The following is a 57,671-nucleotide window of genomic DNA, read 5'->3' on the forward strand; positions in this document are numbered from 1 at the left end:
CCGTCGGCCACCATCCGCTTGGCTTCATTCAGTCGCTCGCGGGCTTCAGCCAAACTGATACCACCGACACCGTAGCGGCCAAAGGTGATCGTCTCTTGCCTGCCATTGATCGAGTAGTTGTAACGGAACGAGACCGAACCGGCGGGGGTAACAGCTACATAAAGGCCATCCCGGTCATTCACCTTGTAAAGTTTGTCCCTCGGCTTGAGGTTGCGCAGCTTGGTATCAGTCAGCAAAAGTCTTATCCTTACTCGAATCTGATACCATGCTGAAATACCACCCAAAAATAAGGTAATAAAATCAATAAAAACAGTTAGTTAAGCAAATTAAATACCATGAAAATACAGAATCAAGCAGCATGGTATCGGCTATCATTCATGGCATCATGCCTCGATAATACCACCTTGGATACCATACTCAAGTGGTGCTTCCCACTGCCATCCGTTGCCAGGTCATACCAAATACAAAAACAAAAAAGCCAATATAAACATGGGCTTAAGTGTATTCTTGTGCCAGTTAGTACCAGCTAATGCCTAACGAGTGATCATTCCCATTCAATTGTCGCTGGTGGTTTACCACTGATATCGTAAACCACACGGGAAATGCCATTGACTTCGTTAATGATACGGTTGGAGACCCGGCCGAGGAATTCGTACGGCAGGTGTGCCCAATGCGCAGTCATAAAGTCGATGGTTTCTACTGCCCGCAGGGAAACTACCCAATCATATTTACGACCATCCCCCATGACCCCTACCGAACGTACTGGCAGGAACACGGTGAATGCCTGGCTGACCTTGTTATAGAGATCCGCTTTGTGCAGTTCTTCGATAAAAATTGCATCGGCACGACGCAGCAGGTCGCAGTATTCTTTTTTCACTTCACCCAACACGCGCACCCCTAAACCTGGGCCAGGGAATGGGTGGCGATAAAGCATGTTGTATGGCAGACCCAGCTCCAGGCCAATCTTGCGCACTTCGTCTTTGAACAGTTCTTTCAACGGTTCAACCAGACCCAGTTTCATCTCTTTCGGCAGGCCACCCACGTTGTGGTGCGATTTGATCACATGAGCCTTGCCAGTCAGAGAAGCGGCAGATTCAATCACATCCGGGTAGATGGTGCCCTGTGCCAACCATTTCACCTGGCTTTGTTTGCAGGCTTCTTCATCGAACAGTTCAACAAACACCCGGCCAATAATCTTACGTTTGGCTTCTGGCTCATCAACGCCAGCCAACGCGCTCAGGAAGCGTTGTTCTGCCTGAACATGAACAATATTCAGGCCAAAATGGTCGCCGAACATTTCCAACACCTGCTCCGCTTCGTTCAAACGCAGTAGGCCGTTATCCACAAACACACAAGTCAGGCGTTTACCGATAGCACGGTGTAGCAGCATGGCGGTAACCGAAGAATCCACACCACCGGACAAGCCGAGGATCACATGCTGGTCCCCTACCTGCTGGCGAATACGCTCAATGGCATCGTCAATAATGCTGGCAGGTGTCCATAACGCTTCACAACCACAAATGTCCAATACAAAACGTTCCAGCAGGCGCTGGCCCTGGCGGGTATGGGTCACTTCCGGGTGGAATTGCACGCCATAAAAACGTTTTTCTTCATTGGCCATAATGGCAAATGGGCAGGTATCGGTGCTGGCAACAGTGACAAAATCAGACGGGATAGCCGTCACTTTGTCGCCATGGCTCATCCATACATCCAGCAATGGGTTGCCTGCCGGGCTGATGGCATCTTCAATACCGCGAGTCAAGGCGCTGGCGCTGGTGATTTCCACCTGTGCATAGCCAAACTCACGCTCGTTTGAACCCTGTACATGGCCACCTAACTGTATCGCCATGGTCTGCATACCATAGCAAACCCCCAGTACCGGGACTCCAGCAGTAAAGACATATTCTGGTGCGCGCGGGCTATTAAATTCAGTGGTACTTTCCGGGCCGCCAGAGAGAATAATGCCGCTCGGGTTGAATGAACGGATCTGTTCTTCGCTCACATCCCAGGCCCACAATTCACAGTAAACGCCAATTTCACGCACACGGCGTGCTATCAACTGGGTATATTGCGAACCGAAGTCCAGGATGAGAATGCGATGCTTATGAATGTTTTTTGTCATGTGAGGCAAATTCCAGCAACAGAAAAAAGGGCAAAGAGCACATTGAGGATGAGGAAGGAACTCCCTCCCCCCTAGGCGCTTCTTGCACGAATGGGCGAAATATTAGCCCATGCGGTAATTAGGAGCTTCCTTGGTAATGGTCACATCATGCACATGGCTTTCCTGAATACCTGCACCGCTGATGCGCACAAATTCAGCTTTGATACGCAGTTCATCAATGGTGGCGCAACCGGTCAATCCCATACAGGAACGCAAGCCTCCCATCTGTTGGTGCACGATAGCCTTCAACATACCTTTGTAAGCCACACGGCCTTCAATACCTTCCGGTACCAGTTTATCAGCAGCGTTATCAGTCTGGAAGTAACGGTCGGAAGAACCTTTCGACATCGCCCCCAAAGAGCCCATGCCACGGTAAGATTTGAATGAGCGCCCCTGATAGAGTTCGATTTCCCCAGGCGACTCTTCTGTCCCCGCCAACATGGAACCGACCATCACGCAAGATGCGCCGGCAGCAATCGCCTTGGCAATATCACCCGAGAAACGGATCCCGCCATCAGCAATCACCGGGATACCACTGCCTTGCAACGCCTCTACCGCATCAGCAATCGCGGTGATCTGCGGAACCCCTACGCCAGTCACAATACGTGTGGTACAGATAGAACCTGGGCCAATCCCCACTTTTACCGCGCTAACACCGGCATCCATCAATGCTTTGGCCCCTGCGGATGTCGCCACGTTGCCGCCAACAATTTGTAGCTCTGGGTATTTGGCGCGAGTTTCGCGAATGCGCTGCAACACCCCCTCGGAGTGACCATGGGAAGAGTCAATCAGCAGTACATCCACCCCGGCAGCAACCAGCGCATCAATACGTTCCTCATTACCTGCACCGGCACCCACCGCAGCACCGACACGTAAACGCCCATGCTCGTCTTTACAGGCATTCGGTTTACGCTCTGCTTTCTGGAAGTCTTTTACCGTGATCATACCCAGCAGACGGAAGTTATCATCCACCACGAGGGCTTTCTCAACACGCTTTTCATGCATTTTCTGCAGAACGACGTCTCGTGCTTCCCCCTCTTTGACGGTCACCAAACGTTCCTTCGGTGTCATCACCGCCGTCACCGGTTGGGTCAAATCGGTAACAAAGCGGACATCCCGGCCAGTAATAATACCAACCAGTTGATTACCGTCCGTCACCACCGGATAACCGGCAAAACCGTTACGTGCGGTCAGGGCTTTCACTTCCTCCAGCGTGGTATTCGGTGTAACGGTTTGTGGGTCAGTCACCACACCGCTTTCATGCTTTTTCACACGGCGAACTTCTTCCGCCTGACGCTCGATAGACATATTTTTGTGAATAAAACCCAGGCCACCTTCCTGTGCCAATGCAATGGCCAGGCTGGATTCGGTAACCGTATCCATTGCTGCTGACAGCATAGGGATATTTAGGCGGATAGATTGAGTCAGTTGAGTGCCAAGATCGGCAGTATTAGGCAGAACAGTGGAATGGGCTGGAACCAGGAGAACGTCGTCAAACGTCAGAGCTTCTTTAGCGATACGTAGCATGGGCAATATCTCACCAAGGTGGTTGGGGAAAAGATAAAATATTGCCGCTGCATTATACAGAACGTAACCGATTGCCTCCAGCATTTTCTGATAAAAACTCTTGATTACCCTGCAATGCAAGGTAGTATCAACCGATTAAGTCTCTGTTTTGAAATTTGATCTGGCTCACATGTCGCTACCTACTGCACCCTCAATTTTTACCGTAAGCCGCCTTAATCAGACGGTTCGGCAACTATTGGAAATGGAAATGGGCCAGATTTGGCTCTCCGCCGAGATCTCCAACTTCTCTCAGCCCGCCTCTGGTCACTGGTATTTCACGTTGAAAGATGAGCGTGCCCAGGTGCGTTGTGCCATGTTCCGCAACAGCAACCGCCGTACTACCTTCCGCCCGCAAAATGGCCAACAGGTTCTGGTGCGTGCCAGCATTACGTTGTATGAACCCCGTGGGGATTATCAACTGATTGCCGAAAGTATGCAGCCCGCAGGGGATGGCTTGTTACAGCAGCAATTCGAGCAGTTGAAACAGCGCCTGTCTGAAGAGGGGCTGTTTGAGCAGCAGTTCAAGCAAGCATTACCCAGCCCGGCCAAATGTGTTGGGGTGATCACGTCAGCCAGTGGCGCTGCGCTCCATGATATCCTGCAAGTATTGCAACGCCGCGATCCGTCTTTACCGGTTATCATTTACCCCACCTCGGTACAGGGCGCGGAAGCCCCATTGCAGATTGTGAGTGCCATTGAAACCGCTAACCGCCGCAACGAATGTGATGTGTTGATCGTCGGCCGTGGGGGCGGGTCACTAGAGGACTTGTGGAGCTTTAACGACGAACGTGTCGCACGGGCGATCTTTGCCAGCCATATTCCCATTGTCAGTGCGGTTGGGCACGAAACCGACATCACTATCGCCGATTTTGTCGCTGATTTACGCGCCCCCACCCCTTCCGCCGCCGCCGAGTTGATCAGCCGCAATCAGTTGGAGCTATTACGCCAATGGCAATCACAACAGCAACGGCTGGAAATGGCTCTGGACTACTATCTGGCACAGCGACAACAGCAGTTCACCCGCCTTCATCATCGGTTGCAGCAGCAACACCCGCATTTGCGTCTGGCACGGCAACAAACGCGGCTCTTTAAATTACAACAGCGCTTGCAAGAAGCCATGCAGTGGCAGTTGCGCGGCTGTTCACGCCGCAGTGAACAATTGCAACAGCGTCTGCGGCAACAACAGCCAACGGGTAGCATACACCGGTTACAGCAACGTATTCAGCAGCAGGCCTATCAGTTACGGCAAGGCATGGCGCAGCAGCTTAATACTTATCGTCAACGGTTTGGTATTGCTTGCAGCCAGTTGGAAGCCGTCAGCCCACTGGCCACTTTGTCTCGTGGTTATAGCGTAACGCAAACACCGGGTGGCGATTTACTGAAAACCACCAAGCAGGCGCAAGTGGGTGAGTTAGTGAAAACACAGTTGCAGGATGGTTGGCTGGAAAGCGAGATAAAAACCATCAACGTCACCAAGAAGCGACGTGGTAAAGGCAGCGAGCGGCGTGAATAGCAGTAACCCCTGCCGTTTTTAAATAACGGCAGGGTCTAACATCAATTACAACGTATAGCTGTTACAGCGAGCGCCATTAACCCACAGCTCACGGGTTTCACCCGCAGGTAAAACAATATTCAGCGTTTGCCATGTCGGCTTGAACTGGCCTTCAGTGGTAAAGGTCAACTCAATACGTTGGTTATCAGTCACTGCCTGCCAACGCAGCCACAACGCATTGCCTTGCTGCCAACCATGGCTCTCGCCATCATCTTCAAATAGCAGCCCCGCAGAACGCCCAGTGCCCTTGGTTGGGAACAGCCGCAGTTCACGGTAATTATCGGCAGCAGTATCCACATGGCCCAAGTAGTGAGAAATCGGCAATCCGGCCCCAGCACGTACCAGCAACGGTAAGCGTTCTAAAGGCGCATCCACCACAATAGTCTGACCACCGCTATACCACTGACCGCTGTAGAAGCAGTACCAGCCATCGGTGTTATCCGGTAGATACACCTCACGCTGACGTTGCCCGGGTTCAACCACACTGGCTACCAGCAGGTCACGGCCCATTAAGAAGTCATCCGTCTCACGCAGTGTATTCTGGTCATGTTCATGGTCGAGGAAGGTCGGACGTAACATCGGTTCATCATCTGCGCTAGCCTGCCACAACAGGGTGTAGAAGTACGGCATCAGTTGATAACGCAGATTAATCGCATCACGAATCATCGGCGTTGAAGTGGGATACATCCATGGCTCGTTAACCGTCGCATCATCATTCCATGAATGGATGGTGAAACGGGGATGCATCACACCATTTTGTACCCAGCGTACAAACAGTTCCGCATCAGGTTTATCACCAGAGAACCCACCAACATCGTGCCCAACGTTATATAACCCGGATAAACTCATGCCCACCCCCATACGGATGTTGTAACGCAGAGTTTGCCAATTGGTACGGTTATCACCACTCCAGGTCTGCACGTAGCGTTGCATCCCCGCACAACCAGAACGGGAAATCAGGTAAGGACGCAAGTTTGGTGCGAACTGTTGCTGTGCTTCCATTGACGCGCGCATCATCAGTAACGGCATCACCGGGCGAATATGTTTGATGGCAATCGGTTTGCCAAAACCGTAGCAGCGTGCCTCACCATCCCACACTTCATATTCGTTGTTATCGTTCCAGGTGGAGTCGATGCCCATTTCCAGCAACTGTTCGGTAACCCCTTTCTGCCACCAGCGCACCGTTTCAGGATTGGTGAAGTCCAGGTGCGAACCTTCATCATCCCAGAACACTGAACGTTCAGGCGTGTCGCTTTGCGAGTCACGGATAAACAAGCCCTGATCAGCCACCTGCTGATATTGCGGGTGATCCTGTAGCAAGCAAGGTTTGATATTGGCCGCCAGTTTTAACCCAGCATCGTGGAATGCTTTGCTAAGCATTTTCGGCTGCGGCACTTTGTCGTAGTTCCAGTTAAAGACATAACGCTTGTTATTAATCGAGGTATAACCGGAAGAGAGCTGGAACGAATCACAAGGGATCGCATGTTCACGGCATAACTTAATAAACTGCTGCAGCTGATGTTGAGCATCTGGGGCATCGGTGTAATGCATGGTGGAACCGCTGTAACCCAAACTCCACTTCGGCCCAAACAGGGTTTTACCGGTCAAGCGGACAAAGGCTTTGGTGACATCCAATACTTTAGGCCCGAGGAACATATAATAATCCAGGTCCCCAGCTTCAGCCTGATAACGGCGATAAGCCAAGTGATAGTTGTCGAGCTCATTACCTAAATCCAACCAGCAACTGCTCAGGTTGTCATAGAACAAACCAAAGCTGACATCATCACGGCGAGTAATGGTGAAGGGAATATGTTTGTACAGTGGATCGGTACTGGCTGCGTTATAACCCATCGCATCCAGATTGCGCATCTCAAAACGGCGCCCTGTCCGCTCCAAGTCCCCAGCTTTTTCCCCAAGCCCGTAGTAACGCTCATTTTTGTAACGGCGCTGATAATGCGCGACACCGTCACCATGAGCGTTGAGCAGATATGCGCTGGTTGGGCGGTCAGCCACCAACGGTTGCCACTCACCGGCATCATTGCAATATTCCCACTCCAGCCACAGCGGCTGATGTACCGTAACACGCAGTTTCGCGGTGGCGACGCTCAGGCTTTCCTTATGCTGTTGCAACTGATAACCCGGTAAGGTAAAGCCGTCCACACTCTGGCGATCACGCCCTTGCCAAGGGACATCTTGTTGCGGTGCAATGCTCCAGGTACGATCCAGCGCCAGCTCACCGTGGCACTTAATCAGTACGCGAAATAGATTGTTTTCCAGTACATACAGACACAATAGATGCTGTTTATCGACCAGCAGTTCAATACGGTCGGCATATTGCCCGGCTAGCGTCCAAGTTTTTAACGTTTTCATATCAATCCAACTTAGAGAGTAGGTGAAGGTTTTTTGCCACGTTCCGCGATCAAACCAACCAGGTCAAAAAGCCCATGGCAACAATGCGTTTTTCCGCTGCTGTCACGGTTAATTTCACCGCTACTGGCAGCATTTTTGTGGCGAATCGCAAAGAGATAGCACCATTTTTTCTACCAGGCTTTGATTTAATCGCATTTAAATTGCCATTCAGTTTCAAAACCTGGGCTGATAAATTTAGCCTGCCAAATAGACTAACCAGTGAGGTCTATGAGTGAAATAGTAATTTTTGCAAAAATTCTCACAAATCAAGTAAAGTATTGCCATCGTGCTTATAAGTCGCTTCTTTATAATAAATTTTTTTCGTGAAAATATTTTCATCAACTAATTTGAGCGGAATCACAAAATGAATGGAAAATTAAAAATACAAGAAATCGCCCGGCAAACTGGGCTTTCCATCAGTACCGTGTCACGTGTATTGGCAGGGAAATCCAATACCAGCCCTAAAGCTCGGCAACAGGTGCTGGCCTGTGCCCAACAAAATGGTATTTTGCAGGGGATCTCCAACGGCAGGTTGATGTTGAATAACCTGGCGGTGTTTGCCCCACAACGTGCTTTTGATGTGCGTAGCGACATTTTCTACTACAAAGTGATCCAGGGAATAGCCAGCGCGCTGGCTGAACATGATGTCAGGATCCGCTATTACGGGTTGGAGGAGGAACAAAGCAACAGTGCTCTATTTCTAGAGAAAATGAACGATCCGCAAACGGAAGCGGTGTTACTGATCGGTATTGATGATGAACATATCCATACGCTGGCGGCCGATCTGAATAAACCCTGTATTCTGATCAATTGCAGTGACCACCAGATGCGCCTGGATAGTGTTTCCCCAGATCATCAATTAATTGGCGAGTACTCTGCCAACTATCTGTTCCAGCAAGGGCATAGCCGCATTCTCAATCTGCAATGCTTGCGGCGTAATACCATGGAGCTCCGTCTGGTGGGGATCAAACAGGCTTACGCGCGGCATAATGTTCCCTTTATTGATAGTCAGCATCTGGTCACCACCTCTGGCTTTGGTAGTGAAGAAGCGGAACAGGCAGTAACCACATTTATTAATGGGATTAGCGACCCGGCACAATTGCCCACAGCCATTCTGGTGGGTGGTGACTATATGGCGGTGGGCGTGGTAAATGCACTCGAAAAGATGAATATCAATGTGCCAAGAAAAATTTCCGTTATGAGTACCGACGGCTTCAACCTGGCTGAGGTCCATAATATCGCGCTGACCTCGGTCCATGTTCCTCGCGATGAACTGGGTGCTGAAGCGATTGCACTATTACAGCGGCGGATGTTGCGCCCAAATGCTCCCCCCTGCAATTTGTTACTGCACGGGCGTTTGGTGGTGCGGGATTCGGTAAAACGCCTGAGCCCGAATAAAGTGTCACCTGCTGTGAGTACCCACCATAATCGACTCTACGATGACTAATACTCTCAGAGGGGTTGGTAGCTGAACTTCACGCGCTTTTTTGAAATCAAGCCATGGCCCTGTTGGCATAAGTAGTCCACCGCCCCACACGCCTTCAATTGCTGCAACGGTTGCCCGCAGTCGGGGCATTCAGCAATCTGCCGATAGTAACGTTGGCAAATTTGACAATGATAATCGCCGTCGACCCAATTCATCGGCTGGCCACAAGCGGGGCATAAAACGTCCATTTTTCCTCCTGGTTTACCAATACATCACCACGCCAGCAATCACCGCAAGACTCATGGTGTCGTTCAACGCAACGCTATCAGGGTAAAAGTTAAATCAGCCCCCAAGAGCGTAAAAAATAGATCCCCAAGGCGGTAGTAAAGAATGAACCCACTGTGGTGATGGCAATAATATTTGCTGCCAAGGTGGCATTGCCCCCCATCGCTCGGGTCATTACATAGCTGGCAGCGGCGGTGGGAGAAGCCGAAAACATAAAGATAATGCCCAATGTTGCCCCACGGAAACCACACAGCCACCCACCGACGGTCATCAGTAATGGTATCAAAAACAGTTTCGCTGATGATGAAAGCACTGCGACATTGGAAGTGCGGAACATGGCTCGTAGATCAAGGCTGGCACCGGTGCATAACAGCGCCAGTGGCAATGAAAGACCAGAAATATAGCTGCCGGTTTGTTGAATAAATTGCGGCATACCCAGCCCAGTCTGTGCATAGGCCACCCCACTGAGCAGGCCTAAGATCAGCGGATTTTTCACAATGCTGCGCAACAGTGCGAGGGTGTTGATCTTCTGCCCTGGCCCCCCCTGCAAACTGCGCGTCAGGGTAATAACCGACAGGACGTTATACAAAACAACAGTGACCGTAAGATACATCGGGGCAATGGCCTTCCCCTGCTCTCCATAGGCGGTTATGGCATAAGCCAGGCCAATAATCGCGTTATTGGCACGGAACCCGCCCTGTACAAACACACCACGTTCACAAGGGTTTTTCACCAGCCACTTGGCAGAAAATTCCAGTAACAGGAAGGTCCCGATGGTTCCCACTGCACCAAAAATCACCAGGGTCAAATTATCACGTAGCTGAGGATGGTTATTGGCGATACTAAAAAACAGCAGGCAGGGTAACGCCAAGTTGAATACCAGCTTGGTTGCCCCATCGATAAAAAAATCATCCATTATTCGCCGATGACGCAGCCAGATACCTAGCAATAACATCAACAGATTCGGTACGGTAACACCAAATGCAAAACTCCATATTTCCCAAGACATGGCGTTCCTTAGCTAAGTCAGCAAGAAAAACTCATTGGCAAATGATATACCTGTCACTCTGCAAGCGGCAGCAATCTCAGGTGTTGATGCCTTAAGATTGCTGCTCTACTGTCTTATTTTGATTTTTTCAAGTGACTCATCAAGCGTTTACGTTTGCGCATCTGATTAGGGGTCAAGGTATTACGCTTACCAGCAAATGGGTTATCCCCCTCTTTGAACTGGATGCGAATTGGTGTGCCCATCACTTTCAATGAACGGCGGAAGTAATTCATCAGATAGCGTTTGTAGGAGTCTGCCAATTCGCTGACCTGATTACCATGGATCACCACAATCGGTGGGTTATATCCACCCGCATGGGCATATTTCAGTTTCACCCTGCGGCCACGTACCAACGGTGGCTGGTGGTCATCAACCGCCATCTGCATAATCTTGGTCAGCATTGAGGTATTAACCCGATGGGTAGCACACTCGTAAGCCTCCTGTACCGATTCGAACAGGTTGCCTACACCGCTACCATGCAGGGCAGAGATAAAGTGCACCCGGGCAAAGTCGACAAAGCCCAGACGCAAATCAAGCATCTCTTTAACATGTTCCCGGTCTTCCTCACTCATGCCGTCCCATTTATTGACAGCAATCACCAGCGAACGCCCGCTATTGAGGATAAAACCAAGTAGTGATAAATCCTGATCGGAAATACCTTCGCGGGCATCAATGACCAACAGCACTACGTTGGCATCTTCGATCGCTTGCAGTGTCTTGATTACCGAAAATTTCTCGACGGTTTCAGTCACCTTGCCACGCTTTCGCACCCCGGCAGTATCAATCAACACATATTCACGCTCATCACGTACCATCGGGATATAGATGCTGTCACGGGTGGTACCGGGCATGTCATATACCACCACACGCTCCTCACCCAGGATGCGGTTGGTCAGCGTAGACTTACCGACGTTAGGGCGGCCAACAATCGCCAGCTTGATCGGCAGGTCTTGCGGGTTGAAATCATCTTCCGGCTCTTCACCTTCGTCATCGGTCAGCTCGCCATTTTGCTCTGCCCAATAAGCCGCATTGGCCTCTTCTTCACTCAGCTCAACGAGTTCCGGTTTTGGCGGAACAAAGGGCACCATGACGTGTTCAATCAGTTGTGTCACCCCACGGCCATGAGAGGCTGCAATCGCATAAACCTCCCCCAACCCCAACGAATAGAAATCTGCCGTGGCACTATCGGGATCCAAACCATCGGTTTTGTTGGCAACCAGGAAGGTGGCTTTCTGGCGACTACGCAAATGCTGAGCAATCCCCTGGTCTGCTGGCATCAACCCGGCACGGGCATCCACCATGAACAGCACGATGTCTGCCTCTTCGATAGCCAGCAACGACTGACTAGCCATATGGGTTTCTACACCATCTTCGGTTCCGTCAATACCCCCGGTATCAACAACAATAAATTCATTACCCTCTACTTCAGCACGACCATACTTACGGTCTCGCGTTAGCCCAGGGAAATCCGCCACCAACGCATCGCGAGTATGCGTTAAACGGTTAAACAAGGTGGATTTACCCACATTCGGGCGCCCGACCAGCGCGATGACAGGTATCATGGTTGAAGCCTCATTACTTAATAATCAATGTGTTACTGTAAAACCGAATAGATATTGGCAGCACAGTTTAAAAATACGAAACGGCCCCTGACATCAGGAGCCGTTATTCACGTCATCTTTCAGACTGCCGCGTGATTAAACTTGGCGATAGACGGCTTAACGCGTAAAAGCGTAAACCTTGCCACCACGCGCCTGGATCAACAACCGGCCATCAGCGTTGATTGGCGCTGACAAGAAGCCTGAACTATCCACTTCAAGTTGCGATACAAAACGGCCGTCAGTGGTATTAATCCAATGCAGGTAACCTTCTGCATCACCCACCACCAGATAACCATTAATCAGTGCCGGCGATGTGAGATTGCGGTGCAACAAGTCACTCTGACGCCACAGGTTGGTACCGCCTTGAGTACTCAGTGCAACCACGGCATCATTCTGATCGACGACATAGATACGGCCTGCATCAACGATAAAATCATTCACCGAGCCCATATCACGTTTCCACAGGATCTGACCTGAACGCAGATCCAGCGCTGACAGGCTACCATTGTAACCCAATGCGTACACCACGTTTTCAATAATCACCGGGGTGGTATCCACATCGTTCAAGCGGTCGATCTCAGTCGCCCCCATGGGCTGGGATATACGCTGTTGCCAAATCAGTTGCCCTTGTTGCATCAACACGGCGCTCACTCGGCCACTGTCACCACCCACAATGGCGGCACCAAATGCGGTTGCTGGCGCTGACTCCCCCCGCAGTGATAATGAAGGAACATCCAGGTTAACCGTCCACTTGATGGTGCCATCCGCTTCGTTCAATGCTTGCAGTTGGCCATTGCTGGTATGGATCAGCACCAAACCATCGGCAACCACCGGGCGGGAAAGTGCCTCACCGGCCACCTTCGCTTGCCATGCAACTTGACCATCACTGGTATTCAGCGCATAAACCACGGCTTTCTCACTGCCGACATAAATCTTGGAACCAGAAACCGTCAGGCCCCCGGACAACAGCGCAGGCTGATTGCGGGTGTAGAACTTGGTTTTCTCGGAAAGATCAACCTTCCACTTTTCTTTACCATCAGCCAGATCCAGCGCTTTGACCGTACCACGACGATCAGCCGCATAAACGGTACTGTCCTGATAAGCAGGACGCAGATGGGAGTAATAATCACCGATGCCACTACCTACAGAAGTGCTCCAGGTCTTGGTTGGTGTGAATTGATTTTCAACCTTTGGCAATGGTGACATGACAACAACATCTTCTTCACCACCAAACAGTGAACAGCCACTCAGCAAGGCGACGGAAACCAGCCCGACCAAGAGTGTTTTACGCAATTGCATGGGAATTCCCCTTAGCTGGACAAATTATTCAACTTCATGCGCATTATTGGCACAAGCGCCTGAGAATCATTTGATTCAATACCTTTACTATAAGCTTCCTGTGCACCCTTGCTATCACCTTTTGCCAACAGCACATCACCGCGCACATCTTGCATCATAGTCACCCAACCCGCACCTTTTACACTTTCCAGTGTTTTCAGTGCTTCATCCAGCTTTTTTTGCTGCAACTGCACGCGAGCCAGGCGCAAGTTAACTAATGCCTGCAGGTTTTCATCTTTCGCCTGCCCTTGTGCCAGAACCAATTGTTGTTCTGCTTTAGCAAAATCACCTTGCTCGGCAAAATTCCTTGCCAGTTGCAGTGCCGCAAAGACACCATAATTATTGCTGTTAGCCTGGATAAACTTTTCTGCTCCCGCCACTTCTTCCGCTTTACCGGAAGCCAGTGCCGTCATAGCCTGCTCATAAGACTCAGAAGCCGCCATCATGTTGGTGTTTTGGTGATTCTGCCAGTAGCGCCAACCAACCAGGGCACCAATACCGAGCACAACCCCCACAGCCAACGCTTTGCCGTTTTCAACAAAAAAACGTCGTAAAGCATCAACCTGTTCGTTTTCATTGGAATAGACTTCCACGGCGACCCTCTCTTTAACTTAACATCGAAGCCAGGCGCATCGCGACTTCGCTTTGCCCCAGCGTTTCTTGTTCACCACTTTGCAGGTCTTTTACCACCACCTGCTGTGCCGCCACTTCATTCTCCCCCAGGATCAGGGCAATGCGCGCACCCCATTTATCAGCACGGGTGATCTGCTTTTTGAAGTTGCCACCGCCGTAGTTGGTCATCAGTTTAATCTGCGGTATGGCATCACGTACTTGCTCTGCCAACAACATCGCTGCACTCTGTGTGCCGACACCACTTGAGATGACATAGACATCAATGATGGCAGGCGCCTTGAAATCCGGGTTCACCGCTTGAACCAGCAACACCAGACGTTCCATTCCCATGGCAAAACCAACAGCCGGGGTGGCCCGTCCGCCCAGTTGTTCCACCAGTCCATCATAGCGACCACCTGCACAAACCGTACCTTGGGCACCCAAACTATTGGTGACCCACTCAAACACCGTACGATTATAATAATCTAAACCCCGTACCAGACGTTGGTTTACTGTATAGGGAATACCCGCCTGCTGTAGATGCTCACACAATCCAGCAAAATGAATTCTCGACTCTTCATCCAGATACTCACCCAAAGATGGCGCATCATTAAGCAGGGCTTGCACCTGCGGATTTTTTGAGTCCAACACACGCAGTGGATTGCTATACATGCGACGTTTGCAGTCTTCGTCCAATTGATCCTGATGTTGCTCAAGAAAAGCCACCAGCGCATCACGGTAATTGGCCCGCGCTTCCAGCGAACCAATCGAGTTCAGTTCCAGTTTGACGTGTTCAGCAATCCCCAACGCCTTCCACCAACGGGCGGTCAGCAAAATCAGCTCGGCATCAATATCCGGCCCAGGTAAACCAAAAACCTCAACCCCTAACTGGTGAAACTGGCGATAACGCCCTTTTTGCGGACGCTCGTAGCGAAACATCGGCCCGACGTACCACAAGCGCTGCTCTTGATTATACAGCAGCCCATGCTCAATACCGGCACGAACACAGCCCGCGGTTCCTTCAGGTCGCAATGTCAGGCTTTCACCGTTGCGATCCTCGAAGGTATACATCTCTTTTTCTACAACATCGGTCACTTCACCAATGGCGCGTTTAAATAGCGGAGTCTGCTCAACAATAGGGATACGAATTTCGCTATATCCATAGCTGGCTAGCACTTGCTTGAGTGTGCCTTCAATTCGCTGCCATAATGCCGTTTCTTCCGGCAGGTAATCGTTCATGCCGCGAATGGCTTGAATGCTTTTTGCCACGTGAGTTCTCTGTCTGTTTAGATCAAAATAAACCTGATTATAGGGACTTTACCATCTACTGTTCAACGCGGATGAAAAACCCCTATCACTTATCTACTCATCCAACTGGTTGACAACTATACGATTGGCGTTATCCAGCATCGCTGCCTTGGCACGAATTTTCGCTTCCAATTGGTCAATCATCTGTTCATTATCAAAGCGCTCTTTCTGACGCACGCCATCTTCGTAGAAACCACTCTTATTGTGCCCCCCGGTTACGCCTAGGGTAGACACCAGCGCTTCGCCGGGACCATTGACGACACAACCGATAATCGAGACATCCATCGGCGTAATGATATCCTCCAGACGTTGCTCCAGCGCATTAACCGTCGCAATAACATCAAACTCCTGACGGGAACAGGTTGGGCAAGCAATGAAGTTAATACCACGCGCACGGATACGTAATGATTTCAGAATATCAAAACCCACTTTCACTTCTTCTATCGGATCAGCCGCCAGGGAAATACGCAGGGTATCGCCAATGCCTTCCGACAACAGCATCCCCAGGCCAATGGCCGACTTCACCGAACCACTGCGGGCACCACCGGCTTCAGTTATGCCCAAGTGTAGCGGTTGAGCTATACGACCAGCCAGCAAGCGATAAGACTGTACCGCCAAAAAGACATCGGATGCCTTTACACTGACTTTGAACTGATCAAAATTGAGGCGTTGAAGAATATCCACATGACGCATGGCAGATTCCACCAAGGCCTCCGGCGTGGGCTCACCGTATTTTTCCTGAATGTCTTTCTCCAGCGAACCGCCATTAACACCAATACGGATCGGGATATTTTTGTCACGAGCGCAATCCACTACGGAACGAATACGCGACTCATTACCAATATTGCCAGGGTTGATACGCAAGCAGTCAACACCGTATTCGGCCACCTGCAAAGCAATGCGGTAATCAAAATGGATATCAGCCACCAGCGGTACGTTAACCTGCTGCTTAATCAGGCGAAATGCCTCTGCTGCATCCATGGTAGGAACTGAAACGCGGACGATATCAACGCCAACGCGCTCCAGCGCTTTGATCTGAGCCACTGTCGCGGCAACATCAGTCGTCCTGGTATTGGTCATCGATTGCACGGCAATCGGTGCACCATCGCCAATAGGCACATTACCAACGTAAATACGCGTAGATTTACGGCGGTTAATGGGCGTTTGGTTATGCATCACTCACTCTCCACTGCGGCGCATTTCTAACAACAATAACCGCGTAATTACTGCTCTGGAACCGTCAGACGAGCAACACGGTTTGCCTTAACAAACCGGCTTAAATCCACCGGATTACCTTGGAATTGGATCTGTACCGCAGCCGGGATACCAATAGTCAATTTATACGGTGGTGTACCCACCAGATTTAGACTGGTACCGCTTTTCTGGACGCCGGTGAATAATGACTTACCGGTAGCGTCAATCACCTGCAACCAGCAATCACCAGAAAAATTCATCACCAACGCATTGGCATCTGCTACTGATTCCGTCGCCGCTCCAGTAGGTAGTGGATTGGTGGTAGCAGAGGTCGCTGTGGTTGCATCCGGAGCTGTGGTTACATCCGGAATAGTTGCCTGGCCCGGAATAGTTGCTTGGCTTGGCGCAACCACATTACTCGGTTGTGATGCCACAACCTGAGGGCTAGTCGTCCCAGGGGTAGCCACCAAAGGAGCCGTCACCGGCGCCACTGCGGGTTGAGAGGTTGCCGTATCGGTTGCGGATGCTGCATGACTATCGGGATCGAGTACTGAAGTACCGTTATCCACATTACCGTCAACCGAAGCAGCAGATTGGCTTTCATTATCGCGCTGAGAAAGTTGCGCCGTAGAGTGATCAACCATGGCGGCGATCTCTTCCTGCTGCGCCTTATGATTTTGCCACCACCAGGCAAACGTCAATCCCACTACCACACACACCACCAGCCAAGTAAAGCTCATCAACCAACCATCACGTTTCTTGCGACGCTTGTTCATTGAGAGCCCTGGCATATGAGGCAATTTAGTGACTTTGGATGACGCCTGTTTACCTAGCGCGAGTAACAGTTCATCTTCTGGTAAATGCACCAACTTGGCATAGGAACGGATATAACCACGCACAAACGTCGAAGCCAGATCGGCTGAGAGGTTATCCTCTTCGATGTCGCGCACGGTAGAGTTTTTTAGACACAGGCGATCTGCAACCGCCTGTTGGCTCAGGCCGAGTTGTTCACGGGCCTGACGCAAACGCTGGCCTGTCGTCATAGGTACAGTTTTATCTTGAGAGTCTTCAGTATTCATTAGCTAAGAACTGCTGGTGCTGTTTGGATTGTGGAAAACTTCGCGCTAACTGTTTGCCATAGCGTTGAACGCTATCCTGACGGTCTGCTAACGCGGCGAAACGAATCTGTAACCATAAACTGTCGGCACTGGCCGGCAAAACATGTTGATAACTATCTAATAAAATTTGCGCCTGTGCACGATTCCCTTCTCCAAATTGTTTCTCGGCTTCCACCAACAGTGGAATACCTTTATCGGGATCAACCTTTAATGCTCGAGTTAATAATTTACGAGCTTCATCCGTTTGCCCAGCCTTGAGGAAACAATAACCCGCGTTCTCAAGGCTATCAGCAACCTGTCCATCATCGGGTGCCTGCATCGCTGCGCTAAACTGCTGTTGAGCCTGTACATACTGCCCTAAACTACAGAGAAACGCACCGTAATTATTCAATACTGTGCCATTGCCTGGTGCGAGCTTGAGCGCTTGCTGATAATAGTGCTGCGCAGCAGCATTATCTGCTACCCGCTGATTATAGAGTGCCATACCCAACTGGGTACGATAATCTTGCGGTGCCACATCGAGCGCTTTTTGCAGATTTTTTCTCGCCGACGGCATATCACCCTGATGGAGATACGCCAGCCCCAGTTGTAAACGGGTCTGGCCGGCTGCCGAGTCAGGCTCGTCTTGATCCGGTTTCGAGCTTGAGCAACCCACCAACAAACTGGTTGCCAATAACACACTCAACAATTTCAGCTTCATGCTTGTACTTATTCCCTTACCTGATGCCATCTGTTCGCCCGCTAGATTAGTACAAGCATAGCAGGCTATTAGATAACAAAAAATAATGTGACAAGGGTCAGACCGTTCGTATGTTGATAGGTTCCCCGGCTATTTTCTTTTTCAGGGTACGCTTGGTGCGATCGATCACTTCCCCCGCTAACTGACCACAGGCCGCATCGATATCATCGCCACGGGTTTTACGAACAATAGTCGTAAAACCGTATTCCATCAATACTTTGGAGAAACGATCGACACGACTATTCGAGCTGCGTCCAAAAGGTGCCCCAGGGAATGGGTTCCAAGGGATCAAATTGATCTTGCACGGGGTATCTTTCAACACTTCCGCCAGTTGGTGCGCATCATCGGTACTGTCGTTGATCTGGTCCAACATTACATACTCTACAGTGACTCGCCCCTGGTTGGCATTGGATTTAGCCAAATAACGGCGAACGGCGGCCAGAAAAGCGTCGATATTGTATTTACGGTTAATCGGTACGATTTCATCACGGATAGTATCATTCGGCGCATGCAGCGAAATAGCCAATGCCACATCAATCATATCCCCAAGCTTGTCTAACGCGGGCACCACGCCTGAAGTGGACAACGTAACACGACGCTTGGACAGGCCAAAACCGAAGTCATCCAGCATGATCTCCATCGCTGGCACCACATTATTCAAGTTGAGCAGCGGTTCGCCCATCCCCATCATCACCACATTGGTAATGGGGCGCTGGCCGCTCACTTTCTGGGCACCAATGATTTTAGCTGCACGCCAAACCTGCCCGATGATTTCCGACACCCGCAGGTTACGGTTAAACCCTTGCTGCGCCGTTGAACAGAATTTGCATTCCAGTGCACAACCTACCTGGGAAGAGACGCACAACGTCGCGCGGTCGGCCTCTGGAATATAGACCGTTTCAACCTGCTGATCCCCTACCTTTAATGCCCATTTGATGGTGCCATCTGCTGAGCGCTGTTCCGCTGCCACCTCAGGTGCGCGGATTTCAGCCACAGCCTGCAACTTATTACGCAAGACCTTGTTGATATCGGTCATTTGCTCAAAGTCATCGCTGCAATAGTGGTACATCCACTTCATCACCTGATCGGCACGAAAGGGCTTTTCACCCATATTGATAAAAAACTCACGCAGTTGCTGACGATTCAAATCCAGCAGATTAATTTTATTCGTTACTGGTTGTTCCGTTTGCACAGCAGGGTCTGCCAATAAATTATTTTCAGACAAGGTATATTCGGTCGCGGTAGGTTCTAACATAAAAGATCTCTCAGCCTCGTTATTACACGTTATGGCTCTAAAGAAGAAAAAGCAGTCAATGTGTCTGCGGTTTACCGATTGCACCATGAACAATTACACCATGGAACAAGTACACAATGGGTCAATTACACCATCGATCAATTACACCATGGATCAATTACACCATGTGCGGATTACACAATGACAGAAAAAATGCGCCCTGGGCAGTTCACTCCCAGGGCGCAGCATTGTACAAATATTAATAACTCATTTCCACGTCTGAACGGCTTCCCAGTCATTTTTATTGTATCTGCCGGTTACCGTAAAGAGTCAATAATGTGAGTGACAACTCTTTTGCAACGAAACAATGACTCTCGATGCAGATTTATACGCTTTTAGCGTGGGCAGAGTTCACTTTCAGTAAAGAAATAAGCAATTTCACGCTGAGCAGATTCTACAGCATCTGAGCCATGTACCGCATTGGCGGTAAAGCTGTCAGCATAATCGGCACGCAAGGTACCCGCGAGCGCGTTGTCTGGGTTGGTTGCCCCCATGATATCACGGTTACGTTGTACGGCATTTTCCGCTTCTAGTACCTGAACCATGACTGGCCCCGAAGTCATAAACTCTACCAATCCATTGAAGAATGGACGGTCTTTATGCTCGGCGTAGAAACCTTCCGCCTGTTCACGGGTCATGCGCAACATTTTAGATGCAATAATTTTGAAACCTGCACGCTCAAAGCGAGCGTAAATTGCGCCAATATCATTGTTAGCTACAGCGTTGGGTTTAATAATGGAAAAGGTACGTTCTACGGTCATGATGGCCTCTATTATAGTTTCCAAAACAGGCCGTACATCGAAGATACGGCCCTATCGAGTGGCGCAGATTATATGTCCACCGTTAACAATTTCCTATGCAAAAATATACATTTCTTTAAAAATAAATGATCGTAATCACTCAATATCGTGATGTTTTTCAAACAGAACTGGAGACATCCGTTGACGGAATAGCGTTTCGCAACCAGCTTCCCCAACGACGCTGATAAAATGGCTGGGTATGATTGACCAAGTAGTGACTCACACCGCGCGCATTCTCTTCTACCAGACAAAAATCGACAGGGTCATCATTCGGTGCTGTTTCACTGGCCACCATGCCGGCTTCACTGATAAGTGCATCAATATCTACCTGCTCACCTTTCACATCTAACCCAATCAGCAGATTGGGCTGCTCATCAACCTCTCGGTCATGTATCAACGCCAGAAAAGCTCGCCGAACCAGCTTACGTTGACTAAATAAGGTGGTAAGTGCATCGATCATTGCCGCTGGATATTCAGTGGGTTGCCCCAACAGCAGTTGAGTTTCTTGTTCAATATCGCGCTCAACGGGTTTCACTACCCCACCTGTGGCTAACAGCATGGCAACTTCATCTGGGAAAAACTCTTTGCTGTATTCCGCTTTGGGGTTGAGAAACAGATGGTCTCCTTGGGTGATTTCAAACAGTACCCGCGTAGGCATAGCAATAAAAGGGTGTTCCTCCTCCGCCACTGCCTGTTGTAACAACGCCAACGAGGAGAAGAAAGGCACCACACTGCTGCCATCTTGCTTTTCCCAGTGCTGAATATTCACCGGTGTTTCTGCATCCAGCGTGATTTCACCTTGCAGTTGCACCTGCTCACTGTCCCCCAAAATATAGACCGTGGCATCCAGCAATTGGCGAAAAAACGCCGGACGATACGCTGGTTGTGATGCCGCTAATTTCAGCAGTTGTTCAAGCTCATCAGAGCTCGACATGGCATCATGCTCATTATGATGATGGTGGGTATTCATCGCCAACTCCAATGTATTAAGGGTTCAGCACCGCTGAACCCTTATAAAATGTCATATCTGTGCACGTCAATTCACAAGGATGAGTGCGCCCCAGCCTGCCCTGCGGTTATTTAGCCTTACGCAGCAACAGATTTGCCAACGTGCGCACCCCTAAGCCCGTCGCACCCGCCGACCACTGCTCGACCGCCCCTTTGCGATAAGTGGCAGAACAGTCAATATGCAACCATCCTTGCTGGTAGTTCTTCACAAAATGCGATAGAAACGCCGCTGCGGTACTGGCACCAGCACTATGTGCGGCCCCTGCAATATTATTAAGATCGGCGAAGTTTGACGGCAATTGACCACGGTGGAATTCTGCCAATGGCAAACGCCAGAATGGCTCGTGCTCCAGTTCGGCACTGACCAGCACTTCTTGCGCCAATGCATCATCAAAGCTGAACAGCGCGTGATAGTCGTTACCTAATGCGGTTTTCGCCGCCCCGGTCAAGGTGGCACAATCGATAATCAGTGCGGACTGTTGCTCACTGGCATCAATCAAACCATCCGCCAGCACCAAGCGCCCTTCGGCATCGGTATTCATCACTTCAACGGTTTTGCCGTTACGGTAGCGAATAATGTCACCCAACTTGAATGCATTACCACTGACCAGATTATCGGCACAACACAAGAACAATTTGACGCGTTGCTGCAAACCACGCAATACCGCCAACGCCAGTGCACCGGTGATGGTCGCAGCGCCTCCCATATCGGACTTCATGGAGTCCATAAAGGCGCTTTGTTTGAGGCTGTAGCCCCCTGAATCAAAGGTAATCCCTTTCCCCACCAAGCATGCAAACACCGGAGCATCCGGGTTACCTGTCGGGTTAAAATCCAGCGCTAATAGCACTGGCGGGCGCTCAGAACCGCGGCCGACACTATACAGGCCAGCATAGTTCTGCTCACGCAGGTCTTCACCTTTGGTAATGCGATAGCTGATGGCTTCACCTGCCACTTCGCACATCAGATCAACGGCACGGGCAGCCAGTTGCTCTGGCCCCAACTCTTCCGCTGGCATATTGATGGTGTCACGTACCCAATCAACCACCATCAGGCGTTGTTGTAGCTCCTGAGATTCCGCTGCGGGTAAAACGGCCCATTCAACACGGCGCTGCCCTTTCGGCCCACGGAACCCCTGCCAGAATGCCCAGCTTTGCTCAAGGCCCCAACCATCACCGGCCAGTTTCACGTTTCTGATACCTTGACCATCTATTTTGCGTGCCGCCCGTTGAATCGCCCCGAGCTTGCTACCCGCAGCCAGATGGATAGTCATCCCTTGGTCATTGGTGCTCAACAACGCCTTGTCACCCCAGCGGGCATCTGCTGGCTGTTGTGATAGTGTGATCTGCATGATTTCAGTGGTCATCGCGTTAACTCCGGATCATTCTTTGCTATACCTTGTACCCCCTGGCGTATTCAAGTTGCCAGGGAGTTAAGGGCTATTTGGCTGATGGTGCTCTTTATTGCGCTTCATCCAGCCAAACCAACAGGATCGCTTCCAATATTTTTTCGTTGGATGCCTGTGGGTTGTCATCAAATTCTTCCAGTTGGCAGATCCATTGGTGCATATCGGTAAAACGTACCGTGGTTGGATCCGTATCAGGATAGGCGTCATACAACGCCTCACCAATTTCACGACTATCTGTCCATTTCAGGCCCATTGTTATCTCCAGGCATTAAAATTACCGGTCACAAAACGGTTGTTTGAATAACGACTCAATTTAAATGACGGTTAAGTTTAAATCACGGCTACGTTTGAATGACGATCAATGTTCACGTGCATGGTTGATGGTATAGCGTGGTATTTCTACCACCAGATCTTCATCGCTGACACGTGCCTGACAACTCAAACGACTCTCGGGCTCCAGCCCCCAGGCTTTATCCAGCATGTCGTCCTCCAGCTCACTGCTTTCGTCGAGGGAATCAAACCCTTCGCGCACAATGCAATGGCAGGTGGTGCAAGCACAGGATTTCTCACAAGCATGCTCAATTTCAATGCCATTGCGCAATGCGACATCAAGGATGGTTTCCCCAACCTCGGCGTCCAATACCGCGCCCTCAGGACAATGATCTTGATTAGGTAAAAAAACAATTTTAGGCATGGTTAAACCTCATCCACAGAATGGCCTGCCAACGCACGACGAATCGAATTGTCCATACGGCGCGCGGCAAAATCTTGAGTTGTTGCATCAACGTCTTTAATAGCGGCTTCAATAGCAGCAGGATCGGTACCTTGCATCACTTGCCGCAGGTTTGCTACCGCCTGGTTGATAGCCTGGCTTTCTGCTTCACTGAGTAACGCTGCATCGCTGGCCAACGCCCCTTGCAAGCTTTCCAGTACCCGAGAAGCTTCAACCTGCTGCTCTGCCAGTTTGCGGGCGCCAATATCGCTTTGCGCATTGGCCATGGAATCTTTGATCATCCCGGCAATTTCCGCATCAGACAAACCATAGGAAGGCTTCACCTGTATAGAGGCTTCAACTCCTGTGGATTTCTCCATCGCCGTCACACTCAACAGACCATCGGCATCAACCTGAAAAGTCACCCGAATATGCGCGCCACCCGCAGCTAGCGGTGGTAAACCACGTAGCGTAAAACGCGCCAGCGAGCGGCAATCGGCCACCAGTTCGCGCTCCCCCTGCAGGACATGAATCATCATGGCGCTCTGACCATCTTTGAAGGTGGTGAACTCTTGCGCACGGGCCACTGGGATGGTGGTATTACGGGGGATCACTTTCTCAACCAGGCCCCCCATGGTTTCCAACCCCAGCGATAATGGGATCACATCCAGCAGCAGCATTTCGCTGTCTGGCTTGTTACCCACCAGAATATCGGCCTGAATAGCCGCACCGATAGCCACCACTTTATCCGGATCGATGGATGTCAGTGGGGTACGGCCAAAAAATGCCCCCACCTGCTCGCGCACCAGCGGAACACGAGTGGACCCACCGACCATCACCACCGCCAAGACCTCATCTATTGTGACTTCAGCATCTTTAAGTGCACGACGGCACGCCAACAGCGTGCGTTTCACCAAAGCAGCAATCAGCGTTTCAAACTGTTCACGGGTCACTTCCCCTTGCCAACCCGCCACATTGACCAGTGTGCTTGGTGCATCACTCAACGCAATTTTGGCCGCAATGGCGGCATCCAGCAATTGACGCTGCACCCCGTGGTCACTGCGATCAGCAACACCGGCTTGCTCGCGCAACCAATCTGCCAGCAAATGATCGAAATCGTCACCACCAAGCGCAGAATCCCCCCCGGTAGCTAAAACTTCAAACACACCACGGCTGAGGCGCAGAATCGAAATATCGAAGGTGCCGCCCCCCAGATCGTAGACAGCAATCACCCCTTCCTGCCCAGAATCCAACCCGTAGGCAATCGCCGCCGCAGTGGGTTCGTTCAACAAGCGCAACACATGCAGGCCAGCCAAGCGCGCCGCATCTTTAGTCCCTTGCCGTTGCGCATCATCAAAATAGGCAGGAACGGTGATCACCACACCATCGAGTTCGCCGTCTAATGCCTCTTTGGCACGTGCAGTCAATGCTTTGAGAATATCCGCAGAGACGCCCACCGGGTTAACCACGCCAGCGGGGGTGACCATCATCGGTAGACCATTATCGCTGGGCTGGAACTGATACGGCAGGTTGGGATAGCGTTGCAGCACATCAACCAGAGAGCGCCCCATCATGCGTTTGACAGAACTGATGGTATTGACCGGATCCTGTGCCGCTTGGGCACGAGCAGCCCAACCGACATGGTATTCGTCCGCCTGGTAATGGACAACTGAAGGTAACAGATAGCGCCCTTGCGCATCAGGCAATACTTCTGCCTGCCCACTGCGAACCGTAGCCACCAACGAGTTGGTGGTGCCCAAGTCAATACCTGCAGCCAGACGGCGCTGGTGCGGCGCAGCACTAAGGCCAGGTTCACTAATTTGTAATAAGGCCATATATCAAAGCTTCCACAATCAAAAATCTCTCCCCTCTCTTGCAAGCCACCGCATGGTGCATGGTGGCGATAGCGCCAAACCCTTGTTGCCAGATTAACGCTTGCAAAGTATCAGGTGATTACTCAAACCCCAGCAGTTTTTCTTCTAGTTGTTCAACCTGTTGCTGCAGTTTGTCCAAAAAACGTAGTTTCCGCACGCTGTCGGCCGCCACTTCCCATTGCTGGTTATCCAACTCCAGTACCATCTGCCTACTACGTTGTTGGCAACTGGTATTCAGACGCGCAGTAAAAGCAGCCAGCGCCTCTGATGCATCGGGTTGATGTGCAATGGCATCAAGCTCTTCACGTAACTCCAACTGCTCCATCAAGAATGCAGGATCACGCAGAGTATGTTGCTCATTACGCAGATCAAAGCCGTGCAAAGATAACATATACTCGGCCCGTTTTAACGGATGCTTGAGTGATTGATAGGCTTCATTAATGGTTGCCGCCTGCTGCAATGCCATCAGGCGTTCACGTTCTGGTTGGGTAGCGAAACGGTCGGGGTGAAATTGGCGCTGCAGATCCTGATAGCGCGAAGTCAACAGGCTGCCGTCCACACTGTAACGAACTGGCAGCCCGAATAAAGTAAAGTAATCCATAATATGCTCTGGGCATTGAATTCTAAATAATTCAAGCTGCGATAGGTCGGTGAACCCTCGAAAACCCGCTATCTAGCTCACTCAAGCAGCAGGGAATCTACTGCTGCTTGAAAAACCGAGCCGTAACGGAGAACGCCATCAATGATCAGACGTTAAAACTTTCGCCGCAGCCACATTCACTAGTAACGTTCGGGTTGTTGAACTTGAAACCTTCGTTCAAACCTTCTTTGACGAAATCAAGTTCGGTCCCATCAAGATAGACCAGGCTCTTGCTGTCAATAATCACTTTGACGCCTTTGTTTTCAAAAACGATGTCGTCATCGTTTTTTTCATCAACAAATTCGAGCACATACGCCATTCCAGAGCAGCCGGAAGTTCGCACTCCCAAGCGCAATCCAAGACCTTTGCCACGGTGGTTCAAAAATGCCTGAACGCGCTGCGCAGCGCTGTCACTCATGGTTATTGACATAGCAACCTCATTCGAAGCCAGGCCCGACTACGCGGGCCAAATAACAAGTTATATACCCAAATTCAATCAAGTTGCAGGTAGGCGGCAATTGAGCAAATCCCTAGGAACATAGCCAACTATGTGACTAGGGTGAGCGAAAGCAGCCAACAACCCTGTGGTTTGATTGCCGACGGGTAAAACTACTTAGTGCCGTGCTTGCTCTTATAGTCAGCAATCGCTGCTTTAATGGCATCTTCTGCCAGAATTGAGCAGTGAATCTTAACGGGGGGCAACTCCAGTTCCTCGGCAATCTGGGTATTTTTAATCGCTTCGGCCTGATCAAGAGATTTACCCTTCATCCACTCGGTCACCAAGGAACTTGAGGCAATGGCAGAACCACAACCGTAGGTCTTGAAACGGGCATCTTCAATAATGCCTTCATCGTTAACCTTGATCTGCAGTTTCATCACATCACCACAGGCCGGTGCACCTACCATCCCACTACCTACGGTTGGATCTTCATTATCAAACGATCCCACGTTACGTGGATTTTCGTAATGGTCTATTACTTTTTCGCTGTATGCCATGACGTTGCTCCTAAATCCTGAGAATTAATGATGTGCCCATTCGATGCTGTTGATATCCACACCCTGCTTGTACATGTCCCACAATGGGGAGAGTTCACGCAGACGGCCAATGGATTTACGTACCAGCGAAATGGTGTAATCGATCTCTTCTTCGGTCGTGAAACGCCCAAGAGAAAAACGAATCGAGCTGTGTGCCAACTCATCACTCATCCCCAGCGCGCGCAGCACATAGGAAGGTTCCAGGCTGGCAGAAGTACAGGCAGAACCGGATGAAACAGCCAAATCTTTCAGCGCCATGATCAACGACTCGCCTTCAACATAGTTGAAGCTGACGTTGAGAATGTTTGGCGCCCCATGCTCCAAATCACCGTTCAGATAGACTTCTTCCATATCTTTCACACCATTCCACAAACGATCACGCAAGCTACTCAAGCGTGCCATTTCAGTGGACATTTCTTCCTTGGCGATACGATAGGCTTCACCCATGCCAACAATCTGGTGGACTGGCAATGTACCGGAGCGCATACCACGCTCATGCCCACCACCGTGAATTTGCGCTTCAATACGGATACGTGGCTTACGGCGCACATACAGGGCACCAATACCTTTAGGACCATAAATTTTATGACCAGTGAAGGACATCAAATCCACTTTCAATTTACTCAGGTCGATAGGCAATTTGCCGACGCTCTGGGTCGCATCAACATGGTAGATAATACCACGGGCACGACACATTTCGCCGATGGTTTCAATATCCTGCACCACACCAATTTCGTTGTTCACATGCATAATGGAAACCAGAATGGTGTCTTCGCGCATCGCCGCAGCAAGGGTATCGAGATCGATAATGCCGTTGCTCTGAGGGGCCAGATAAGTGACCTCAAAGCCTTCACGTTCGAGTTGGCGACAAGTATCCAGCACCGCTTTATGCTCGGTTTTACTGGTAATAATGTGCTTGCCTTTCTTGTGATAGAAATTAGCTACACCCTTGATCGCCAGGTTATTAGACTCGGTAGCCCCAGAAGTGAACACAATCTCACGCGGGTCTGCGCCAACCAGTTCAGCTATTTGATTACGGGCGATATCGACAGCCTCTTCCGCCTGCCACCCGAAACGGTGGGAGCGAGATGCCGGGTTACCGAAAGTACCGTCGAGGGTTAAAAACTGCATCATCTTCTGCGCAACTCGCGGGTCGACCGGTGTGGTTGCCGAGTAGTCCAGATAAATCGGTAATTTCATTGCTCTTTTACTCCGTACATCACTTCCAAAAACAGATAAATGAGTCACTGACTGCTTATGCACGTAGATTCACGTTGATCTTTTCTTGCTGACGCTCATCAAGAGTACGGCGCTGACGATTTGCCACCTCCAGCACATCCTGATCATTAACCAGTTCAGCCAACGTGATGCCATTCAGAAACCCGCTAATACGATCACTGAGGTCACTCCATAAGGAGTGGGTCAGACAGCGGCCCCCCCCTTGGCAACCCTCTTTGCCTTGGCAGCGGGTGGCATCTACTGACTCATCCACTGCAGAGATCACTGCACCAACGGCGATATCACCCATATCCTTGCCCAGCAGATAACCACCACCTGGACCACGCACACTGGCCACCAGGCCATTCTTGCGCAGACGGGAAAAAAGTTGTTCCAGATAAGAGAGTGAAATACCCTGACGTTCGGAAATATCCGCCAGTGGTACTGGCCCTTTCTGGGAGTGTAATGCCACATCAAGCATCGCTGTCACGGCATAACGCCCTTTAGATGTCAGTCTCATAGCTAGTGATTACCTATTGGTCGAACATGTAGTAGAGTCTGACATTCCTGACTAAAACAGTCAACTATTTAACCGCACTATTTACTCAACTATTGGGCCTTTTTATACGACTTGTCTCTGGCTGTGAACCTGTTGCCTGGGTCACTCAAACTTCTTACCAAGGGCATTCAAACTTCTTACCAGGATCATTCAAGCAACGGTCGCCAAACCCGACCCGGTAACGCGGCCCGACCCTGCATGTTACCAAGATTAATTGCCTTGATTTTTATCCTGTTTTTCGATCGATGACAGCATCCCACGCAAAATATTCAGTTCCTGCTCTTCTGGCCGCGCCCGAGCAAATAAACGCCGCAAACGCCCCATCACCTGGCCGGGATTCGCCGCACGGATAAAGCCGGTATGTACCAAGGTCTGCTCCAGATGCTGATAAAACCGTTCAAGATCGTCCACCAGCGGATAGAGCGTTTCTGCCGGTACTGGCGCGCCTTCCTGTTGGCGGTCGAGGTAAGCGACACGCACTTCATAAGCCAGGATCTGTACTGCCATCGCCAGGTTCAACGAGCTGTAATCGGGATTGGCCGGGATCGCCACATGATAGTGACACTTCTGCAATTCATCATTAGTTAGGCCAACACGTTCACGGCCAAAGACTAATGCCACCGGCCCCTGTTCGCTTTCCTGTACGGCTCGCACCCCACAAGTTCGAGGTTCTAACATCGGCCAGGGTAAAGTTCTTGAGCGCGCGCTGGTACCTACCACCAGACGGCAACCGGCAATGGCGGCATCAAAAGTATCAACCAGCGTAGCATTACCAATAACGTCGCTGGCACCTGCAGCCAAGGCGATAGCCTGTGAATCAGGTTTTACCAGTGGATTAACCAGATAAAGGTTGGTTAAGCCCATGGTTTTCATGGCGCGGGCGGTGGAGCCCATATTACCGGTATGGGAAGTCTCAACCAAAACAATGCGGATGTTGTGCAGCATACAAACTCTGAATAGTAGAAGAAAATCGCCATATCCTAACACAGGCATCTCACCAAGTTCATGCAAGTTTCCGCCTCTTGTCTAGCCACATGGATTCAATTTGCACAAACTAAGGCATAGGTATTTTGCCAAACACCTGCTATAATCCGCGCGTTTCTCGTTCTTTAACATCCTGTGGAAAATGCCCATGCATCCGATGCTGACTATCGCTGTGCGCGCTGCGCGTAAAGCGGGTAACTTGATTGCCAAAAATTACGAAACGCCTGACTCTGTAGAAACAACGCAGAAAGGTTCTAATGACTTTGTTACTAACGTTGATCGTGAAGCTGAACGTCAGATCATTGAAATTATCCGTAAGTCTTACCCCAAACACACCATAATCGGTGAAGAATGTGGTGAGTTAGCGGGTGAAGATCAAGATGTACAATGGGTGATTGATCCACTGGATGGCACCACCAACTTTGTCAAACGCTTCCCACACTTCTCCGTTTCCATTGCTGTACGCATTAAAGGCCGTACCGAAGTGGCGGTGGTTTATGACCCGATGCGCAACGAACTGTTCACCGCAACCCGTGGTCAAGGTGCGCAACTCAACGGTTACCGTCTACGCGGCACTAATGCCAAAGACCTGGATGGCACCATCTTGGCCACCGGCTTCCCCTTCAAAGCCAAACAACATGCTCCCTCTTATATTAATCTGATCGGTAAACTGTTTACCCAGTGTGCGGATTTCCGCCGTACCGGTTCCGCAGCACTTGATCTGGCTTATGTCGCCGCTGGCCGTGTTGATGGCTATTTTGAAATCGGCCTAAAACCTTGGGACTTCGCGGCAGGTGAATTGCTGGTCCGCGAATCTGGCGGGGTGGTCACCGATTTTGTGGGCGGTCATAATCACTTGAACTCTGGCAATCTGGTTGCCGGTAACCCACGGGTGGTGAAATCGCTGCTATCAGTGATGCGTGAAGAACTGAGTGAAGCGCTGAAGCGTTAATGTTTTAATTTCTGCGATAACCAAGGTAACTGCCAGAGCGTTACCTTGGTCTCTCCTTATGACTCAAATAAGCAAAGGTTAGCGGGAAAACGGACGAACTCCGCCCCCTAGCTCAGGCTGCGCACTCATATACAGCACTATCCCCGCAAACAGTAAAGTTAAACCGCCAACCAATGCCAAAGTTCCCCAAGCTACGCGACTCCAAGCTGCGGAGGTACGCTGTCGGCTGATGCGTATCGCCAGTTTACGGCTGTAGTGCACAAACAGCGCCAGTAAAGAGATGGTCATTGACGTTCCCAACGCCATCGCCAAGGCAGAAAAAATACCCCAGGTAAAAACACCGATCACTTTGGAGAACAGCAACACCAGGATTGCACCTGAACAAGGGCGCATCCCCATCGCCAGTACAATCGCCGTTGTTGTTCGCCAATCTTTTCCCGCTTGCAACTCAGCATCATTGGGTAAATGGCGATGTCCACAGCCACAATCAATACCATGGGTATGTGTGTCGGGTAAGGGTTGTAAACGGTTAATACGCAGTGCGGGCACTGGACGCAGGGATTTAATCGCCAAATAGAGGCGTTTTAGTGCACGCCAGCTTAGCAATACCCCCAATAATATCACCAAAATATAGCTACCTCGCTCCAGCCAGAAACTACTCTGATGCAGTTGACTGGATGAGAGTTGCAGTACCACCAACACCAGTGTCACCAAGCCAATAGCCACCCCACCCTGTAACAATGAGGCAGCAAAGGTCAGTTTCAGGCTGGTTTTTAAACGTGTTGGATGAGTAGCCAGATAAGTCGCAATCACCACTTTGCCATGCCCTGGCCCCAAAGCATGTAAGACGCCATAACCAAGACTGAACAGCATCAGTGCCATACCCGCTTGCTGTGGTGCCGCCTTGACTTGTTGTAACAGTAGCGCCATTTCCTGATTTAACTTTTTCTGCCACACCACCGTGTGCATCAATATCTGCGGCCAATAGTGCCAAGCCTGCTGGATAACCAGCGCCAGCAAAATCAAAAACAGCAGCAGTGGCCATAACCCGAGCATCCAATGATATTTCTGTCCCGCAGGTTGCCTGATCTTTATTTGCATGTCAGCGTCACTCGCTGGGCAAATTGTTGCCCTAATGCCAGGTCTTCAGGGGGGGAGTCACTCTTGTCCAGAGACATGGCATAGGTTTTCAATGATGAATCCGGCTTGGGTGTCATCAAATTCAACTCACAGTGTTTGGCCATCTCTGGTGGCAACTGTAATGCTTTTTGATCCTGGTAGGACATATCAACAAAATAGGTGGGATCATAGGTGGAAATCTTAAAGGGTTTACCCACCAACGGTTGTGCTTCCGCCAGTGGTAATACAAACTCCAATACCGCCTTATTTCCCTGGCGCGAAAGATGGTATTCCGTGGGCAGATTCAAGTATTTCACCGGTTTACCATCACGGTAAATATCGGTGAAATAGTGCTGCGCCAATACATTAGCCATCACCTCCGCCGCCAATTGTTTCCAGATTTCGGAATCACTTTTAGCGTTTTCAGCATCATACAACAGATCTGCTGAGGTCATTTCATCCATAACCCAAACCATTTTCAACCCAACCAGTTTCTGGTCTTTGGCGATAAACGTGGTATTCATATCAATAAAACTGTGTGGGTGGGCAATGGTTGCCATGCTGAACAACATTAACAGGCCAGCCAGCACCCTCGGGCCGCAGTGTTTCATCATAAAAATCGACTCATTGTTGTTGTCTACCCAATCATGCCCGTTACCGTTCGCCCGCAACTGAGATGGTTTTGGCTATAAACAGTACCGGCACCACGATTGCCGCCATTACCCAAAATACATCCTGCTGTAGATGTTCAAACAGAAAGCCAGCGACCACCGTCATCACGGCGATACCGCCCCCCATTGCCAGAGCAGAATAGACGGCCTGTAAGCGAATCACTTCTGCGCCTTGGCGTGCCGCGATAAAACGCATTGCTGCCAGATGACAGACCGTAAAGGTGCCGCAATGTAGCACTTGTATCAATAGCAGCATGGAGAGTTCCGTCGTAGAAGCCATCAACCCCCAGCGCAGCAAACCACATACCGCCGATAACAGCAGTAAACTCCCTGCATTCCAACGACGGAACAGGAAATTGCTGCAGGCAAAGAGTATCACTTCTGCCACCACCCCCAATGACCACAGGTAACCCACGCTAGCAGCGGAATAACCGGCTTCTTGCCAATAGATAGAAGCAAAGCTGTAATACCCGGCATGGGCCCCTTGCAATAGCGTCACGCACAATAGAAACCGCCATACCGGGCCTTCACTCAGCAATTCACGCCAGGAGCGGTTGCTGTTATGTTGTGCACGCAGCCCGCCGGTGGGCATGACACTGGGCTTGAGTAACATACCCAGCCACACCGCCAATAGGCTGATTAACAAGCTGAACAAGATGGCATTATGGCCCCAGACAGAAACCAGTTTGCCGGTCAGTGCGGAGCCCACCACAAAGGCCAGCGACCCCCATAAACGTACCCGGCCATAATCCAGCGCTATTTGCCGCTGCCAGGTTGCTGCCAACGCATCAGTCAACGGCACTAACGGTGAGGAAAGCAGGTTGAAACCCACCAGCACCAACATCAGCCAAGCCCAGCCGTTACCAAAACAAAACCCGACAGCAGAAACCAGGGAAAGCAGGGCCAAAAGGCGTAATGCACTAATTAAACGCGAGGGATCTTTAACACGAGGGGCAATCAACAAGCTACCGAGAAAACGGGCAACCAAACCGGCGCCGAGCAAGATACCAATAGTTTCTGGTGCCAGCCCTTCCTCTTTCAGCCATACACTCCAGAATGGCAGGTAAATACCAAAAGAAAAAAAATAAGTGAAATAACTCAGAGCAAGCCAATGCGTTGATTGCAGAACCATATTCCCTCCAGCCAGAGCCAACGGCATACTTTGACAGAGATCACATCTTGCAGCAATGTTCCCTGATGTTTAAACCACAAGGGTGCAATCTAGCTCACGGTTTATTGCAATAGTGTTAAAAAAACCCGCCGTAGCGGGTTTCGTCAGTCTATAGCGCAATCACTATAACTAGGCATACACCGGCAGACGAGCACAAATCTCCAGCACTTTTTTCTTGGTGCGTTCAATGGTGGATTCGTCGTTAATGTTATCCAATACGTCACAGATCCAGCCAGCCAGTTCACGCACCTCAGCTTCTTTAAAGCCACGGCGAGTCACTGCTGGCGTACCGATACGCACACCCGAGGTCACAAACGGGCTCTTCGGATCGTTTGGCACGCTGTTCTTGTTAACGGTGATATTGGCACGGCCCAGTGCGGCGTCGGCCTCTTTACCGGTCAGATTCTTATCTACTAGATCCAGCAGGAACAGGTGGTTGTGAGTGCCACCAGAAACTACCTTGTAACCACGCTTGAGGAATACATCGACCATCGCTTTAGCGTTGATTGCCACTTGTTGTTGGTAAACTTTGAACTCGGGCTCCATCGCTTCTTTTAATGCTACCGCTTTACCAGCGATCACATGCATCAATGGGCCACCCTGACCACCAGGGAACACAGCTGAGTTCAGTTTTTTATACAACTCTTCATCGCCGCCCTTAGCCAGGATCAAGCCGCCGCGCGGACCTGCCAGGGTTTTGTGCGTCGTGGTGGTAACGATATGAGCATGGGGCAGCGGATTCGGGTAAACACCTGCCGCGATCAGACCAGCAACGTGCGCCATATCCACAAACAGGTAAGCACCGATGCTGTCGGCTATTTCACGCATTTTTGCCCAGTCAACAACACCGGAATAGGCAGAAAAACCACCGATAATCATTTTTGGCTGATGGAGCTGCGCTTGTTTAGCCAAGTCGTCATAGTCAATCTGACCTGTTTCATCAATGCCGTAAGGCACCACTTTATATAACTTACCCGACAGGTTCACCGGTGAACCATGAGTCAAGTGGCCACCATGTGCCAGGTTCATCCCCAGGATGGTGTCACCTGGTTGCAGCAGTGCAGTATAGACAGCAAAGTTCGCTTGAGAACCAGAGTGTGGCTGCACGTTGGCATAGTCGGCACCGAACAGCTCTTTAGCACGATCGATAGCCAGTTGCTCAACGATATCCACATACTCGCAACCACCGTAATAACGCTTGCCAGGATAGCCTTCCGCATATTTATTAGTCAGTTGAGAACCTTGGGCCTGCATAACACGCGGGCTGGTGTAGTTCTCTGAGGCAATCAGTTCGATGTGCTCTTCCTGACGCACCACTTCTTGCTCCATTGCACGCCACAATTCGGCATCATAATCTGCAATGTTCATTTCACGCTTTAACATCCGGCATCTCCTGGCTTTAATTCAGCTGACATACCCTATCGGTTTCAAGTTACCCACTTATTAGCGGTGTGAGTTCACGCAGCCACCTCGTTCGCGAATCGCCTGGGAAGTGGCTGATTTGCCCCCTAGCGGTAACTTGGACCAATCAAGGTATAAAAATCCCCCTTTGGGCTCTGGGCAACAGTGTAAACCGTTTTACCCTATTGAGGATAGGCCTTGACAGAGGTTTTTACGCAAACGATTGGCTTTAGGTGGCACAAGGCTTTGATCCATTTACCACTCAATGATTGGCACTGGATTTTTGCTCATGATGATCATGCAGACTTTTCATGTTTGATGGCAGGAATAGTGGATAATTCCTGCCGCTTGAACGGAAAAATTAAACGCGGGAAAGTTAAATCGCTTCTTCATCCTGTTCGCCAGTGCGAATACGCACTACGCGAGCAACATCAAAAACAAAGATTTTTCCATCGCCAATCTTACCGGTTTGCGCCGTTTGCATGATGGTTTCTACACAAGTTTCCACAATGTCATCAGGCACGACGATTTCAATTTTAACTTTCGGCAAGAAGTCGACCATATACTCCGCACCACGATATAACTCGGTATGTCCTTTCTGGCGGCCAAAGCCTTTAACTTCCGTTACCGTCATCCCGGTAATGCCCACTTCGGCTAATGCCTCACGCACATCATCCAATTTAAACGGCTTGATAATCGCGTCGATTTTTTTCATCTTATTTCCTCGCGCCTATCCACTAGGCTCTTAAATTACCAATTTTTACGGCCAAAGCCTGAAGTGATCGGATAACGACGATCTTTGCCGAAGTTGCGAGCCGTGATACGCGGGCCCACCGCAGCCTGACGGCGCTTATATTCGTTAATATCCACCAGGCGAATTACCTTACGTACCACTGACTCTTCAAAGCCCTCTGCCACCAGATCAGCAACTGACTTGTCATGCTCAACGTAACCTTCCAAGATAGCGTCCAGAATATCATAGGGTGGCAGACTGTCTTGATCGCATTGGTCCGGTGCCAATTCGGCGGAAGGTGGGCGATCAATCACCCGTTGCGGAATCACGTAGGAGAGCGTATTGCGGTACTCAGACAGTTTGAATACCAGTGTCTTGGGGACGTCCTTCAATACATCAAAGCCGCCAGCCATATCACCATACAACGTGGCATAGCCCACCGCCATTTCGCTTTTATTGCCGGTGGTCAATACAATACTGCGGCGTTTATTAGAAAGGGCCATCAGCACTACACCACGACAACGCGCCTGCAGATTCTCTTCAGTGGTATCTTGCTGTGTGCCAGAAAACATCGGTGTCAGTTGCCCCATAAAAGCATCAAACATCGGTTCGATCGAGACAATATCAAATTCCACACCGAGGATTTCAGCTTCTTCTTTGGCATCCGCAATACTGATATCCGCCGTGTAGCGAAACGGCATCATTAACGCCTGCACCCGCTCTTTTCCTAGCGCATCAACGGCGATCGCCAAGGTCAACGCTGAGTCGATCCCCCCAGACAACCCAAGCACCGCACCTTTAAAACCATTTTTGGTCACGTAGTCACGTACCGCCAGCACCAAGGCAGCATAGATCTGCGCCAACTGCGGCATTTCTGCCGCTGGCGACACCATTGGCACCACATTCAGCTCATTAAATTCCAGCCGAGTAACCTGTTCACTAAAGGCCGCCAAGCGGTGAGTGATATTACCGGCCGCATCAAAAACCTTGGAACAACCGTCAAAAATCAGTTCATCCTGCCCACCTACCTGATTAAGGTAGACTAATGGCAAACCACTACGCTGGCAGTGCCCCTCTATCAGCGTGTTGCGGATATAAGGTTTTTCTCGACTATAGGGGGAGGCATTAATCGACAGTATGATTTCTGCGCCTGCCGCTTTCGCGGCGTCAACCGGCTCTGGAAACCATAAATCTTCACAAATCAACAGCCCGAGGCGATAGCCTTTCAGGCTCACCACACAACTTTTATTGCCAGGTTGGAAATAGCGTTTTTCGTCAAAAACACCATAATTCGGTAGTTGTTGTTTGAAATAGCGCGCCTGTAAACGGCCGGCAGAAAACAGCGACAGGGCATTATACAGTTTGCCCTCTTCACGCCACGGGTGCCCCAGCAGAATAGCCACATCGCCGGAGGCCTGCCGTAAACGTTCCAACTGGATATCACAACGCTGATAGAAATCATCGCGATACAGCAAGTCTTCTGGCGGATAACCGGACAACGCCAGCTCCGTGAACATCACCAGATCGACACCCGCTTGTTGCTGCTCGTGCACCGTTTGTAACATGCGTTCGCAGTTGCCTTCAATATCGCCCACCAGCAAATTCAGCTGGGCCAACGCAATGGAAAGTGATCTACTCATATCTCTATCATCTGCCCTACCGCAACAAAGAAAGCGAAGTGTAAAGCATTCCGCCTCATTTGTTGAGAACCTGCATTTTCAGGTTCAGAAAAGGAAACATCATTCTTTGAAATCGTTGGCATCCAGCTCGTGGCGCGACAACAATTTATAGAACTCAGTACGATTACGGCCTGCCATACGCGCAGCCTGAGTTACATTACCCTTGGTGATTTGCAACAACTTGCGCAAATAGTGTAATTCAAACTGATTTCGCGCTTCGACAAAGGTTGGCAATACCGTGTTTTCCCCCTCCAACGCCTGCTCCACCAGCGCATCACTGATCACCGGAGCCGTTGTCAGAGCCACACACTGTTCGATAACGTTCACCAATTGGCGAACATTGCCAGGCCAGTTGGCGGTCATCAGGCGTTTCATGGCATCAGAGGAAAAACTACGCACAAACGGCTTATGCCGTTGCGCGGACTCACGTAATAAATGGTTTGCCAACAGCGGAATATCTTCTGCCCGTTCATTAAGCGCAGGTATTTTCAGGTTAACCACATTCAGGCGGTAGTAAAGATCTTCACGGAATTCTTTCTTCGCCATCGCCTTGGGTAAATCCCGGTGAGTGGCAGAAATGATACGAACATCAATATCAAGATCGCGGTTACTGCCCAATGGCCGGACTTTACGTTCCTGCAAAACACGCAGCAGCTTGACCTGTAAAGAGAGGGGCATATCACCAATTTCATCAAGGAACAGTGTGCCACCCGCAGCAGCCTGAAACAGCCCCTCACGGTTGCTTACCGCGCCGGTAAATGCCCCTTTGGCATGCCCAAACAATTCCGACTCCAACAATTGTTCTGGTAATGCACCACAGTTGATCGCAATAAACTCTTTTTTACCCCGTGGACTGGCGCGGTGGATAGCTTGCGCCAATACTTCTTTACCAGTACCACTCTGGCCGTTGATCAAGACACTGACATCTGACTGAGCAACCATCTTCGCCTGTTCAATCAACCTCAGCATCAGTGGACTACGGGTGACAATCTCCTCTCGCCAACTGTCATCCCCTGCGGGGGCAGCCAAGGACAACGCTTCATCAATGGCTTTGTACAGCGCCTCACGATCAACCGGCTTGGTTAGAAAACTGAAAACACCTTGTTGAGTGGCGGCCACTGCGTCAGGAATCGAACCATGTGCGGTCAGAATAATCACTGGCATCCCTGGCTGATATTTTTGGATTTCAGTAAACAGCGCCATGCCGTCCATCTCATCCATACGCAAATCACTGATAACCAAGTCAATACTTTGACGTGTCAGCAAGCGTAACGCTTCCTGGCCACTTTCTGCCGTCGTGACCTGAAACCCCTCGCTAGTCAGGCGCATCCCCAATAGTTTAAGCAGGCTGGGATCATCATCCACCAACAACAGATTAGCCGGTTTGCGAACAGTCATTGGGTAGCTTCCCTCTTATGCTCCGGGGCTGGACCATCAATATCTTCCGTCTCTACCGGTTGGGCTGGGATAGCCGTACCCATTGCTGGTGCCGGCTCAGGCTCAGTTGCTTTTGCTGGTGCATTCGATGCCGCCGGCTTGGGTTCCGCTGGCTTGCTTGAGGGCGCGGTCACTTTAGCGGGTGCAGTGGCGGCAGCTGGCTTGGGTTCCACGGCTTTAGCCGGTGTTGCGTGCTTATCTACTTCGACTTTAGATTGTGTGGTCGTGCTGTCGGGAATTTCGCCCTGTAATTGCTTACGCGATGAGAGTTGACGCTCGATATCAGTCAAGTTCTCTAACTTACGCGCAGTAACCTGCAACTGGTTCTGTAAACGAAGCTGGTTCTGATGTAATGACTCAATCTGGCTATCGGTACTCTGTTGCAATTGCTGGTAGCGTGTTCGCTCATCGACCAACGAAACTTGTAAAACCTGTTGCCGCCGCCATAGCTGCAGTAATGGACGCACTGAATCAGGAAACTCGAGATGATAGCTATCCAGACGAGCAATGATCTGGCGGCGTTCAGCGGCTGTTGGCTCTGCGCTGGCCAACAACATACCTTGCTTGACAGCATTAGACCAGTTGCTGTCTGGCAAGGTTTTGGCCAACGAGCGCGCCTGGGGAGAACCGAGACGATCGGCACAATCCAACGCCCGTAACCAGTAAAGTGAATTCGCCAAAAACTCTTCTTCATCGAGTTGCAACAAGCTATCACAGGATGCAGTACGGAAATCTACCACTTTGGGATGCGTAATGGTCTCATATTGCTGTTGCACCTCCGTATTACTGGCAGAATGCGGGGTACAACCTATCAAAAGAACAGGAGCTATCAAAAGAACAGGGGTCAAAAAGAGCGAGCCCAAAAAAGAAAAGGAGTTTTTACCAAGGGATAAGCAGCGGGATACACGCGATAAACCTTCAGTATGCGTAAGATGAGCGCAGTTAGACCCTGTGTACATTATTTATTCACTCTCTGCGATTAGTGGCAATTCAATTCGGAAACAAACATCGGCGTCAGATAGGTTAACCAGTTTCAGTTCACCACGCATACGGCGAATACAGTCCTGCGCAATACTCAGCCCCAGCCCACTTCCTTTGACCGCCCCTTTTCGCTGGTGACTCCCTTGGAAAAAAGGCTCAAAAATCATGGTTTGCTCAGCTTCTGGAATGGGTGTACCCGTATTAGCGACATCAATTTGTACTCGTTGGTCCACCTGACGGCTACGGATCCAAATGTTACCGGATTCCTTGCCGTAGTGCACCGCATTGGAATAAAGATTATCCAGAACGCGCATTAATAGTGTAGGTTCAGCCCAACAATATTTCGCCTCAAGTCTCACTTCAGTACGGATCATCTTGGCTCGAGCAGGTAAACTATGGGCAGCGACCACCATATCCACCAGTTCCTCCAACTCGACATTCTCATGTTCTGACGGCCCATCAGCCAGCTTACGGTTGTAATCCAGCAGTTGTTCGATCAGTTGTTGCAGATGTCGGCTGCTCTGATCGAGGATCGCCACCACCTCTTTTTGGTCGGTGGTCAGTGCCCCCACCACCTCATCGGCCAGCAATTCAGTCCCTTCTCGCATACTGGCCAAGGGGGTTTTCAACTCATGGGAGATATGGCGTAAAAACTCATGGCGCTGTGACTCCAACCACGCCAAACGTTCACTTAACCAGATAATGCGTTGTGCCAGCGAGCGCAACTCACGAGGCCCTTTAAAAGAGGCCATCATGCCAATAGGCCGCCCTTCCCCAAGACGGTTAATCATCCGCTCTACCGCCTTGACCGGCCCGATGATCATGCGGGTAAACAGCATCACCAACAGCACACTGACCAGGAACAATAACAGTGCCTGCCAACCAAAATATTGACCACGTTCAGCTATCGCTTGTTGTAACTGTTGACCGCGGGAAAAGATAACACTGCGGGTCGCTTGGACCATTTCTGCATTAGAACGTGAAAATGACTCCAGCAGCAGCGAGGCATCCTTATCGGGGCCACTGCCCTGGCATTTGATAGTAGCGAGTTGTGTCAGCAAGTCACGTAAGGTCTGATAGTAACGTTCATCCGGCAAAATAGGCGCGTGGGCATCCAGTAGCTGTGAATACTGTTTACGCTGGTTTTGGTATAAGCGTTCCAGAGTGGGTTCCACCAGCACACAATACTGCCGATAACTGCGCTCCATTTCTAACGCCATGCTGGTCATCGCTTCACTGCGCCGAGCATCAGTCAGCGTGGTACGGTTAATATCCGCCGCCTGGGCACTCAGATTATTCAGGCTCTGATAAGCCTGATAAGCCAGGATCAGCAGCGGCAGCAGCACCAATAGAAATGCCATCACCACCAATTGACGCAGCGAGCGTGGGAATAGACGCCATCTTTTCAAGGAAATCATTTCGTTATCTATACCAGGTTCATTCTAACTGTAGGATAACACAACCCGTGTCTATTGGGTTTCAGCCCTGCGGTGCTTCCACAAAGATTGTCATATTGTCGCCACCAAGTAGCAAATGAATTGGCACTAACCAAGGAATTAACGAAGAGAGGTATTGGTCTTGAACGCTGGGGCAATGCTGCCCCAGAGCAAGAAAGCGTGGATGCTGACTTCGCGTCCCCAGGTGATGTAGTACGTATAATATAATACAGAACTGGCATCGAATCAGGACGAAAACATCCATAAGTATCCGGGATTGATGAACACTTCATCACAGTTGGATACAAGGCGGTGCCTCACTCAACGTGTCGCCCGATGCTTGATAAAGCCACTTGCGCAGCAATTATCGGTTTGGTTGGACGATAGGCACCATTACTTTGGCATCATTCGGCGGCTTATGAGGCGCTGTTCCGCTAATACGGGGCCGGTCATAAAAAATTGAATGAGCAACTGGGCATTATAATGCACGACTTGTGCCAAGTTTGAATAATTATTTTTAATTACCTGATTATAATCAATAAATTATTTAATCTGGGTTTATAAGAGAGTGCCCCACCCACAAAAGATGAGTAAGTTTTCTTCTTACCGTCGCTAAATCCCGACAGCTTAATACCAGTAAAATAACCATCATTAAAATCAATATGTTACATGTCGCTTTTTAGAGACAGTCAATATAGCGGTTGTCTCTAAAAACCGACAGCTGCCCGCTAAAAATAAAAGGGCACCATCAAATGTGCCCTTAGACCAACAAAATCAACCCGTTATTAGCACCAGTAGGCCATCGGCAACCTAGCCCAACTGTTTACGGGCATTGCGGAACATCCGCATCCAGGAGCTATCTTCCCCCCACTCATCTGGGTGCCAGGAGTGACTGACCGTACGGAACACCCGCTCAGGATGCGGCATCATCACCGTGGCCCGGCCACTGCTGCTCGTCACGGCAGTGATGCCATTCGGTGAACCGTTCGGATTAGCCGGATAAGCTTCGGTGACCTGGCCATAGTTATCGACAAAACGTAATGCTACCAAACCATGCTGCTCCAGTGCCGCCAAATGCTCCGCATCTCGCACCTCAACATGCCCCTCGCCATGAGAAACAGCAATTGGCATGCGCGAACCCACCATCCCCTGCATAAACAGTGATGGGCTGTCTGCCACTTCCACCAAGCTGAAACGAGCTTCAAAACGGTCTGACAAATTACGCACAAAACGCGGCCAATGTTCCGCACCTGGGATTAACTCCCGCAGGTTGGACATCATCTGACAACCGTTGCAAACACCCAGAGCCAAAGTCTGAGGACGATGGAAAAACTCGGCAAACTCATCGCGCACACGGTCATTAAATAGAATTGATTTAGCCCAGCCCTCTCCTGCTCCCAACACATCGCCATAGGAGAAGCCACCACAAGCCACCAATGCCTGGAACGTTTGTAAATCACGACGGCCTGACAGCAAATCACTCATATGCACATCAACGGCATCGAAACCAGCACGGTGGAAGGCTGCCGCCATCTCGACATGGGAGTTAACCCCCTGCTCACGCAATACCGCCACTTTCGGGCGCAGGCCCTTGGCGATATAAGGTGCAGCGATATCTTCATCAGGTGTGAATGTCAGTTTGACGTTGAGGCCCGGATCGCCATCATCTTGCTTAGCCTGATGTTCCTGGTCAGCACAGTGCGGATTATCTCGCAAACGTTGCATCTGCCATGTGGTTTCCGCCCACCAGGTACGCAGGGTACTGCGTTTTTCGCTATATACCGGTTTGCCTGCACAGGTAATGACAAAATCGTCGCCACTCAATACCTGACCGAGGTAATGCACATTATCGACCAGGCCATGCTGGGCAAACACCTGTTGCACTGCAGCCAACTGTGTTGCTGGTACCTGGAGCACCGCCCCCAATTCTTCATTGAACAGTGCAGCCAGCGTATCCTCACCTAATGGCTGTATATCCACATTCATACCGCAATGGCCTGCAAACGCCATTTCTGCCAACGTGACCAACAGGCCGCCATCAGAACGGTCGTGATAAGCCAGCAGCGCACGCTCCGCCACCAACTGCTGCATCGCGTTGAAGAAACCGGCCAATTGCTTGGCATCACGAACATCCGCAGGTTTATCACCCAACTGGCGATAAACCTGAGCCAGAGCGGTTGCCCCCAGCGCATTGTGACCATTTCCCAGGTCAACCAGCAATAAAGCGCTATCGCCTTTATCAGTACGCAGTTGAGGTGTCACGGTATGGCGCACATCTTCAACGCGGGCAAATGCGGTGATCACCAACGACAGCGGTGATGTCATTTCACGCTGTTCATTATCCTGCTGCCAGCGGGTTTTCATCGACATGGAGTCTTTCCCCACCGGGATAGTGATCCCCAACGCCGGGCACAGCTCTTCTCCTACTGCTTTTACCGCATCATAAAGACCGGCATCTTCTCCTGGGTGACCCGCCGCAGCCATCCAGTTAGCAGAAAGTTTCACTCGCTTGAGTGAGCCAATCTCAGTCGCCGCCAGATTGGTCAGTGCCTCCCCGACTGCCAAACGGCCGGAAGCGGCAAAATCCAATAGCGCCACCGGTGCACGCTCACCAATGGACATCGCCTCACCGTAATAACTGTCCAGACTGGCGCTAGTGACCGCACAATCAGCCACTGGGATTTGCCATGGCCCCACCATTTGGTCCCGGGCGACCATTCCGGTCACGCTACGGTCACCAATGGTGATTAAAAAGGTTTTCTCTGCCACTGCGGGCAAATGCAGCACGCGCTTTACCGCATCAGCCAGGGTGATCCCAGCACGCTGCAATGTTTCACCCGTTGCCTGCAAACGTGTCACATCACGGGTCATTTTAGGTGTTTTACCCAGCAACACGTCCAGCGGCATATCGATCGGCTGATTGTTGAAGTGGCTGTCATGGAGTGTTAAATGGCGTTCTTCGGTGGCTTCGCCAATGACGGCATAAGGTGCGCGCTCACGGCGGCAAATTTGGTCAAACTGTGCCATCTGCGCTGGCGCGATGGCCAATACATAACGCTCTTGGGATTCGTTACACCACACTTCCAGTGGGCTCATACCCGGTTCGTCATTGAGAATATCGCGCAGCTCAAAACGCCCACCCCGGCCACCATCGCTGACCAGTTCCGGCATCGCATTTGACAGACCACCCGCCCCGACATCATGAATAAACAGGATAGGGTTACTGGCTCCCAACTGCCAGCAGCGGTCAATCACTTCCTGGCAACGGCGTTCCATTTCCGGGTTATCACGCTGTACTGAGGCAAAATCCAGGTCGGCATCCGATTGCCCCGAGGCCATCGAGGAAGCGGCGCCACCACCCAAACCGATATTCATTGCCGGGCCACCCAGTACCACCAGTTTGGCACCTACGCTGATCTCGCCTTTTTGCACGTGGTCAGCACGGATATTACCCAAACCGCCAGCCAGCATAATCGGCTTATGGTAACCACGGAGTTCAACACCATTATGGCTGTTAACACGTTCTTCATAAGTACGGAAGTAACCCACCAATGCCGGGCGGCCAAATTCATTATTAAATGCCGCCCCGCCCAATGGGCCTTCGGTCATAATATCCAGTGCCGTGACGATCCGCTCTGGCTTACCAAAATCCTGCTCCCAGGGTTGTTCAAACCCAGGGATACGCAAGTTGGATACAGAAAAACCCACTAAACCTGCTTTCGGTTTTGCTCCGCGCCCTGTGGCACCTTCGTCACGGATCTCACCGCCAGAACCGGTAGCCGCTCCCGGCCAAGGGGAAATGGCGGTTGGGTGGTTATGGGTCTCAACTTTCATCAAGATATGCGCGGCTTCCTGATGATAGTCATACTGATCACTGCCCGCTGCCGCAAAGAAACGCCCTACCTGTGACCCTTCCATGACCGCCGCATTGTCTTTATAAGCGGACAAAACATAATCCGGCGTCTGTTCGAAGGTATTTTTGATCATTTTGAACAAGGACTTCGGCTGCGGTTTGCCATCAATCACCCAGTCGGCATTAAAAATTTTATGACGACAATGTTCAGAGTTGGCCTGGGCAAACATGTACAACTCAATATCGCTAGGATTACGTCCCAACTGAGTAAAGGCATTCAGCAAATAATCAATTTCATCCGGTGCCAATGCCAAACCCAGTTTGATATTGGCCTGCTCCAACGCACTACGGCCTTGCCCTAATAGGTCAATCACCTGATAGGGAGCCGGTTGGTGGTGAGAGAACAGTTTTTCTGCCTGCTGGAGTTCAGTGAATACCGTTTCCATCATGCGGTCATGCAGCAAGCTAGCGAGTATCTGCTTCTGAGTCTCATTCAGTGTTGGGGCTATGACATAAAATGCCAAGCCACGCTCCAGACGAACCACCTGTGTCAAACCACAGTTATGGGCAATGTCAGTGGCTTTAGATGACCATGGAGAAATCGTACCCGGACGCGGCGTCACCAGTAGCAGTTGCCCCTCAGGGGCGTGTTCTGCAAGTGAAGGACCATACTTGAGCAACCGCTGCAGTTTGGCGTGGTCCTCAGCACTTAATGGCGCACTCACATCAGCAAAGTGGACATATTCGGCATAGATATCACTGATCGGAAGTTGAGCTTCCTGGCAGCGTGACAGCAATTTGGTAACACGAAAAGCCGACAAAGCGGGCGAACCACGCAGTATTTCCATAATCAAAGTTCTCTCGTCTTCGAAGCAACTGGATCCAGCACTTCATTGGGCGCAACAGGGGAAAACGCGCGTCATTATAGAGAATCCACGCCGACAACGAAACCGTTTGCGTAGCTATTATTGACAAAAGATATACTCACCATTGAATTGTCATAATCCGTCAATAAAGTTGCACACTGGCCTTTTCTTACGCAAAATGCTCCGGTACTGGTCATTTAACCATGATAATTGCAGCGTCACACAATCAATGGCAAGCAGACGCTTAAATGAGATAATTGTTTGAAAATACTAAAAATAAACTACATTTCAATCAGTATTGTCGCCCTATTGCTGGCCTTGGCTCTATGGCCAAATATTCGCTGGCCTGGGGAGTTCGGTAGCCAACTTGACGCCATCAAGTCACGCGGTGAACTGCGGGTCAGTACCTTAAATTCACCGTTGAGCTATGTCACCACGCCTGAAGGGCCGAAAGGCCTTGATTATGAGTTGGCAAAAAGTTTTGCCAACTATCTCGGGGTAAAACTGGTGATGATCCCGCATAAAAATATCAACGAATTGTTTGAGGACCTGCATAGCGGTCGTGCTGACCTGTTGGCTGCTGGTCTGATCTATCATCCTGACCGCCTCAGCCGCACCAGCGCGGGTCCCGCTTATTATTCCGTTTCACAACAAGTGGTTTACCGGTTGGGCGCACCACGGCCTAAAATGTTTGCGGATATGACCGGCAAGCTGGTGGTTGCTTCTGGTTCAGCCCATGACAGCACACTAAAGCAACTCAGGCAGAAGCAATATCCTAATCTCAGTTGGGAAACCTCTGGCAACCTCTCGGCTAAAGAACTGCTGGAACAGGTGGCTGAGGGGAAGTTGGATTACACCATCAGTGACTCGGTGACCGTTGCGCTGCTGCAACGTATCCACCCGCAACTGGCGGTAGCCTTTGATGTGACGGAAGAAAAACCAGTAACCTGGTACTTGAAGCGCAGCGGTGACCAAAGCTTGTATGCCGCGCTGCTGGATTTCTCTAGCCAACGAATAGAAGACGGCACCTTAGCTCGCCTGGCAGAAAAATATCTCGGTCATGTGGGTAGCTTCGACTATGTCGATACCCGAACTTTCCTCTCGGCTATCGATTCAGTATTACCGACCTTCCAGTCATTGTTTGAAAAACATGCCAATGACATTGATTGGAAGTTGCTGGCTGCTGTCGCCTATCAAGAATCTCATTGGGACCCACTGGCGACCTCTCGCACCGGTGTACGTGGGCTGATGATGCTGACCAGAGCAACCGCCGAAGGATTAGGCGTCAACGACAGGCTCGACCCGGAAGAGAGCATTCAAGGTGGGGCGCTTTATCTACAAAACCTGATGGCAAAAGTACCAGAGACGGTACCGGAAGATGAGCGTATCTGGTTCGCGTTGGCCGCCTACAATATGGGCTGGGGCCATATGCTGGATGCGCGCAAACTGACAAAAAGCCAGCGAGGTAACCCCGATAGCTGGGTTGATGTGAAACAGCGCCTGCCCATGTTGAGCCAAAAGCGCTACTACCCGTCACTCACCTACGGTTATGCCCGGGGCTATGAAGCCTATAGCTATGTGGAGAATATTCGCCGCTATCAAGTCAGCCTGGTAGGTTATCTGCAGGAAAAAGAAAAAAAGATAGCACAGCGGAGCGAATTGACCCGCGGATACCCCGCGGTAGAGACCCGGCTAGCGATCAAGCACTAACTATCCCCGCCTTTAGCCGCTTGCTGTGCCAGTTTCAGGGCTTTTTTCTGCTCACGACGCAAACGAAAGAAGTTACTGAGCATGGTGGTACACTCTGGTGCCAACACCCCTGGCACGATTTCCACCTGATGGTTCATCCCTGGGTGGCGTAGAATATCCACCAGTGAACCTGCTGCCCCGGTTTTTTCGTCATTTGCGCCATACACCAGGCGGCGGATACGGCTATGCACCATCGCCCCTGCACACATTACACAGGGCTCTAAGGTGATATAGAGTGTGGTATTCAATAATCGGTAGTTTTGTAACGTCACGCCCCCTTGCCTTAATGCCATAATCTCAGCATGCGCGGTAGGGTCGTGGCGACCAATAGGCTGATTCCAACCTTCCCCAATCACCTGATTGTCGAGCACCAGCAGCGCCCCCACAGGCACTTCCCCCTCAGCTTGAGCACGCAAGGCCAAGCTTAACGCCTGACGCATCCAATACTCATCACTATATTCAATCATGGCTCACTTATACCCTAGTTCTTTCATCTTACAGGCTGGGCCTGAGTATAATGGCTCGTATTGGCTATTGGAATTTGGAATAGTGAAAAGAGCGCTTTAAACAACTTTTTAATAACATCATTGCCATGGATCATGTTTTATTAACTATTGACGAGGTAGTGTAACAAGTCCGTAAAGAATGTTATCAAGGTGTAAGTTATGGCTGCGTCAACGTTTTTTATCCCTTCCGTCAATATGATTGGTTCCGGCAGTTTGGAACAGGCTGTCAAAACAATGAAGGAGAATGGATTACATCGGGTATTGATCGTCACCGATAAGGTCTTGAACAGTATTGGTATTGTCACTCAAGTACAACAACTTCTAGCCGCACAAGAAATTGACAGTTATGTGTATGACGATACTCACCCTAACCCGACAACCGAGAATGTAAGACAAGGCTTAGCGTTGCTGCAGCAACATCACTGCAACAGCGTGATCTCACTCGGTGGTGGCTCACCACATGATTGTGCCAAAGGCATTGCTTTGGTGGCTGCAAACGGCGGGCAAATCAAAGACTATGAAGGTGTAGACCGTTCTAGCAAGCCACAGCTACCGATGGTCGCTATCAACACCACCGCAGGCACTGCCTCAGAAATGACGCGTTTTTGCATTATCACCGACGAAACTCGCCATATTAAAATGGCCATTATCGATAAACATGTCACCCCACTCCTTTCCGTGAACGATCCACAGCTGATGGTCGGTATGCCTAAAGGATTGACCGCTGCAACTGGTATGGATGCCCTGACTCACGCAGTAGAAGCCTATGTTTCCAGTGCTGCCAATCCAATCACTGATGCTTGTGCGCTGAAAGCAGTCACCATGATTACACAATCGCTACGTGATGCGGTGGCCAATGGGCAAGATATACAGGCGCGCGAAAATATGGCCTACGCACAATTCCTGGCAGGTATGGCATTCAACAATGCGTCACTGGGTTATGTTCATGCGATGGCACACCAACTAGGGGGGTTCTACGATCTCCCTCATGGCGTCTGCAACGCGATATTGCTCCCCCATGTACAGACATTTAATGCGACTGTCGCCGCAGGACGCCTGAAGGATATTGCCGCCGCAATGGGGATAGATGTCACAGGGCAAAGTGATCAACAAGGTGCCGCCTTGTGTATCGCCGCTATTCGCCAGTTGGCGAAAGATGTGAATATTCCAGCAGGATTACGCGAATTAAAAGTCAAAGAAGAAGATTTTGATACTCTTGCGACTAACGCACTGAAGGATGCCTGTGGATTTACCAATCCTATCCAGGCAAGTCACCAACAAATTGTCGCTATTTTTAACGCCGCAATGTGACCGCCTGCATCCCCCTCAACCGCCATGATGAGGGGGATCACCTCGAATCCATTAGCGATGATGCCAACGCTTCAGGTTGTTATTTCAACGGCAACAGTTCACCTTGCTTATTGATTCGCCAACGATGTTGGCAAAAAGAGAGCAGTGGATCATCTTGTTTACTGTCACTATAGCCACTGAACAGTTGAAGTGGTGCCCCTAAACGTTGTTCCAACTGCACCACCTTCTGCCTGCCCAAACAGCGTACCGGTAATACCCAGCCACCGTAACGACGCGCCATCTGGCTACCCACCAGACAAACCTGCGGTAAGAATTCAGCGTCGTGATAAACCTGTGTAACCAACTGTTCTGGTGAGCCCGTAATCAACCAAACCTGGGTATCAGGTGCCTCAAGATAGTGACGCAAGCGCATTTGCACCGCCGGAAAGGCAGTCACTGTATGACGAAAATCAGTGACAAACTGCGACTCAACTTCTTTCAGGCTGGCTTCTGAACGACCAAAAGTCATCGACCAGAGCAATAAACTCATTGGCCATCGTCGTGCCCGCCCCCCCATCAGCAGCCCCAAGGCAACAATGGGTAATAGCGGTATCACCAGCAATAGATTCAATGGCATACGTTTCAGCAAAAAACGCAAAAAACTGCCAAACATATCCTCTCGATGTAAAGTGCCATCCAGATCAAAAAAAACGATACGCCGAACTGTATTAGCTGGCTGGCTAGGTTTGCTGCTCAAATGCGACTCCTCAAGGGCCCTAATTTCAACCACTACAGTGAATATATACCCAAGATTGATTCCGACTTTAGACTGTAGTTTAAATGCTGTAGTTTAAATGCTGCGGAAATATTTATCTGCTATCGAGCCAAGCCTGCTCACCAGCGCTCACATCACTTGGGTTATCTTAATCCACCAAACCAAACCGCTTATTGGTTGAGAGACCGCCACTAGCCAGCGTATAATCGCGCTCCGCGAATTATCCGCTACATAATGAGAGAATTGCCATGGCCTTGCTAATTACGCACAAATGTATCAATTGCGATATGTGCGAACCAGAGTGCCCGAATCAGGCAATTTCAATGGGGGATAATATTTACCAGATCGACCCTGACCGCTGTACCGAGTGTGTCGGGCATTACGACACCCCGACCTGTCAGCAAGTCTGCCCAATCGATAACACTATCATTATCGACCCGCTGCACGTTGAAAACCAGGAACAACTGTGGGAAAAGTTTGTGGTACTACATCACTCGGACCAACTGTGAGAGGTAACAAAGCGCCTTAGCGCCATTATTACCCTTCAACATTACCCTTCAACAATGACCGTCGCACAAGCGTAGTGACGTTCGTCCGCCAGTGAAACATGAATCGACTTCACGCCCATTTGCTGCGCCAATTCAGTGGCGCGGCCATGTAAGCGAATACTCGGTTTACCGAGCGGGTCGTTAAATACTTCAAACTGCTCAAACGCCAGACCATGACGAATACCGGTGCCAAACGCCTTGGCCGCCGCCTCTTTCACCGCAAAACGCTTAGCCAGAAAACGTACCGGTTGCTGATGCTGTTGGTATAGTTGCCACTCCGCAGGGCTTAATATGCGGCGAGCCAAACGGTCACCGCTACGTTCGACCACCGCTTCGATACGGACTATCTCAACGATGTCGATTCCCAAGCCAAGTATCGCCATCAGCGACGAGCTTCACGCATCAGCAGTTTCATCTCTGCCACCGCAGCCGGTAACCCGCTCATCACTGCCTGACCAATGATCGAGTGCCCGATATTCAGTTCATGCATCTCGGGTAGGGCAGCGATTGGCTGTACGTTATGATAGGTCAAGCCATGACCGGCATTCACTTTCAGCCCTTTGCTGGCCGCGTAGGTCGCCGCTTTAGCGATACGCTGTAACTCAGCCTGAACCGCTAACTCCCCTTCTGCTTCCGCATAGTGACCGGTATGAATTTCAATATAAGGTGCGCCTACAGCTACCGCGGCATCAATCTGGCGATGATCGGCATCAATAAACAAGGAAACCAGTATCCCGGCTCGGGATAAACGTTCTATCGCAATGGTCAATTTGTCTTGTTGCCCGGCGACATCTAACCCACCTTCGGTAGTTACCTCTTGGCGTTTTTCCGGCACCAGGCAGCAGAAATGGGGTTTCAATTCAATCGCAATATCAAGCATTTCATCGGTGACCGCCATTTCCAGATTCATGCGCGTTTGAATGGTCTGACGCAAAATACGCACGTCACGATCGGTGATATGACGGCGATCTTCCCGTAGATGAACGGTAATACCATCGGCACCCGCCTGCTCTGCAATAAATGCCGCTTGAACCGGATCAGGATAGTTGGTTCCACGTGCATTACGTAAGGTGGCGATATGATCGATATTAACACCCAGCAGCAAATCAGCCATGACAACCCTCTAAATAATGATGTTCAGTAGCAGCAGTTTACACGTGGGTGCCAAGCGGAAAAAGCAGAAAGCGATAAATATGTCCGTGGCCATTCACACTATAAGTAAAGATATCGTTACTGAATTAGCGGCTATACATCATCAATTGGCATCGTGGTTTTTTTGTGCCCCCACTGACGGAATAGCTCACGACTTTTAAGCGGTTTACTGCCGAGATAGGGTTTTAGAGCGATGCGGGTAAAGCGTTTGGCTGCGCGCAAGGTTTGCGGATCAGGAAATTGACGCTCGGCCAGTGACCGCAGTTCACGGCCGGTAAAACTGTAATGGTCCACCACCAGGCTGGCAATAAACCCTTTCTCTTCCCGATAACGATAAGTCATACGGTCATCAATGGGTTCACCACTACCAGCACAGTGCAGAAAATCCAATCCGTAGCCAAGATGAGCCAGCAATGCCAATTCAAACTGGCGTAAAGCCTGCTCTGGCGAGCTCTCTTCTGCTGCCAGGGCTTGCAGACACTGTAAATAGTCAAAGAATAGAACTGAATAGTTACCCTCATGCTCCAGCACACGAGCCAAGAGCTCATTCACATACAAGCCGCTGTAAAGCATCATACCGCTAAGGGGTAAGGCAAGGGAGATAGATTCGGCGTTGCGTAGCGTCTTGACTTCGCCACGCCCACTCCAGCGTACCAGTAAGGGAGTAAAGGGCTGCAAGCAACCCTTTAAATGAGAACGGCGACTGCGCGCACCTTTTGCCAGTAAGCGCACCCGCCCATGGTCTTGCGTAAACAAGTCCAGCATCAGGCTGGTTTCACTGTACGGCCGCCCATGCAAGACGAAAGCGCGCTCCCAGCCTTCCATTGAGGATTACTTCAGATCGTCGACATAACCCAGGCTACGCAGCGCACGTTCGTCGTCCGCCCAGCCGGATTTTACTTTAACCCACAGTTCCAGATGCACTTTGGCTTCAAACATCTGTTCCATATCTTGGCGAGCTTCAATGCCAATAGTTTTGATCTTGGCACCTTTATTGCCGATGACCATCTTCTTCTGGCCTTCACGTTCAACCAGGATCAGGCCATGAATATTGAAGCCACCACGCTCATTGGCAACAAACTGTTCAATTTCTACCGTGACTGAATAGGGCAGCTCTTCACCCAGAAAACGCATCAGCTTTTCACGGATAATTTCAGAAGCCATAAAACGTTGTGAACGATCAGTAATATAGTCTTCCGGGAAATGGTGTTCCGCTTCTGGCAATATTTTACGCACAATAGCGGCGATAGCATCCAGATTGGTTCCTTTTTCCGCAGAGATCGGCACCACGTCGAGGAAATTCATCTGTTGGCTGATAAATGAAATATGTGGCAACAATACGGATTTGTCATTGACGTTATCCACTTTGTTAATCGCCAATAGCACCGGGCATTTGAGGCTGCGCAATTTATTGAGCACCATCTCGTCATCTGGCGTCCAGTGCGTGCCTTCTACCACAAAGATCACCAACTCCACATCACCAATCGAACTACTGGCCGCGCGGTTCATCAAACGGTTAATGGCGCGTTTTTCTTCAATATGCAACCCGGGTGTATCCACATAGATAGCCTGATATGGCCCTTCAGTATGGATGCCCATAATGCGGTGACGTGTTGTCTGTGGTTTCCGTGAGGTAATAGAAACTTTTTGCCCCAACAGTTGATTAAGCAGTGTGGACTTACCTACGTTAGGACGCCCGACAATGGCAATAAAACCACAGTATTGTTTTTCTTCGCTCATTCAAGCTCCAGCTTTTTCAGCGCTTGTTCCGCTGCGGCCTGTTCGGCTTTGCGGCGACTTGAGCCATTGCCCACCATCGGCTCGCTCAAACCACTCACCTGACAGTGGATGGTAAATTCCTGATCGTGCGCTTCACCGCGAACCTGCACCACCAAATAAGAAGGTAACGGCAAATGACGACCCTGTAAAAACTCCTGTAAACGGGTTTTAGGATCTTTTTGCTTATCGCCGGGGCTGATCTCTTCCAAGCGGCTACGATACCACTCCAAAATCAGTCGTTCGACAGTTTGAATATTACTATCCAGGAACACACCGCCGATTAACGCTTCCACCGTATCTGCAAGAATCGATTCGCGGCGGAAACCACCACTCTTCAGTTCACCCGGCCCCAGGCGCAAACATTCGCCCAGATCAAATTCGCGGGCCATCTCTGCAAGGGTATTGCCCCGTACCAATGTGGCACGCATACGGCTCATGTCACCCTCATCGACACGAGGGAAACGGTGATAAAGTTCATTGGCGATGACAAAACTGAGAATGGAGTCACCGAGGAACTCAAGCCGTTCATTGTGTTTACTACTGGCGCTACGGTGAGTTAACGCTTGTAGTAAGAGCTCCTGTTGTTGAAAAGTATAGCCCAGCTTTCGCTGCAATCTATTTATTACGATGGGGTTCATGGGTTACCAATAGATCCAGAATACGTCAAAAAACCTACCGCATACGGAACAGTCCTGTTTTGCCAAAAACCAATCCAAAGCTGTTTCGTTTGCCGTGGCCCCCGAAGGGAAGCCAACTGTTTATCAATCGGGAGTTATTCTACAACGAGAGTGAATATAATGCTGCGATTATATATCTCTGCTGTAGTTTAAATGCGTTTTTAGCGGCTTTTGGCCTTATTCTGTCGCCATTAGCCGATAATTTGAATTAACAGCAGCAAACTGCAGCCAATGCGGCTGCAGTTTCAAGGATGAAGACGGTATTAATGAATACCACCGATCCGGCTCAATCTGACGCCTGTCGGCCACTCACCTTCCTGTTTCTCAAAACTCATCCAGATACCGGTAGCTTTACCCACCAGGTTCCTCTCTGGGACAAAACCCCAATAACGGCTATCAGCACTGTTATCACGGTTATCACCCATCATAAAGTAATGACCAGCAGGAACGACCCACTCTGCTAATTGTTGACCGGGTTGCCTCTTATAGGCACCTAATTGATCCTGTGCCCCTGGCACGTTTAAAATACGGTGAGTTACCGTGCCCAGCGTTTCGTCACGTTCCCCTAAACGAATACCACCCAGTGGGGCATTTTCATTCAGCGGGATCTGGAAGAAACCACTACTGCTTTCCCCTGTACCACCACGGCTAAACATCTGTACAAATTCACTTGGCCGCATGTCACTATAGGTCACCGCCAATGCCTCATCGCATGGCTGCCCATTGCTACAGGTAGGCCATATTGTCACCTGCTTATTCAGCGGATCATAGGTGACACGATCACCCGGCAAGCCAATAACACGTTTGATATAATCCAGGCGCGTATCCAGTGGGTATTTAAATACGGCTATATCACCACGTTTAGGCTGGCCGGTTTTAATCAAAGTGGTTTGGGTAATCGGGTCTTTAATGCCATAAGCAAACTTTTCCACCAGAATGAAATCACCAATCAACAGTGTTGGCATCATTGAACCTGAAGGGATCTGGAACGGCTCGTAAATAAACGAACGCACCACAAATACCAACAGTAACACCGGGAAAACAGAAGAACCGGTCTCAACCCAACCTGGCTGCTTACCGACTTTCGCCAGCGTTTCTTGATCGATGGTACCTGCAGTTTGTGCATTAACTGCCGCGATCTTCGCCCGACGTGCTGGCGCCCACCTAAAGCGCTCAAAGCACCAAATGATCCCGGTCACCAGCGTTGCAATTGCCAGGATCAGGGCAAACATATTCGCCATGCAAACTCCCTAGTTAGCTGAGCTCTCGCTCTTACTTATCTTTACCAACATGCAGAATAGCCAAAAACGCTTCTTGCGGTAACTCAACATTACCGACCTGCTTCATGCGCTTCTTACCATCTTTCTGCTTTTGTAACAGCTTTTTCTTACGGCTGACGTCGCCGCCATAGCACTTCGCCAGAACGTTTTTACGTAGTTGCTTCACGGTGGAGCGTGCAATGATATGGGTGCCGATCGCAGCCTGGATCGCAATGTCGAATTGCTGGCGTGGGATCAATTCCTTCATTTTCTCCACCAGCTCACGGCCACGATACTGTGAATTATCACGGTGAGTGATGAGTGCCAGGGCATCGACACGTTCGTTGTTGATCAACACATCCACACGCACCATGTCGGACGTTTGGAAACGCTTAAAGTTATAATCAAGCGAGGCATAACCACGGGAAGTCGATTTCAGACGGTCAAAGAAATCAAGCACCACTTCGGCCATCGGGATTTCATAAGTCAACGCCACCTGGTTACCGTGGTAAACCATGTTGGTTTGAATGCCACGCTTTTCAATACAAAGCGTAATCACGTTCCCCAGATATTCCTGCGGCATCAGCATATGACACTCAGCAATCGGCTCACGCAACTCATTGACGTTATTCAGTGGTGGCAGCTTGGCAGGGCTATCGACATAAATAGTCTCCTGACTGGTAGTAACAACCTCATACACCACCGTAGGCGCTGTGGTGATCAGTTCCAGATCGTATTCACGTTCCAGACGCTCCTGAATGATCTCCATATGCAACAGGCCAAGGAAGCCACAACGGAAACCAAAACCAAGTGCAGTAGAACTTTCTGGCTCATAGAACAAGGACGCATCGTTCAGGCTCAGTTTGCCCAGCGCATCACGGAAAGCCTCATAGTCGTCGGAACTGATGGGGAACAACCCAGCATACACCTGCGGTTTCACTTTTTTGAAACCTGGCAACATTTTATCTGCTGGCTGACGAGCCAACGTCAAGGTATCCCCTACTGGAGCACCCAAAATATCTTTAATGGCACAGACTAACCAACCCACTTCGCCGCAGTTCAACACCTCGCGGTCAACACGCTTTGGTGTGAAAATACCCAGACGGTCAGCGTTATAGGTTTGGCCGGTGCTCATTACCTTGATTTTGTCACCTTTACGCAAAGTACCGTTCTTCACACGGATCAGGGAAACAACACCAAGGTAGTTATCGAACCATGAATCAATAATCAACGCCTGCAGCGGTGCATCTGCATCACCTTGCGGTGGAGGAATATCACGCACCAGGCGTTCAAGCACATCAGGCACACCCACGCCGGTTTTTGCCGAGCAACGGACAGCATCTGTGGCATCAATGCCGACAATATCTTCAATTTCCTGCGCCGCACGATCAGGATCAGCCGCCGGTAGGTCAATCTTGTTCAACACTGGGACCACTTCCAGGTCCATATCCAACGCCGTATAGCAGTTGGCCAAAGTCTGAGCTTCTACGCCCTGCCCAGCATCCACCACCAACAGAGCGCCTTCACAGGCAGCCAGCGAACGGGAAACCTCATAGGAAAAGTCAACGTGCCCGGGGGTATCAATAAAGTTAAGTTGATAAACCTGACCATCAGCCGCTTTATAATCGAGCGTTACACTCTGAGCTTTGATGGTAATGCCCCGCTCACGCTCCAGATCCATTGAATCCAGCACCTGTGCAGCCATTTCACGTTCAGTCAAACCACCACAGATTTGAATAATACGGTCAGA

At 50.3% G+C, this 57,671-nt stretch carries 52 protein-coding genes (2 of these 52 cut by a window edge); 6 read left to right on the top strand and 46 right to left on the bottom strand.

Annotated elements, in window-relative coordinates; genetic code table 11:
- The 3 genes from AC2A06_RS10770 to guaB form a co-directional block, all read right to left on the bottom strand.
- Positions 1-236, bottom strand: partial view of a tyrosine-type recombinase/integrase gene (locus AC2A06_RS10770; RefSeq protein ID WP_484380267.1) — the start only. The gene continues 952 nt to the left of window position 1, outside the view; the window shows 236 of its 1,188 coding nt (coding positions 1-236); the start codon lies at positions 234-236; its stop codon lies off the left edge, out of view.
- Between the two features lie 308 nt (positions 237-544).
- Positions 545-2,122 carry a glutamine-hydrolyzing GMP synthase gene (gene guaA, locus AC2A06_RS10775; protein WP_484380268.1) on the bottom strand — a complete coding sequence of 526 codons (1,578 nt, stop codon included), beginning with the start codon at positions 2,120-2,122 and terminating at the stop codon, positions 545-547.
- Between the two features lie 102 nt (positions 2,123-2,224).
- Positions 2,225-3,688 carry an IMP dehydrogenase gene (gene guaB, locus AC2A06_RS10780; RefSeq protein WP_484380269.1) on the bottom strand — a complete coding sequence of 488 codons (1,464 nt, stop codon included), beginning with the start codon at positions 3,686-3,688 and terminating at the stop codon, positions 2,225-2,227.
- A 169-nt stretch (positions 3,689-3,857) separates the two neighbouring features.
- On the opposite strand from guaB, the gene xseA reads away from it, so the two are divergent.
- Positions 3,858-5,240, top strand: coding sequence for an exodeoxyribonuclease VII large subunit (gene xseA / locus AC2A06_RS10785; protein ID WP_484380270.1), 1,383 nt, complete (start codon positions 3,858-3,860; stop codon positions 5,238-5,240).
- A gap of 45 nt (positions 5,241-5,285) precedes the next feature.
- Here xseA and AC2A06_RS10790 read toward each other — a convergent pair whose 3' ends face one another.
- Entirely contained in the window at positions 5,286-7,649 is a 2,364-nt protein-coding gene (locus AC2A06_RS10790; protein WP_484380271.1) for a glycoside hydrolase family 31 protein, read from the bottom strand.
- Between the two features lie 49 nt (positions 7,650-7,698).
- Positions 7,699-7,866 (bottom strand): hypothetical protein, encoded by a 168-nt coding sequence (locus AC2A06_RS10795; RefSeq protein ID WP_484380272.1) that lies wholly within the window; start codon positions 7,864-7,866, stop codon positions 7,699-7,701.
- A 186-nt stretch (positions 7,867-8,052) separates the two neighbouring features.
- Here AC2A06_RS10795 and AC2A06_RS10800 point away from each other — a divergent pair, with 186 nt between their 5' ends.
- Complete coding sequence (locus AC2A06_RS10800; protein ID WP_484380273.1) at positions 8,053-9,135, top strand: LacI family DNA-binding transcriptional regulator; 1,083 nt, start codon at positions 8,053-8,055, stop codon at positions 9,133-9,135.
- A 5-nt stretch (positions 9,136-9,140) separates the two neighbouring features.
- Here AC2A06_RS10800 and AC2A06_RS10805 read toward each other — a convergent pair whose 3' ends face one another.
- The 22 genes from AC2A06_RS10805 to trmJ form a co-directional block, all read right to left on the bottom strand.
- Positions 9,141-9,362 (bottom strand): zinc ribbon domain-containing protein, encoded by a 222-nt coding sequence (locus AC2A06_RS10805; protein ID WP_484380274.1) that lies wholly within the window; start codon positions 9,360-9,362, stop codon positions 9,141-9,143.
- An 89-nt stretch (positions 9,363-9,451) separates the two neighbouring features.
- Positions 9,452-10,408 (bottom strand): AEC family transporter, encoded by a 957-nt coding sequence (locus tag AC2A06_RS10810; protein WP_484380275.1) that lies wholly within the window; start codon positions 10,406-10,408, stop codon positions 9,452-9,454.
- Positions 10,409-10,521: 113 nt separating this feature from the next.
- Positions 10,522-12,009, bottom strand: a complete 1,488-nt coding sequence (gene der, locus AC2A06_RS10815; RefSeq protein ID WP_484380276.1) for a ribosome biogenesis GTPase Der — start codon at positions 12,007-12,009, stop codon at positions 10,522-10,524.
- A gap of 156 nt (positions 12,010-12,165) precedes the next feature.
- Positions 12,166-13,347, bottom strand: coding sequence for an outer membrane protein assembly factor BamB (gene bamB / locus AC2A06_RS10820; protein ID WP_023489170.1), 1,182 nt, complete (start codon positions 13,345-13,347; stop codon positions 12,166-12,168).
- Positions 13,348-13,358: 11 nt separating this feature from the next.
- On the bottom strand, positions 13,359-13,979 hold the full coding sequence (locus AC2A06_RS10825) for a YfgM family protein (protein ID WP_473197155.1): 621 nt from the start codon (positions 13,977-13,979) through the stop codon (positions 13,359-13,361).
- A 13-nt stretch (positions 13,980-13,992) separates the two neighbouring features.
- Entirely contained in the window at positions 13,993-15,267 is a 1,275-nt protein-coding gene (gene hisS, locus AC2A06_RS10830) for a histidine--tRNA ligase (protein ID WP_484380277.1), read from the bottom strand.
- A 93-nt stretch (positions 15,268-15,360) separates the two neighbouring features.
- A complete protein-coding gene (gene ispG / locus AC2A06_RS10835) occupies positions 15,361-16,482 on the bottom strand; it encodes a flavodoxin-dependent (E)-4-hydroxy-3-methylbut-2-enyl-diphosphate synthase (protein WP_473197153.1) in 1,122 nt (373 codons plus the stop codon).
- A gap of 47 nt (positions 16,483-16,529) precedes the next feature.
- A complete protein-coding gene (gene rodZ / locus AC2A06_RS10840; RefSeq protein WP_484380278.1) occupies positions 16,530-17,579 on the bottom strand; it encodes a cytoskeleton protein RodZ in 1,050 nt (349 codons plus the stop codon).
- A complete protein-coding gene (gene pilW / locus AC2A06_RS10845; RefSeq protein ID WP_473197151.1) occupies positions 17,569-18,318 on the bottom strand; it encodes a type IV pilus biogenesis/stability protein PilW in 750 nt (249 codons plus the stop codon). The genes rodZ and pilW overlap by 11 nt, the downstream gene beginning before the upstream one ends.
- Positions 18,319-18,415: 97 nt before the next feature.
- Entirely contained in the window at positions 18,416-19,612 is a 1,197-nt protein-coding gene (rlmN, locus tag AC2A06_RS10850; RefSeq protein ID WP_473197150.1) for a dual-specificity RNA methyltransferase RlmN, read from the bottom strand.
- 374 nt (positions 19,613-19,986) lie between these two features.
- Complete coding sequence (ndk, locus tag AC2A06_RS10855; protein WP_023489163.1) at positions 19,987-20,412, bottom strand: nucleoside-diphosphate kinase; 426 nt, start codon at positions 20,410-20,412, stop codon at positions 19,987-19,989.
- A gap of 157 nt (positions 20,413-20,569) precedes the next feature.
- Positions 20,570-21,421: an enhanced serine sensitivity protein SseB gene (sseB, locus tag AC2A06_RS10860; RefSeq protein ID WP_473197149.1), complete on the bottom strand. Its 852-nt coding sequence runs from the start codon at positions 21,419-21,421 to the stop codon at positions 20,570-20,572.
- Positions 21,422-21,527: 106 nt separating this feature from the next.
- Positions 21,528-22,823, bottom strand: coding sequence for an aminopeptidase PepB (gene pepB / locus AC2A06_RS10865; RefSeq protein ID WP_484380279.1), 1,296 nt, complete (start codon positions 22,821-22,823; stop codon positions 21,528-21,530).
- A 94-nt stretch (positions 22,824-22,917) separates the two neighbouring features.
- Positions 22,918-23,118 (bottom strand): Fe-S cluster assembly protein IscX, encoded by a 201-nt coding sequence (gene iscX / locus AC2A06_RS10870; RefSeq protein WP_023489160.1) that lies wholly within the window; start codon positions 23,116-23,118, stop codon positions 22,918-22,920.
- A 105-nt stretch (positions 23,119-23,223) separates the two neighbouring features.
- Entirely contained in the window at positions 23,224-23,559 is a 336-nt protein-coding gene (gene fdx / locus AC2A06_RS10875) for an ISC system 2Fe-2S type ferredoxin (RefSeq protein ID WP_023489159.1), read from the bottom strand.
- 2 nt (positions 23,560-23,561) lie between these two features.
- Positions 23,562-25,412: a Fe-S protein assembly chaperone HscA gene (gene hscA / locus AC2A06_RS10880; RefSeq protein ID WP_484380280.1), complete on the bottom strand. Its 1,851-nt coding sequence runs from the start codon at positions 25,410-25,412 to the stop codon at positions 23,562-23,564.
- Between the two features lie 118 nt (positions 25,413-25,530).
- Positions 25,531-26,052, bottom strand: coding sequence for a co-chaperone HscB (gene hscB / locus AC2A06_RS10885; protein WP_484380281.1), 522 nt, complete (start codon positions 26,050-26,052; stop codon positions 25,531-25,533).
- Positions 26,053-26,197: 145 nt separating this feature from the next.
- Entirely contained in the window at positions 26,198-26,521 is a 324-nt protein-coding gene (iscA, locus tag AC2A06_RS10890) for an iron-sulfur cluster assembly protein IscA (RefSeq protein WP_023489156.1), read from the bottom strand.
- 179 nt (positions 26,522-26,700) lie between these two features.
- Positions 26,701-27,087 carry a Fe-S cluster assembly scaffold IscU gene (gene iscU / locus AC2A06_RS10895; protein WP_023489155.1) on the bottom strand — a complete coding sequence of 129 codons (387 nt, stop codon included), beginning with the start codon at positions 27,085-27,087 and terminating at the stop codon, positions 26,701-26,703.
- Positions 27,088-27,111: 24 nt separating this feature from the next.
- Positions 27,112-28,326 (bottom strand): IscS subfamily cysteine desulfurase, encoded by a 1,215-nt coding sequence (locus tag AC2A06_RS10900; RefSeq protein ID WP_484380282.1) that lies wholly within the window; start codon positions 28,324-28,326, stop codon positions 27,112-27,114.
- 55 nt (positions 28,327-28,381) lie between these two features.
- Positions 28,382-28,864, bottom strand: coding sequence for a Fe-S cluster assembly transcriptional regulator IscR (gene iscR, locus AC2A06_RS10905; protein WP_023489153.1), 483 nt, complete (start codon positions 28,862-28,864; stop codon positions 28,382-28,384).
- Between the two features lie 249 nt (positions 28,865-29,113).
- Positions 29,114-29,848: a tRNA (cytosine(32)/uridine(32)-2'-O)-methyltransferase TrmJ gene (gene trmJ, locus AC2A06_RS10910; protein ID WP_473197145.1), complete on the bottom strand. Its 735-nt coding sequence runs from the start codon at positions 29,846-29,848 to the stop codon at positions 29,114-29,116.
- A 187-nt stretch (positions 29,849-30,035) separates the two neighbouring features.
- On the opposite strand from trmJ, the gene suhB reads away from it, so the two are divergent.
- Positions 30,036-30,839, top strand: coding sequence for an inositol-1-monophosphatase (suhB, locus tag AC2A06_RS10915; protein ID WP_023489151.1), 804 nt, complete (start codon positions 30,036-30,038; stop codon positions 30,837-30,839).
- Positions 30,840-30,917: 78 nt separating this feature from the next.
- On the opposite strand, the gene AC2A06_RS10920 is transcribed toward suhB, so the two are convergent.
- From AC2A06_RS10920 to purL, 10 genes are all read right to left on the bottom strand, one after another.
- Positions 30,918-31,940 (bottom strand): nickel/cobalt transporter, encoded by a 1,023-nt coding sequence (locus AC2A06_RS10920; RefSeq protein ID WP_484380283.1) that lies wholly within the window; start codon positions 31,938-31,940, stop codon positions 30,918-30,920.
- On the bottom strand, positions 31,931-32,572 hold the full coding sequence (locus AC2A06_RS10925; RefSeq protein WP_473197142.1) for a DUF1007 family protein: 642 nt from the start codon (positions 32,570-32,572) through the stop codon (positions 31,931-31,933). Before AC2A06_RS10925 ends, AC2A06_RS10920 begins: the two co-directional genes overlap by 10 nt.
- A 40-nt stretch (positions 32,573-32,612) precedes the next feature.
- On the bottom strand, positions 32,613-33,761 hold the full coding sequence (locus AC2A06_RS10930; protein WP_023489148.1) for a 3-phenylpropionate MFS transporter: 1,149 nt from the start codon (positions 33,759-33,761) through the stop codon (positions 32,613-32,615).
- A gap of 168 nt (positions 33,762-33,929) precedes the next feature.
- Positions 33,930-35,183 (bottom strand): serine hydroxymethyltransferase, encoded by a 1,254-nt coding sequence (glyA, locus tag AC2A06_RS10935; RefSeq protein WP_484380284.1) that lies wholly within the window; start codon positions 35,181-35,183, stop codon positions 33,930-33,932.
- 394 nt (positions 35,184-35,577) lie between these two features.
- On the bottom strand, positions 35,578-35,916 hold the full coding sequence (glnB, locus tag AC2A06_RS10940) for a nitrogen regulatory protein P-II (protein ID WP_484380285.1): 339 nt from the start codon (positions 35,914-35,916) through the stop codon (positions 35,578-35,580).
- 35 nt (positions 35,917-35,951) lie between these two features.
- Complete coding sequence (locus AC2A06_RS10945) at positions 35,952-37,574, bottom strand: NAD+ synthase (RefSeq protein ID WP_484380286.1); 1,623 nt, start codon at positions 37,572-37,574, stop codon at positions 35,952-35,954.
- A 99-nt stretch (positions 37,575-37,673) separates the two neighbouring features.
- Entirely contained in the window at positions 37,674-39,011 is a 1,338-nt protein-coding gene (gene glrR / locus AC2A06_RS10950) for a two-component system response regulator GlrR (protein ID WP_484380287.1), read from the bottom strand.
- Positions 39,008-40,009 (bottom strand): two-component system QseEF-associated lipoprotein QseG, encoded by a 1,002-nt coding sequence (qseG, locus tag AC2A06_RS10955; RefSeq protein ID WP_484380288.1) that lies wholly within the window; start codon positions 40,007-40,009, stop codon positions 39,008-39,010. Before qseG ends, glrR begins: the two co-directional genes overlap by 4 nt.
- A gap of 3 nt (positions 40,010-40,012) precedes the next feature.
- Positions 40,013-41,449 (bottom strand): sensor histidine kinase, encoded by a 1,437-nt coding sequence (locus tag AC2A06_RS10960; protein ID WP_484380289.1) that lies wholly within the window; start codon positions 41,447-41,449, stop codon positions 40,013-40,015.
- Between the two features lie 828 nt (positions 41,450-42,277).
- Positions 42,278-46,171 (bottom strand): phosphoribosylformylglycinamidine synthase, encoded by a 3,894-nt coding sequence (purL, locus tag AC2A06_RS10965; RefSeq protein WP_484380304.1) that lies wholly within the window; start codon positions 46,169-46,171, stop codon positions 42,278-42,280.
- 276 nt (positions 46,172-46,447) lie between these two features.
- On the opposite strand from purL, the gene mltF reads away from it, so the two are divergent.
- Positions 46,448-47,896, top strand: a complete 1,449-nt coding sequence (gene mltF, locus AC2A06_RS10970) for a membrane-bound lytic murein transglycosylase MltF (RefSeq protein ID WP_473197135.1) — start codon at positions 46,448-46,450, stop codon at positions 47,894-47,896.
- On the opposite strand, the gene tadA is transcribed toward mltF, so the two are convergent.
- Positions 47,893-48,402 (bottom strand): tRNA adenosine(34) deaminase TadA, encoded by a 510-nt coding sequence (tadA, locus tag AC2A06_RS10975; RefSeq protein ID WP_473197134.1) that lies wholly within the window; start codon positions 48,400-48,402, stop codon positions 47,893-47,895. The genes mltF and tadA overlap by 4 nt on opposite strands.
- Before the next feature lie 198 nt (positions 48,403-48,600).
- Between tadA and yiaY the strand changes: the two genes are divergently transcribed.
- Positions 48,601-49,752: an L-threonine dehydrogenase gene (yiaY, locus tag AC2A06_RS10980; protein ID WP_473197133.1), complete on the top strand. Its 1,152-nt coding sequence runs from the start codon at positions 48,601-48,603 to the stop codon at positions 49,750-49,752.
- 79 nt (positions 49,753-49,831) lie between these two features.
- On the opposite strand, the gene yfhb is transcribed toward yiaY, so the two are convergent.
- Positions 49,832-50,488 carry a phosphatidylglycerophosphatase C gene (gene yfhb, locus AC2A06_RS10985; protein WP_023489137.1) on the bottom strand — a complete coding sequence of 219 codons (657 nt, stop codon included), beginning with the start codon at positions 50,486-50,488 and terminating at the stop codon, positions 49,832-49,834.
- Positions 50,489-50,754: 266 nt separating this feature from the next.
- Here yfhb and AC2A06_RS10990 point away from each other — a divergent pair, with 266 nt between their 5' ends.
- A complete protein-coding gene (locus AC2A06_RS10990; protein WP_023489136.1) occupies positions 50,755-51,015 on the top strand; it encodes a YfhL family 4Fe-4S dicluster ferredoxin in 261 nt (86 codons plus the stop codon).
- Positions 51,016-51,056: 41 nt separating this feature from the next.
- Here AC2A06_RS10990 and acpS read toward each other — a convergent pair whose 3' ends face one another.
- The 7 genes from acpS to lepA all read right to left on the bottom strand — a co-directional run.
- Positions 51,057-51,437: a holo-ACP synthase gene (gene acpS, locus AC2A06_RS10995; RefSeq protein ID WP_473197132.1), complete on the bottom strand. Its 381-nt coding sequence runs from the start codon at positions 51,435-51,437 to the stop codon at positions 51,057-51,059.
- Positions 51,437-52,168 carry a pyridoxine 5'-phosphate synthase gene (gene pdxJ / locus AC2A06_RS11000; RefSeq protein ID WP_023489134.1) on the bottom strand — a complete coding sequence of 244 codons (732 nt, stop codon included), beginning with the start codon at positions 52,166-52,168 and terminating at the stop codon, positions 51,437-51,439. Before pdxJ ends, acpS begins: the two co-directional genes overlap by 1 nt.
- A gap of 131 nt (positions 52,169-52,299) precedes the next feature.
- Positions 52,300-53,031, bottom strand: a complete 732-nt coding sequence (gene recO, locus AC2A06_RS11005; protein ID WP_484380290.1) for a DNA repair protein RecO — start codon at positions 53,029-53,031, stop codon at positions 52,300-52,302.
- A gap of 6 nt (positions 53,032-53,037) precedes the next feature.
- On the bottom strand, positions 53,038-53,946 hold the full coding sequence (era, locus tag AC2A06_RS11010; RefSeq protein WP_484380291.1) for a GTPase Era: 909 nt from the start codon (positions 53,944-53,946) through the stop codon (positions 53,038-53,040).
- The gene (rnc, locus tag AC2A06_RS11015) at positions 53,943-54,623 is read right to left on the bottom strand and encodes a ribonuclease III (protein WP_473197131.1); all 681 of its coding nucleotides are present in this window, start codon (positions 54,621-54,623) and stop codon (positions 53,943-53,945) included. The genes era and rnc overlap by 4 nt, the downstream gene beginning before the upstream one ends.
- Before the next feature lie 302 nt (positions 54,624-54,925).
- On the bottom strand, positions 54,926-55,903 hold the full coding sequence (gene lepB / locus AC2A06_RS11020) for a signal peptidase I (protein ID WP_473197130.1): 978 nt from the start codon (positions 55,901-55,903) through the stop codon (positions 54,926-54,928).
- Positions 55,904-55,934: 31 nt separating this feature from the next.
- A protein-coding gene (lepA, locus tag AC2A06_RS11025; RefSeq protein WP_484380292.1) for a translation elongation factor 4 crosses the window boundary here: on the bottom strand, positions 55,935-57,671 show its 3' portion. The gene runs 60 nt beyond the window's last position; only the last 1,737 of its 1,797 coding nucleotides appear in the window; its start codon lies off the right edge, out of view; it ends in the stop codon at positions 55,935-55,937.

This window comes from Serratia sp. HNCC26DJ244 (assembly GCF_057180565.1).

Coding starts and splice junctions, on each gene's coding strand:
- guaA (WP_484380268.1), bottom strand. CDS start 2,122: ATGACAAAAAACATTCATAAGCATCGCATTCTCATCCTGGACTTCGGT.
- guaB (WP_484380269.1), bottom strand. CDS start 3,688: ATGCTACGTATCGCTAAAGAAGCTCTGACGTTTGACGACGTTCTCCTG.
- xseA (WP_484380270.1), top strand. CDS start 3,858: ATGTCGCTACCTACTGCACCCTCAATTTTTACCGTAAGCCGCCTTAAT.
- AC2A06_RS10790 (WP_484380271.1), bottom strand. CDS start 7,649: ATGAAAACGTTAAAAACTTGGACGCTAGCCGGGCAATATGCCGACCGT.
- AC2A06_RS10800 (WP_484380273.1), top strand. CDS start 8,053: ATGAATGGAAAATTAAAAATACAAGAAATCGCCCGGCAAACTGGGCTT.
- AC2A06_RS10805 (WP_484380274.1), bottom strand. CDS start 9,362: ATGGACGTTTTATGCCCCGCTTGTGGCCAGCCGATGAATTGGGTCGAC.
- AC2A06_RS10810 (WP_484380275.1), bottom strand. CDS start 10,408: ATGTCTTGGGAAATATGGAGTTTTGCATTTGGTGTTACCGTACCGAAT.
- der (WP_484380276.1), bottom strand. CDS start 12,009: ATGATACCTGTCATCGCGCTGGTCGGGCGCCCGAATGTGGGTAAATCC.
- bamB (WP_023489170.1), bottom strand. CDS start 13,347: ATGCAATTGCGTAAAACACTCTTGGTCGGGCTGGTTTCCGTCGCCTTG.
- ispG (WP_473197153.1), bottom strand. CDS start 16,482: ATGCATAACCAAACGCCCATTAACCGCCGTAAATCTACGCGTATTTAC.
- rodZ (WP_484380278.1), bottom strand. CDS start 17,579: ATGAATACTGAAGACTCTCAAGATAAAACTGTACCTATGACGACAGGC.
- pilW (WP_473197151.1), bottom strand. CDS start 18,318: ATGAAGCTGAAATTGTTGAGTGTGTTATTGGCAACCAGTTTGTTGGTG.
- rlmN (WP_473197150.1), bottom strand. CDS start 19,612: ATGTTAGAACCTACCGCGACCGAATATACCTTGTCTGAAAATAATTTA.
- ndk (WP_023489163.1), bottom strand. CDS start 20,412: ATGACCGTAGAACGTACCTTTTCCATTATTAAACCCAACGCTGTAGCT.
- sseB (WP_473197149.1), bottom strand. CDS start 21,421: ATGAATACCCACCATCATCATAATGAGCATGATGCCATGTCGAGCTCT.
- pepB (WP_484380279.1), bottom strand. CDS start 22,823: ATGACCACTGAAATCATGCAGATCACACTATCACAACAGCCAGCAGAT.
- iscX (WP_023489160.1), bottom strand. CDS start 23,118: ATGGGCCTGAAATGGACAGATAGTCGTGAAATTGGTGAGGCGTTGTAT.
- fdx (WP_023489159.1), bottom strand. CDS start 23,559: ATGCCTAAAATTGTTTTTTTACCTAATCAAGATCATTGTCCTGAGGGC.
- hscA (WP_484380280.1), bottom strand. CDS start 25,412: ATGGCCTTATTACAAATTAGTGAACCTGGCCTTAGTGCTGCGCCGCAC.
- hscB (WP_484380281.1), bottom strand. CDS start 26,052: ATGGATTACTTTACTTTATTCGGGCTGCCAGTTCGTTACAGTGTGGAC.
- iscA (WP_023489156.1), bottom strand. CDS start 26,521: ATGTCAATAACCATGAGTGACAGCGCTGCGCAGCGCGTTCAGGCATTT.
- iscU (WP_023489155.1), bottom strand. CDS start 27,087: ATGGCATACAGCGAAAAAGTAATAGACCATTACGAAAATCCACGTAAC.
- AC2A06_RS10900 (WP_484380282.1), bottom strand. CDS start 28,326: ATGAAATTACCGATTTATCTGGACTACTCGGCAACCACACCGGTCGAC.
- iscR (WP_023489153.1), bottom strand. CDS start 28,864: ATGAGACTGACATCTAAAGGGCGTTATGCCGTGACAGCGATGCTTGAT.
- trmJ (WP_473197145.1), bottom strand. CDS start 29,848: ATGCTGCACAACATCCGCATTGTTTTGGTTGAGACTTCCCATACCGGT.
- suhB (WP_023489151.1), top strand. CDS start 30,036: ATGCATCCGATGCTGACTATCGCTGTGCGCGCTGCGCGTAAAGCGGGT.
- AC2A06_RS10920 (WP_484380283.1), bottom strand. CDS start 31,940: ATGCAAATAAAGATCAGGCAACCTGCGGGACAGAAATATCATTGGATG.
- AC2A06_RS10925 (WP_473197142.1), bottom strand. CDS start 32,572: ATGATGAAACACTGCGGCCCGAGGGTGCTGGCTGGCCTGTTAATGTTG.
- AC2A06_RS10930 (WP_023489148.1), bottom strand. CDS start 33,761: ATGGTTCTGCAATCAACGCATTGGCTTGCTCTGAGTTATTTCACTTAT.
- glyA (WP_484380284.1), bottom strand. CDS start 35,183: ATGTTAAAGCGTGAAATGAACATTGCAGATTATGATGCCGAATTGTGG.
- glnB (WP_484380285.1), bottom strand. CDS start 35,916: ATGAAAAAAATCGACGCGATTATCAAGCCGTTTAAATTGGATGATGTG.
- AC2A06_RS10945 (WP_484380286.1), bottom strand. CDS start 37,574: ATGAGTAGATCACTTTCCATTGCGTTGGCCCAGCTGAATTTGCTGGTG.
- glrR (WP_484380287.1), bottom strand. CDS start 39,011: ATGACTGTTCGCAAACCGGCTAATCTGTTGTTGGTGGATGATGATCCC.
- qseG (WP_484380288.1), bottom strand. CDS start 40,009: ATGTACACAGGGTCTAACTGCGCTCATCTTACGCATACTGAAGGTTTA.
- AC2A06_RS10960 (WP_484380289.1), bottom strand. CDS start 41,449: ATGATTTCCTTGAAAAGATGGCGTCTATTCCCACGCTCGCTGCGTCAA.
- tadA (WP_473197134.1), bottom strand. CDS start 48,402: ATGATTGAATATAGTGATGAGTATTGGATGCGTCAGGCGTTAAGCTTG.
- yiaY (WP_473197133.1), top strand. CDS start 48,601: ATGGCTGCGTCAACGTTTTTTATCCCTTCCGTCAATATGATTGGTTCC.
- AC2A06_RS10990 (WP_023489136.1), top strand. CDS start 50,755: ATGGCCTTGCTAATTACGCACAAATGTATCAATTGCGATATGTGCGAA.
- acpS (WP_473197132.1), bottom strand. CDS start 51,437: ATGGCGATACTTGGCTTGGGAATCGACATCGTTGAGATAGTCCGTATC.
- pdxJ (WP_023489134.1), bottom strand. CDS start 52,168: ATGGCTGATTTGCTGCTGGGTGTTAATATCGATCATATCGCCACCTTA.
- recO (WP_484380290.1), bottom strand. CDS start 53,031: ATGGAAGGCTGGGAGCGCGCTTTCGTCTTGCATGGGCGGCCGTACAGT.
- era (WP_484380291.1), bottom strand. CDS start 53,946: ATGAGCGAAGAAAAACAATACTGTGGTTTTATTGCCATTGTCGGGCGT.
- rnc (WP_473197131.1), bottom strand. CDS start 54,623: ATGAACCCCATCGTAATAAATAGATTGCAGCGAAAGCTGGGCTATACT.
- lepB (WP_473197130.1), bottom strand. CDS start 55,903: ATGGCGAATATGTTTGCCCTGATCCTGGCAATTGCAACGCTGGTGACC.